At 69.4% G+C, this 56,443-nt stretch carries 55 protein-coding genes (2 of these 55 running past the window's edge); 21 read left to right on the top strand and 34 right to left on the bottom strand.

Translation table 11 applies throughout. The annotated features are described in order from the left end of the window. Positions 1-47 carry the beginning of a response regulator transcription factor gene (locus N1027_RS07445; RefSeq protein ID WP_259507931.1) on the bottom strand. The gene continues 658 nt to the left of window position 1, outside the view, so the window shows 47 of its 705 coding nt (coding positions 1-47); its start codon is at positions 45-47; its stop codon lies beyond the left edge, outside the window. Between the two features lie 185 nt (positions 48-232). On the opposite strand from N1027_RS07445, the gene N1027_RS07440 reads away from it, so the two are divergent. Continuing rightward, positions 233-946, top strand: coding sequence for a GNAT family N-acetyltransferase (locus tag N1027_RS07440; RefSeq protein WP_259506615.1), 714 nt, complete (start codon positions 233-235; stop codon positions 944-946). Between the two features lie 140 nt (positions 947-1,086). Next, positions 1,087-2,988: an alkaline phosphatase gene (gene phoA / locus N1027_RS07435; RefSeq protein ID WP_259506614.1), complete on the top strand. Its 1,902-nt coding sequence runs from the start codon at positions 1,087-1,089 to the stop codon at positions 2,986-2,988. Positions 2,989-3,071: 83 nt separating this feature from the next. On the opposite strand, the gene N1027_RS07430 is transcribed toward phoA, so the two are convergent. Further along, positions 3,072-3,770 (bottom strand): MBL fold metallo-hydrolase, encoded by a 699-nt coding sequence (locus N1027_RS07430; protein ID WP_259506613.1) that lies wholly within the window; start codon positions 3,768-3,770, stop codon positions 3,072-3,074. A gap of 27 nt (positions 3,771-3,797) precedes the next feature. Here N1027_RS07430 and N1027_RS07425 point away from each other — a divergent pair, with 27 nt between their 5' ends. Beyond that, positions 3,798-4,346 (top strand): DUF1697 domain-containing protein, encoded by a 549-nt coding sequence (locus N1027_RS07425; protein WP_259506612.1) that lies wholly within the window; start codon positions 3,798-3,800, stop codon positions 4,344-4,346. 9 nt (positions 4,347-4,355) lie between these two features. Here the strand turns inward: N1027_RS07425 and N1027_RS07420 are convergent, their stop codons facing one another. Continuing rightward, positions 4,356-4,910, bottom strand: a complete 555-nt coding sequence (locus N1027_RS07420; RefSeq protein ID WP_259506611.1) for a CGNR zinc finger domain-containing protein — start codon at positions 4,908-4,910, stop codon at positions 4,356-4,358. 73 nt (positions 4,911-4,983) lie between these two features. On the opposite strand from N1027_RS07420, the gene N1027_RS07415 reads away from it, so the two are divergent. From N1027_RS07415 to N1027_RS07400, 4 genes are all read left to right on the top strand, one after another. Next, the gene (locus tag N1027_RS07415; protein ID WP_259506610.1) at positions 4,984-6,060 is read left to right on the top strand and encodes an EamA family transporter; all 1,077 of its coding nucleotides are present in this window, start codon (positions 4,984-4,986) and stop codon (positions 6,058-6,060) included. Then, positions 6,057-6,461, top strand: a complete 405-nt coding sequence (locus N1027_RS07410; RefSeq protein WP_259506609.1) for a hypothetical protein — start codon at positions 6,057-6,059, stop codon at positions 6,459-6,461. The genes N1027_RS07415 and N1027_RS07410 overlap by 4 nt, the downstream gene beginning before the upstream one ends. Before the next feature lie 27 nt (positions 6,462-6,488). Further along, positions 6,489-6,851 (top strand): gamma-glutamylcyclotransferase family protein, encoded by a 363-nt coding sequence (locus N1027_RS07405; protein ID WP_259506607.1) that lies wholly within the window; start codon positions 6,489-6,491, stop codon positions 6,849-6,851. Between the two features lie 76 nt (positions 6,852-6,927). Beyond that, positions 6,928-7,383, top strand: a complete 456-nt coding sequence (locus N1027_RS07400; RefSeq protein WP_259506605.1) for an SRPBCC family protein — start codon at positions 6,928-6,930, stop codon at positions 7,381-7,383. A gap of 14 nt (positions 7,384-7,397) precedes the next feature. Here the strand turns inward: N1027_RS07400 and N1027_RS07395 are convergent, their stop codons facing one another. The 8 genes from N1027_RS07395 to N1027_RS07360 all read right to left on the bottom strand — a co-directional run bounded on the left by N1027_RS07395 (position 7,398) and on the right by N1027_RS07360 (position 19,173). After that, entirely contained in the window at positions 7,398-9,110 is a 1,713-nt protein-coding gene (locus N1027_RS07395) for an amylo-alpha-1,6-glucosidase (protein ID WP_259506603.1), read from the bottom strand. A gap of 71 nt (positions 9,111-9,181) precedes the next feature. After that, on the bottom strand, positions 9,182-12,181 hold the full coding sequence (locus tag N1027_RS07390; protein ID WP_259506601.1) for a LamG-like jellyroll fold domain-containing protein: 3,000 nt from the start codon (positions 12,179-12,181) through the stop codon (positions 9,182-9,184). Positions 12,182-12,291: 110 nt separating this feature from the next. Beyond that, a complete protein-coding gene (locus tag N1027_RS07385) occupies positions 12,292-14,196 on the bottom strand; it encodes a glycoside hydrolase family 127 protein (RefSeq protein WP_259507929.1) in 1,905 nt (634 codons plus the stop codon). A 34-nt stretch (positions 14,197-14,230) separates the two neighbouring features. Further along, the gene (locus N1027_RS07380) at positions 14,231-15,049 is read right to left on the bottom strand and encodes a carbohydrate ABC transporter permease (protein WP_259506599.1); all 819 of its coding nucleotides are present in this window, start codon (positions 15,047-15,049) and stop codon (positions 14,231-14,233) included. Further along, on the bottom strand, positions 15,046-16,014 hold the full coding sequence (locus tag N1027_RS07375) for a carbohydrate ABC transporter permease (RefSeq protein ID WP_259506597.1): 969 nt from the start codon (positions 16,012-16,014) through the stop codon (positions 15,046-15,048). The genes N1027_RS07380 and N1027_RS07375 overlap by 4 nt, the downstream gene beginning before the upstream one ends. A 58-nt stretch (positions 16,015-16,072) precedes the next feature. Next, the gene (locus tag N1027_RS07370; protein ID WP_259506595.1) at positions 16,073-17,332 is read right to left on the bottom strand and encodes a sugar ABC transporter substrate-binding protein; all 1,260 of its coding nucleotides are present in this window, start codon (positions 17,330-17,332) and stop codon (positions 16,073-16,075) included. A gap of 45 nt (positions 17,333-17,377) precedes the next feature. Continuing rightward, entirely contained in the window at positions 17,378-18,400 is a 1,023-nt protein-coding gene (locus N1027_RS07365; protein ID WP_259506593.1) for a LacI family DNA-binding transcriptional regulator, read from the bottom strand. 137 nt (positions 18,401-18,537) lie between these two features. Continuing rightward, positions 18,538-19,173, bottom strand: coding sequence for a hypothetical protein (locus N1027_RS07360; protein WP_259506589.1), 636 nt, complete (start codon positions 19,171-19,173; stop codon positions 18,538-18,540). A gap of 103 nt (positions 19,174-19,276) precedes the next feature. Between N1027_RS07360 and N1027_RS07355 the strand changes: the two genes are divergently transcribed. Continuing rightward, on the top strand, positions 19,277-20,059 hold the full coding sequence (locus N1027_RS07355; RefSeq protein ID WP_259506588.1) for an alpha/beta fold hydrolase: 783 nt from the start codon (positions 19,277-19,279) through the stop codon (positions 20,057-20,059). A gap of 195 nt (positions 20,060-20,254) precedes the next feature. Here N1027_RS07355 and N1027_RS07350 read toward each other — a convergent pair whose 3' ends face one another. Then, positions 20,255-20,866: a helix-turn-helix domain-containing protein gene (locus N1027_RS07350; RefSeq protein ID WP_259506585.1), complete on the bottom strand. Its 612-nt coding sequence runs from the start codon at positions 20,864-20,866 to the stop codon at positions 20,255-20,257. Between the two features lie 64 nt (positions 20,867-20,930). Between N1027_RS07350 and N1027_RS07345 the strand changes: the two genes are divergently transcribed. Further along, positions 20,931-21,875 carry an NAD(P)/FAD-dependent oxidoreductase gene (locus N1027_RS07345; RefSeq protein WP_259506583.1) on the top strand — a complete coding sequence of 315 codons (945 nt, stop codon included), beginning with the start codon at positions 20,931-20,933 and terminating at the stop codon, positions 21,873-21,875. 70 nt (positions 21,876-21,945) lie between these two features. Here the strand turns inward: N1027_RS07345 and N1027_RS07340 are convergent, their stop codons facing one another. Beyond that, the gene (locus tag N1027_RS07340; RefSeq protein WP_259506581.1) at positions 21,946-22,770 is read right to left on the bottom strand and encodes an SDR family oxidoreductase; all 825 of its coding nucleotides are present in this window, start codon (positions 22,768-22,770) and stop codon (positions 21,946-21,948) included. A gap of 96 nt (positions 22,771-22,866) precedes the next feature. Beyond that, positions 22,867-23,544 carry a TetR/AcrR family transcriptional regulator gene (locus N1027_RS07335; RefSeq protein ID WP_259506580.1) on the bottom strand — a complete coding sequence of 226 codons (678 nt, stop codon included), beginning with the start codon at positions 23,542-23,544 and terminating at the stop codon, positions 22,867-22,869. A gap of 82 nt (positions 23,545-23,626) precedes the next feature. Between N1027_RS07335 and N1027_RS07330 the strand changes: the two genes are divergently transcribed. After that, the gene (locus tag N1027_RS07330) at positions 23,627-24,919 is read left to right on the top strand and encodes a glycosyltransferase (RefSeq protein ID WP_259506579.1); all 1,293 of its coding nucleotides are present in this window, start codon (positions 23,627-23,629) and stop codon (positions 24,917-24,919) included. A 182-nt stretch (positions 24,920-25,101) separates the two neighbouring features. Here the strand turns inward: N1027_RS07330 and N1027_RS07325 are convergent, their stop codons facing one another. The 5 genes from N1027_RS07325 to N1027_RS07305 form a co-directional block, all read right to left on the bottom strand. After that, a complete protein-coding gene (locus N1027_RS07325) occupies positions 25,102-25,566 on the bottom strand; it encodes a GNAT family N-acetyltransferase (protein ID WP_259506576.1) in 465 nt (154 codons plus the stop codon). A gap of 68 nt (positions 25,567-25,634) precedes the next feature. Next, the gene (locus N1027_RS07320; protein WP_259506574.1) at positions 25,635-26,486 is read right to left on the bottom strand and encodes a PPK2 family polyphosphate kinase; all 852 of its coding nucleotides are present in this window, start codon (positions 26,484-26,486) and stop codon (positions 25,635-25,637) included. Beyond that, positions 26,483-27,505, bottom strand: coding sequence for a nitronate monooxygenase (locus N1027_RS07315; protein WP_259506565.1), 1,023 nt, complete (start codon positions 27,503-27,505; stop codon positions 26,483-26,485). The genes N1027_RS07320 and N1027_RS07315 overlap by 4 nt, the downstream gene beginning before the upstream one ends. A 33-nt stretch (positions 27,506-27,538) precedes the next feature. After that, on the bottom strand, positions 27,539-27,985 hold the full coding sequence (locus tag N1027_RS07310; protein WP_259506563.1) for a GNAT family N-acetyltransferase: 447 nt from the start codon (positions 27,983-27,985) through the stop codon (positions 27,539-27,541). 115 nt (positions 27,986-28,100) lie between these two features. After that, entirely contained in the window at positions 28,101-29,504 is a 1,404-nt protein-coding gene (locus N1027_RS07305; RefSeq protein ID WP_259506562.1) for an amidohydrolase family protein, read from the bottom strand. Between the two features lie 147 nt (positions 29,505-29,651). On the opposite strand from N1027_RS07305, the gene N1027_RS07300 reads away from it, so the two are divergent. The 7 genes from N1027_RS07300 to N1027_RS07270 all read left to right on the top strand — a co-directional run bounded on the left by N1027_RS07300 (position 29,652) and on the right by N1027_RS07270 (position 36,828). Then, complete coding sequence (locus N1027_RS07300) at positions 29,652-30,338, top strand: histidine phosphatase family protein (RefSeq protein WP_259506559.1); 687 nt, start codon at positions 29,652-29,654, stop codon at positions 30,336-30,338. Positions 30,339-30,473: 135 nt separating this feature from the next. Further along, positions 30,474-31,319 (top strand): FadR/GntR family transcriptional regulator, encoded by an 846-nt coding sequence (locus N1027_RS07295; protein ID WP_259506557.1) that lies wholly within the window; start codon positions 30,474-30,476, stop codon positions 31,317-31,319. Positions 31,320-31,491: 172 nt separating this feature from the next. After that, the gene (locus N1027_RS07290; protein ID WP_259506556.1) at positions 31,492-31,737 is read left to right on the top strand and encodes a hypothetical protein; all 246 of its coding nucleotides are present in this window, start codon (positions 31,492-31,494) and stop codon (positions 31,735-31,737) included. Positions 31,738-31,780: 43 nt separating this feature from the next. After that, a complete protein-coding gene (locus N1027_RS07285) occupies positions 31,781-32,425 on the top strand; it encodes an alpha/beta hydrolase (RefSeq protein WP_259506554.1) in 645 nt (214 codons plus the stop codon). A 265-nt stretch (positions 32,426-32,690) separates the two neighbouring features. Beyond that, entirely contained in the window at positions 32,691-33,884 is a 1,194-nt protein-coding gene (locus N1027_RS07280) for a VIT1/CCC1 transporter family protein (RefSeq protein WP_259506552.1), read from the top strand. Between the two features lie 521 nt (positions 33,885-34,405). Next, the gene (locus tag N1027_RS07275; protein ID WP_259506551.1) at positions 34,406-35,443 is read left to right on the top strand and encodes an aminodeoxychorismate lyase; all 1,038 of its coding nucleotides are present in this window, start codon (positions 34,406-34,408) and stop codon (positions 35,441-35,443) included. An 83-nt stretch (positions 35,444-35,526) separates the two neighbouring features. Further along, the gene (locus tag N1027_RS07270) at positions 35,527-36,828 is read left to right on the top strand and encodes a low temperature requirement protein A (RefSeq protein ID WP_259506549.1); all 1,302 of its coding nucleotides are present in this window, start codon (positions 35,527-35,529) and stop codon (positions 36,826-36,828) included. Positions 36,829-36,838: 10 nt separating this feature from the next. Here N1027_RS07270 and N1027_RS07265 read toward each other — a convergent pair whose 3' ends face one another. Then, complete coding sequence (locus N1027_RS07265; RefSeq protein ID WP_259506548.1) at positions 36,839-38,380, bottom strand: carboxylesterase/lipase family protein; 1,542 nt, start codon at positions 38,378-38,380, stop codon at positions 36,839-36,841. Between the two features lie 265 nt (positions 38,381-38,645). Between N1027_RS07265 and N1027_RS07260 the strand changes: the two genes are divergently transcribed. Then, positions 38,646-39,356, top strand: a complete 711-nt coding sequence (locus N1027_RS07260) for a DUF2510 domain-containing protein (RefSeq protein ID WP_259506547.1) — start codon at positions 38,646-38,648, stop codon at positions 39,354-39,356. A gap of 13 nt (positions 39,357-39,369) precedes the next feature. Here N1027_RS07260 and N1027_RS07255 read toward each other — a convergent pair whose 3' ends face one another. The 11 genes from N1027_RS07255 to N1027_RS07205 all read right to left on the bottom strand — a co-directional run bounded on the left by N1027_RS07255 (position 39,370) and on the right by N1027_RS07205 (position 51,013). After that, the gene (locus N1027_RS07255) at positions 39,370-39,729 is read right to left on the bottom strand and encodes a cupin domain-containing protein (protein ID WP_259506545.1); all 360 of its coding nucleotides are present in this window, start codon (positions 39,727-39,729) and stop codon (positions 39,370-39,372) included. Further along, positions 39,726-40,454 carry an alpha/beta fold hydrolase gene (locus N1027_RS07250; RefSeq protein WP_259506543.1) on the bottom strand — a complete coding sequence of 243 codons (729 nt, stop codon included), beginning with the start codon at positions 40,452-40,454 and terminating at the stop codon, positions 39,726-39,728. Before N1027_RS07250 ends, N1027_RS07255 begins: the two co-directional genes overlap by 4 nt. Positions 40,455-40,625: 171 nt before the next feature. After that, entirely contained in the window at positions 40,626-41,240 is a 615-nt protein-coding gene (locus N1027_RS07245; RefSeq protein WP_259506541.1) for an HAD family hydrolase, read from the bottom strand. 184 nt (positions 41,241-41,424) lie between these two features. Further along, entirely contained in the window at positions 41,425-42,231 is an 807-nt protein-coding gene (locus N1027_RS07240; RefSeq protein ID WP_259506540.1) for an endo alpha-1,4 polygalactosaminidase, read from the bottom strand. 13 nt (positions 42,232-42,244) lie between these two features. Further along, positions 42,245-43,204: a prolyl aminopeptidase gene (gene pip / locus N1027_RS07235; protein ID WP_259506539.1), complete on the bottom strand. Its 960-nt coding sequence runs from the start codon at positions 43,202-43,204 to the stop codon at positions 42,245-42,247. Positions 43,205-43,236: 32 nt separating this feature from the next. Beyond that, positions 43,237-43,941: a response regulator gene (locus N1027_RS07230; RefSeq protein WP_259506537.1), complete on the bottom strand. Its 705-nt coding sequence runs from the start codon at positions 43,939-43,941 to the stop codon at positions 43,237-43,239. Continuing rightward, complete coding sequence (locus N1027_RS07225) at positions 43,938-45,431, bottom strand: sensor histidine kinase (RefSeq protein ID WP_259506535.1); 1,494 nt, start codon at positions 45,429-45,431, stop codon at positions 43,938-43,940. The genes N1027_RS07230 and N1027_RS07225 overlap by 4 nt, the downstream gene beginning before the upstream one ends. Positions 45,432-45,433: 2 nt before the next feature. Further along, positions 45,434-46,258, bottom strand: coding sequence for an ABC-2 transporter permease family protein (locus tag N1027_RS07220; RefSeq protein ID WP_259506532.1), 825 nt, complete (start codon positions 46,256-46,258; stop codon positions 45,434-45,436). Beyond that, entirely contained in the window at positions 46,255-47,193 is a 939-nt protein-coding gene (locus tag N1027_RS07215; RefSeq protein ID WP_259506531.1) for an ABC transporter ATP-binding protein, read from the bottom strand. The genes N1027_RS07220 and N1027_RS07215 overlap by 4 nt, the downstream gene beginning before the upstream one ends. Positions 47,194-47,412: 219 nt before the next feature. Then, positions 47,413-49,629, bottom strand: coding sequence for an acyl-CoA dehydrogenase family protein (locus N1027_RS07210; RefSeq protein ID WP_259506530.1), 2,217 nt, complete (start codon positions 49,627-49,629; stop codon positions 47,413-47,415). A gap of 148 nt (positions 49,630-49,777) precedes the next feature. Continuing rightward, positions 49,778-51,013 carry an MFS transporter gene (locus tag N1027_RS07205; protein WP_259506528.1) on the bottom strand — a complete coding sequence of 412 codons (1,236 nt, stop codon included), beginning with the start codon at positions 51,011-51,013 and terminating at the stop codon, positions 49,778-49,780. A 66-nt stretch (positions 51,014-51,079) separates the two neighbouring features. Here N1027_RS07205 and N1027_RS07200 point away from each other — a divergent pair, with 66 nt between their 5' ends. Then, positions 51,080-51,562 carry a winged helix-turn-helix transcriptional regulator gene (locus N1027_RS07200; RefSeq protein WP_259506526.1) on the top strand — a complete coding sequence of 161 codons (483 nt, stop codon included), beginning with the start codon at positions 51,080-51,082 and terminating at the stop codon, positions 51,560-51,562. A 128-nt stretch (positions 51,563-51,690) separates the two neighbouring features. Here the strand turns inward: N1027_RS07200 and N1027_RS07195 are convergent, their stop codons facing one another. Beyond that, complete coding sequence (locus N1027_RS07195; protein ID WP_259506524.1) at positions 51,691-52,401, bottom strand: lysophospholipid acyltransferase family protein; 711 nt, start codon at positions 52,399-52,401, stop codon at positions 51,691-51,693. Between the two features lie 133 nt (positions 52,402-52,534). Between N1027_RS07195 and N1027_RS07190 the strand changes: the two genes are divergently transcribed. Together N1027_RS07190 and N1027_RS07185 are read left to right on the top strand one after the other, a co-directional pair. Further along, on the top strand, positions 52,535-53,245 hold the full coding sequence (locus N1027_RS07190) for a thioredoxin-like domain-containing protein (protein ID WP_259506523.1): 711 nt from the start codon (positions 52,535-52,537) through the stop codon (positions 53,243-53,245). After that, positions 53,242-53,970, top strand: coding sequence for a DUF305 domain-containing protein (locus N1027_RS07185; RefSeq protein ID WP_259506521.1), 729 nt, complete (start codon positions 53,242-53,244; stop codon positions 53,968-53,970). The genes N1027_RS07190 and N1027_RS07185 overlap by 4 nt, the downstream gene beginning before the upstream one ends. Positions 53,971-54,002: 32 nt before the next feature. On the opposite strand, the gene recQ is transcribed toward N1027_RS07185, so the two are convergent. Together recQ and menD are read right to left on the bottom strand one after the other, a co-directional pair. Then, complete coding sequence (gene recQ, locus N1027_RS07180; RefSeq protein ID WP_259506519.1) at positions 54,003-56,069, bottom strand: DNA helicase RecQ; 2,067 nt, start codon at positions 56,067-56,069, stop codon at positions 54,003-54,005. Positions 56,070-56,175: 106 nt separating this feature from the next. After that, a protein-coding gene (gene menD, locus N1027_RS07175; protein ID WP_259506517.1) for a 2-succinyl-5-enolpyruvyl-6-hydroxy-3-cyclohexene-1-carboxylic-acid synthase crosses the window boundary here: on the bottom strand, positions 56,176-56,443 show its 3' end. Its footprint extends 1,487 nt past the window's final position; only the last 268 of its 1,755 coding nucleotides appear in the window; its start codon lies beyond the right edge, outside the window; it ends in the stop codon at positions 56,176-56,178.

Raw genomic sequence — 56,443 nt, 5'->3', positions numbered from 1 at the left:
TCGTCGACGAGCAGCACGCGGATGGCCGATCCGTCGGCCCGGTACATGCGCGGCAGCTTCGCCAGCACGGCTCGGCGGCGCCCCGAAGTGACGAGTTCGTCAGAGATCGGAGAGTTCGCCACGATTCCATGGTCACCCCCGCCCACCCGGAACTCCACGGATCGATCCCGATTCATAGAGACCTCAAATGTTTCCATACGGCGCACCTGTTCGCCCGGCGTACGGTCGCCGCATGACTCACCCGAGAGCCCTCGACCACCCGACCCGGTGGGCCCCTGTGCGCCACGAGCTGGCCGCCTCCGACGGCCGGCCACCCGTGCTGCGACGAGCCCGCGACCGACTGGCCTCGGCCGGCATCCGTCGCCCCCGTCTGACGCGCGGGCGACGCACCGAGACGCCGTTCGACGCGCCGAGCATCCGCACCGCCCGTCTGCTGCTCCGGCCGCACCGGATGTCGGATGCCGTCGACTGGTTCGACCTGCAGTCGCAGCCGGAGGTGCGGGAGTTCCTTCCCTGGCCCGAGCGCGACGCCCGCAGCTCGGCGCGCCACTTGCGCGACCGCACGCGGCACACCCGGCTCTGGCAGGCGAACGACTTCCTCGCCCTGGCCGTCGAGAAGGACGGCCGGCTGATCGGAGACGTGTCGCTGCACCTCCGCACCGTGGAGGCGCCCTCGCGCTCGGTCGAGATCGGTTGGGTGCTTCATCCGGCCGCCGGCGGCCACGGGTACGCCACCGAGGCGACCGAGGCACTGCTCGGCTTCGCCTACGACGTCGTATGCGCGCGCTGGGTGACTGCGGTGACCCACGCGCGAAATCATGCTTCACTCGCGCTGGCCCGGCGCCTCGGCTTCGTGGACGTGCGCTCAGAAGGTCACGACATCGTGCTGATGCGCCCCGCCGGCGTCGAGGTCGCTCCCCGCGCATCCACCGTCTTGAGTCACTGACCCCCGGCCAGGGGGCGTGGAGTCGCCACGATCGGTTCACCGTCGCGTCGTGCGCCGTTCAACCGGACGCCGCCCCGGGTCGGTGTGCTGGAGCGACGGCATCCGGGGTGGATGCCTCTACGACTCAGACGGAGCACACGATGGCGTTCAGCACACACAATCGCGGGGGGCGGCGACGCACGCTGATCCTCGCGTCGGCGGCCCTTCTCACCGCCGCGAGCATCAGCATTCCGGCGGCCGCGTTCGCCGATGTCAGCGACAACGGCGGAGCGACCCGCAACGATGGCGACAAGTCGGCCGCCCTGCGCGCCTCGATCGTCGACGGCCCGGCCAAGAACGTGATCCTGCTGATCGGCGACGGCATGGGCGACTCGGAGATCACCGTCGCCCGCAACTACGAGTACGGAGCGGCCGGCGAGCTCCCGGGCATCGACGCCCTCCCGCTGACCGGCCAGTACACCACCTACTCCGTCTACCGCGACGGCGCGAACAAGGGCAAGCCCGACTACGTGCCCGACTCGGCCGCCACCGGCTCTGCCTGGTCGACCGGCACGAAGACCTTCGACAACGCCATCTCGGTCGACATCGACGGCAACCCTCAGGACACCCTGATCGAGATCGCGAAGGCGAACGGCCTGAAGACCGGAAACGTCTCCACCGCCGAGATCCAGGATGCGACTCCCGCGGTCGAGGTGGCTCACGTCGACGCCCGCAGCTGCTACGGTCCCGACAGCGCCACCTGCGGAGACGACGCCCTGGCCGCCGGCGGCCTCGGCTCGATCAGCGAGCAGCTGCTCGACACCCGCGCCGACCTGACCCTCGGCGGCGGCTCGACGAGCTTCGGGCAGACCGCGAAGGCCGGCGAGTGGAACGGCGAGACGCTCTTCGCGCAGGCCGAGGACCGCGGCTACCAGCTAATCGACGACGCAGCGGGTCTCGCCGGGGTGACGACGGCCGACCAGACGTCACCCGTGCTCGGCCTGTTCACGCCCGGCAACTTCCCCACCCGCTACGCCGCGACCACCGCGACCGTGGGCGGGGCCGACGGCGCACCCGTCACCTGCCAGCCGAACCCCGACCGCCTCGGCACCGACCTCTCGCTGAAGTCGCTCACCTCGAAGGCCATCAGCCTGCTCGACACCGACGACAACGGCGACAAGGGCTTCTTCTTGCAGGTCGAGGGCGCCTCGATCGACAAACAGGACCACGCCGCGAACGCCTGCGGCCAGATCGGCGAGACGATCGACCTCGACGAGGCCGTGCAGGCCGCTCTCGAGTTCGCGAAGACCGACGGCAACACCCTCGTCATCGTCACCGCGGATCACGCGCACACCAGCCAGATCGTCGACTCGACCCCGCCGGCGGGCCTCAGCACCGCGCTCACCACGGCCGACGGAACCGTCATGAAGGTGGCGTACGGCACCGCGGCGGCCGGCGGATCGCAGCAGCACACGGGCTCCCAGCTGCGCATCGCGGCCTACGGCCCCGGCGGCGCCCAGGTCGTCGGTCTCACCGATCAGACCGACAACTTCTTCACCATGGCCAGTGCTCTCGAGCTGAACCGCGACACCGCGTCGCTCAGCTCGGGCGCCACGGCGTCGCTGTCGTCGACCACGGTGGAACCGGGCGCTGAGCTGACCGTGTCGGCATCCGGGTTCCAGGGTGACCGCCAGCTGGCCGCGGTCGTCGCGTCGACGCCCACCGATCTCGGCTCGCGGGACGTCATCGACGGCACCGCCGACTACACCTTCGCGGCGCCGACCGAGCCGGGTGTGCACACCGTGACGCTGACCGGACGGCAGAGCGCCAAGGCGGTCGTGGTGGAGTTCACGGTGGCCGCCGCGGGCGGTCCTGCAACTCCCCCCACCACCCCCGGGGGCGCGGCGGGCGACGGTTCGGGAGCGAGCGGCTCGGGCACCGCCTCGGCGTCGGGCGTGCTCGGCAACACGGGCGCCGTCGTTGCACCGTTCCTCGTGTTCGGCGGCCTCCTGCTGGCGGCCGGCGTGGTGCTGGTGCTCCAGCGCCGTCGACGTCACGCCTAGACCGACTCCGTCACCGAATCGCCAGATTCTGCCACTTCCGACATCCGGATAGCGGCGGAATCTGGCGATTCGCCGTGTCGGAGCTAGTCGAGGGCTGCGGAGGCCACCCGTGTCGGTGGGTTGTGGCCGGCGCAGATCCATTCGATGCCCGTCGACTCGATCCGCTCGTTCAGCACGGCCTCGCTCGCCACCGCGACAGCCTTGTCGCTGATCAACGGCCCCCGGGAGAACTGCCGCAGCACGCCCTCCTTCGACACGGTCACGGCGTCGCCCACGAACAGCACCGGGCCCCATTGCAGCGCCACGTGCCCGGGCGTGTGCCCCGGCGTCGGGATGACGGCGAGGCCCGGGAAGACCTCGCTCTCGTGATGCGGATCTCCTGCCGGCTCGCGGAACTGACGCACCTCTGCCGGGTTCCTCACCCGCGCCATCGCGTTCAGGAAGCGGCGCACCCCCGACGGCGCCTCCTTCTCGCCGCTCAGGATGTCCGCGTCGGCAGCGCCCATCCACACCGGCACGTCGAGCTCCTGCTGCAGCCGGGCGGCCGCGCCGGCGTGGTCGGGGTCGTAGTGGGTGAGAACGATGTCGGTGATCGGACCTGTCTGCGACTCCGCGTCGCGCAATTCGGTCACGAGGTGGGCGACCCCGGAGGCGAGTCCGGGGTCGATCACCGCGGCCCGGCCCTCGCCGACGACGACGTAGCCGTTCGACCCCTTCGAGTGGTCGAGCTGGAAACAGCGATCGGTGATGCGGCGCACGGTTCCCCCTAGTCTCAACTTCATTGAAGCACGGTCGCGTAGCGTTGCCTCATGACCCGCTTCGCAGCCCTCCTCCGCGGTGTGAACGTCGGCGGAATCACGGTCAAGAGCGCCGACCTCGCCGCCCTGTTCCGGTCGTTGGGGTTCGACGCCGTCACCACGGTGCTCGCTTCGGGCAACGTGCTGTTCGAGACGGATGCGCCGGGGAGCGACCCCGACGCGGCCGCGACCCTGAAGACGACGATCGAGAAGGGGCTCCGGGAGCGTTTCGGCTACGAGGCGTGGATCGTGCTCGTCGACCGCGCGGAGCTCACCGGAATCGTCGACGGCTTCCCCTATGAAGAGGTCGACGGGATGCAGCCGTATGTCGTGTTCTCCTCCGACCCGGCGGTGACGGCCGAGATCGGAGCGTTCGTCGAGCAGCTCGACCCGGCAACCGATCCCGCTGAACGCGCGGAGCTGCGCGACGACCGCGTCGTGTACTGGGAGGTGCCGAAGGGCCACAGCCTCGACACGGCGCTGGCCAAGTACCTGGCCAAGCCGAGATTCAAGTCGGCCACCACCACCCGCAACCTCCGCACGCTGCGCAAGCTGCTCTGAGCGCCCGTCCTAGTCGGCGGCCAGCCGCTTCCGGTACGCGATCACGTTCATGCGGTTACCGCAGTTTCCCACGTCGCAGTAGCGCTTCGAGCGGTTGCGCGAGAGGTCGACGAGCACGGCGGCGCAATCGTCGGCGGCGCACTCGCGCAGGCGGTCGAATTCATCGGTGCGGATGACGTCGATGAATGCCATGGCCACCTCCACGCGCATCCGGGTGGCCAGCGGGGCGTCGGGAGCGGTAGCGTGCAGGTGCCAGTCCCAGTCGCCGTGCCGCGCGAGCTGCGGAAGAGCGTTCGAGTCGCTCAGGATGGTGTTGACGAGCCCGACTGCGGTGTCACGGTCGACCTCCCAGAAGCGCCGGAACTCGGCCCGCAGGGCGCGCACCTCCTGGAGTTCGGCATCGTCGCGGTCGCGCCGGCCGGAGTACTCGTTCTCGTCGAGCAGCTGCTCTAGCGCCTCGATGTCGGCGAGCTCGTCGTGGCGGGAGTTCGATGCGCCCTCGACGGTGTTCACGAGGGCGGCCGCGAAAGCGAGGGTCGCCTCGGTGTCATAGGCAAAAAGCATGTTGACTCCTGACAACGGTGATCGGTAGTGTCACTAGCGTAACCGCATTCACTCCTGACACGAAGGATGCCCGATGAGCTCCACCGCCCCCTCGCGCACACCCCGCGCCACACGCGGCGCGGTGGTGCCGGGCGTCTCGCACCGCGCATCCGGGCTCGTGTTCGCCATCGCTGCGGCGGCCGCGTTCGGCACCAGCGGTCCGTTCGTGAAGCCGCTGCTCGATGCGGGCTGGTCGCCCGTGGCGGCCGTCGCCGTGCGCGCGGGTGCGGGCGGACTGGTGCTGCTGATCCCCGCTCTGCTCGCCTTGCGCGGGCGGTTCCGACTGCTCGCCGCCTCGTGGAAACTCGTGCTCGCTTACGGCTTCATCGCCGTGATCGGGGCGCAGGTGTTCTACTTCGCCGCGATCGGCCGGATGCCGGTGGGCATCGCGCTGCTCATCGAGTACTCGGCGCCGATTCTGCTCGTGCTGCTCGCCTGGGCTCGCACGCGCATCCCGCCCGCCCTGCTGACGATCGTGGGCGCGGTGCTCAGCATCGCGGGGCTGGCGCTCGTCATCAATCCCTCAGGAGCGGGTGGGCTCGACGTGCTGGGTGTGCTGTTCGCGCTCGCGGCCGCCGTGTGTCTGGCCGGCTACTACCTGATCTCGGCGATGCCGTCGAACGGGCTGCCGCCGGTCGCTCTCGTGAGCGCCGGGCTGCTGGTGGGCGCCGCGGGCCTCGGAGTGGTGGGGGCGACCGGGCTGCTGCCGTTCACGATGTCGTTCGCCGACGTCGTGCTGCCGGTGGTGGGCCAGGTGTCGTGGCTGGTGCCGATGGGCGTCGTGGTGCTGGTGGCGACGGCCTTCGCCTACCTCGCGGGCATCCTGGGCACCGTTCGACTGGGTTCGCGGGTGGCGTCGTTCGTGGGGCTGGTGGAGGTGCTGTTCGCGGTGCTGCTGTCGTGGTTGCTGCTCGGCGAGGTGCCGACACTGCTGCAGGGCGTGGGCGGGGCGCTGATCGTGGCCGGGGTGGTCTTCGTGAAGCTCGAACGGGAGGGCTCCGCTCCGGCGGCAGCTGGTCGCGCATCCGCCCGGGCACGAGTTCACCCCCGTTCGGTGCCGGATCAGGACAGGATGGAAACGACAGTCCGTCCGCCGAGGGGAGAACCGTGAGCCAAACACCATCGAGCCAGCGACCATCCGACCAGTCCCCCTACCCGCCCCACCCGATGGCCGCCCCATCGGAGCGGAACCCGGCCTCCCGCAACCCGCTCGGGCTCGCGGCGCTGATTCTCGGCGCGATCGGGCCGGTGCTCGGATTCCTGTTCGTGTTCGTGCAGGCCGCCGTCATCTCTTCTGGCGGCGTGGGAGCGATCGCAGCGGTGTCGATCACACAGTCGGTGCTCGTGGGGCTGACGGCCATCGCGGCGGTGATCCTCGGCATCGTGGCCATCAGCAGACCCGGATCTTCGAAGGCCTTCGCCTCCGCGGGTCTCGCGCTCGGTGCAGCCGGCGTCCTCAGCGTGCTGGGGGCGCTCATCTATCCCGTCATCGTCTCTCTGACCTACGGCTGACACCGCCTCGCTCGATAGGGTCGAGGGGTGAACGACGCGAACGAGGTGCTGCTCTTCTCCTACGGCACACTGCGCCAACCGGAGGTGCAGCTCGCCACCTTCGGGCGCCTGCTCGCGGGGCGCGACGCCGCGGTCGTCGGCTACCGGCTCGACTGGCTCACCATCACCGATCCGGCCGTGATCGCCACGAGCGGCTGTGACCGGCATCCGCTCCTCGTGGCCGACCCCACCGCCGACCCCGTCAGCGGAACGGTGTTCGAGATCACCAGCGACGAGCTGCTCGCCGCCGACGAGTACGAGGTCGACGACTACGAACGCGTGCTCGTTCCCCTCGACTCCGGCGACGAGGCGTGGGTGTACGTGTTCGCGGCCGGCGGCCTACCTGCGTAAACCGTGGCAAGGCCGTGCCGTGCGGCGCTTCGAGGAATTGGCTAGACAAACAAGCTAATTTAAGGAGCACATCCGCATGGCACAGATCATCGAGAGCATCGACGTCACCGTTCCGGTCAGCACCGCGTACAACCAGTGGACCCAGTTCGAGACCTTCTCCCGGTTCCTCGACGAGGTGGAGTCGATCACGCAGATCGATGAGACCCACACGCATTGGAAGGTGAAGATCGCCGGAGCCGAGCGCGAGTTCGATGCCGAGATCACCGAGCAGCACCCCGACGAGCGGGTGGCGTGGCACAGCGTCGGCGGCGACACCGAACACGCCGGCGTCGTGACCTTCCACAAGCTCACCGACGACAGCTCGCGGGTCACCGTGCAGATCGACTGGGAGCCCGAAGGTCTTCTCGAGAAGGCGGGCTCGATGATCGGAGTCGGCAAGCACGCCGTGAAGAAGGACCTCGACAACTTCAAGGAGTTCATCGAGACGCAGGGCGCACCGACCGGAGCCTGGCGCGGCGACGTCGACGTCTGACCCCTCGACCGCGGTCAGGAGCGGATGCGTTCCTCGGCTTCGCGGGCGAAGGTCAGGTAGCAGCTCGCCGTCCAGGTGTAAGCGCGGTCGCGGAGTCCTTCGCCGGTCAGAGCGTCGAAGTTCTCCGCGAAACCCGACCGTTCGCAGAGGCGGCGGAACCGCTCACTGATCAGGTCAGCCAATTCGGTCTCACCGGCGCGACGGAGTCCGTCTTCGATGATCGCGGTCGACGGCGCCCAGATCGGCCCGCGCCAGTAGCCATCCGATTCGTACTCCTCGCTGTCGACGAGTTGGGTGGCCGGGCCGAACTCCGTGAGGTGCTGCGAGATCCTGACGGCGAGCAGGCCGGTGATCTCCTCGGAGAGATGGGGGGCGGCGACGATCGGCAGGGCGTTGAGCAACGACGACTTCTTGCTCGGTCGCCCGTGTGTCGCCGCCCGCGCGACGAAGGTGTCGCCGTCCCAGAGGCCCAGAAGCGCCTCCCGCATCGACCGGCCCTCCGTCTGCCACTCGGAGACGTCATCCGTGCGGCCGAGTTCTGTCGCGAGGCCGGCCAGCACGTCGAGTTGCACCACGAGGAAGGCCGCGAGGTCGGGGGCTTCGATCAGCCGGTCGTGGTCGAAGGTGGTGGAGTTGTCCCAGCCGCTGTCGTTGCCGTGCTGGTAGTGGGCGAGCGGATGCCCGGGCACACGACGGCTGTCGAGCCAGAAGCGGGTCCACCGCACGAGAGAGTCATAGATCTCGCTCAACACCGATTCGTCGAGCGGGGTCTCCAGGGCTCGGCGGATCTTGCCGAAGGCCCACCCGTGAACGGGCGGCTTCACGAAGTTGTAGAGCACCTCCGAGTGCGTGACGGAATCCGGGAGGGCGCCGGCCGGCTCCTGGAAATCGAACACGATACGGAACTGATCGATGGCCTCCTCCGGCAGACCGGGCGCGAGGGCCAGCGCGTTGAAGCAGTGGTCCCAGCTCCACACCTTGTCCATCCAGTGCTTCGACATGAAGATCGACTCGCGCTCGAGGAAGCCGCGCGGTGAGACGGTCGCCGACCAGAGCACGTAGCAGGCCGCCGACACCGCGGGGGTGCGTTCGCTCCGCCACGGCGCGATGCGGTCCACGTACTCGTCGAACTCCCCCGCGATCGACGCGACCGCGTCGTCGAAGGCGAGCGTCGGAGAGTAGGGAGAGCGTGCCGTCTCGTATTCCTCGACGGCGAGCTCCCACTCGTCGCCGCCCGCGACGAGTGAGCGTTCACCGGCGCCCAGCAGTTCGGTGCCGGTGGCGGTGAGAGTGCCCGTGAGCGAGGTGACCCGATAGCGCCGGCCCGTCTCGTACGACGTGAAGACCAGAGCGCCGTCGATCGGGTCGTGGAAAAGGTAGGAGCCCGTGAACGGGGTCAACTCGGGCGTCGCATCCGCTATCCGCAGATCCGAGGTGCGGCCGCGCAGGCGCAGGGTGCTGTCGTTCTCGAACACGGCCTCGATGACACCCGTCGGCGTTCTCCAACGGAGGCTGGCGGGCGTCGCGTCGATCACGGCTTCGACCGGCAGGCCGTTCTGCACGGGTTCGAAGGCGAAGATCGCGTGCATGCCGGTCTGGTGCGAGACGAGGTGCAGGTTCTCGCGCACCGTGTGCAGCCCCACCACCGGCGAGATGTCGAGCCAGGAGCCACGACGACTGAACGGGATCTCGCGGATGTCGAACGACGACTCGGAGGGTGATGACACGGGGTTTCTCCTGGTGGTTGTGCCCCTGCGGCGCCCCGGCCGAGAGCCGGGACGCCGCAGGGATGTGGTGATCAGTTCAGCGAGAACTGGACTGTCGTGGTGTTTCCGGCCACGTCGTAGACGACCAGCGTGTTGGCGCCCTTCACCGCACCGAAGACTCCCGGCTTGATGAAGTTGACGTCGGACCAGGCGTTGTTCGTCAGGTCCTTCACGACTCCGTTGATGGTGATCTTGTCGATCTGGCCGCCGTCGTTCAACTTGTAGCTGACCTGGTCGTAGACCCCGTCTGCTCCTACCGTGAACGAGTCGCCCGTCTTGACCGTGACGGTGGGCGCCGTGGCGTCGAGCGTCACGGCGAACGTGCCCGTCGACGCGATGTTGCCGGCCAGATCTTCGGCGTTGTACTTGATGGTGTAGTTGCCGTCGGGCAGCGTCACCGTGGCCAGATGCGACCCGGTGAGCGCCCCGTCGGCGACCGCGGACTGCGTGCTCTTCACGAGCGTGCCGTCTTTGTAGATGTTCGCCACGATGCGCTTCAGACCACGATCATCAGTGGCGTCCACCTGCAGCGCCAGCGATGAGAACGGACCGGCGGTGGTGGGAGTCACCAGGGTCGCCTTCGGCTTCTCGGTGTCGGGCGTCTCGACCACCACCGGAGTGAGCTTCCAGAAGTGGTCGGCCGTCTGCGCATCCGTCGACGTCGTGGTGGCGTTGGTGCCGTCGCCGGAGCTGGTGCCATTCACGATCGTTCCGTTGCGAGCGGCGCCGGAGGAGTCCGGCACGCTCGCGCCCGTGTTCTCGTCGAAGCTGTACTTCACCACGTTGCCGGTGCCGGCGACGCCGGTGGAGAGGTTCAGCACCTCGTCGGCGGTCAGCGCCCGGTTGTAGATGTTGAAGTCGTCGACCAACCCGTTGAAAGCCGGGTCGGACGAGTACTGCGACTTGCCGAGGTAGTTCTGGGCGCTCTGACCGAAGTCGGAGGGGTGCACGGTCATGCCGGTGTTCGTCGCGACGAGCTGGCTGCCGACATAGAGCTTGCCCGTCGTGCCCGACACCGAGACCGTGACCAGTGACCACTTGTTCAGCGGCAGCGTTCCCGCGTTGCTGATGAGTTTCTGCTCACCGCCCGCGCCGTTGTTGGTGATGACGAACCGCAGGTTGGAGCCGTCGTTCACGGTGAGGAACATGCTGCGCTGGCTGCCGGTTCCGATGTCGAACACCCGCTGCCACGAGGCGTTCGAGGCGGGGTTCACCCACGCCGACACCGAGAAGTCACCCGTCAGGCTGCTCACCGCACCGGTGGGAAGAGCCACGTAGGCGTTGGTGCCGCAGAAGTTCACCGCGGTGCCGAGCTTGCCCGGCTGCCGGGGGCCGGCGGCGGTGCAGCTGGACGACGGGTTGCCGTCGAGCCATTGCACGACCTGTGCACCGTCGTCCTTGCTCATACCGTCGACGGCCAGCACTCGACCCGTGGCGTAGTTGCCGAGTCGATACGACCCTGCGCCATCCGGAATCGGCTGCCACAGCTGGTCGTCGGTGCCGGCATCCGCGGCGACGACCACCTTCGTGTTGTTCTTCGTGTCGACCGTCTGCATCGCCAGAACGAGCCCACTGGTGGCGTTCACGATCTTGTACAGGCCCGACCCGGCTGCCACCAGGTTCCAGTTCTGGGTGCCGCTCTCCGCCACCGTGCGCTGCTTCACCAGGGTGCCTGCCGCAGGAGCGGCGTCAGCGGTGTCCAGTGCCAGTCCGCTGTTGACGTTCGTGACGGTGTAGCCGCCGCTGAGGTCGTCGGAGGAGCCAGCCGGCGTCACCACGATGTGGTATCCGTACGCCGGGTTCATCGTGATCGGAACGCTGATCGAGCCGTCCGCACCGACCTGGTAGGTGGTGTTGGAGACCGTGATGGGTCCGGCGACGGCGACGGTGCGCCCGTAGCTCGGCGTGTACTCGAGTTTGACGTTCACCGCGCCGCTCGCGGCGACCGGGAGCTGGTCGAGCCCGTCGACGGTGACCGCGGTCGATCCGCTGTTTCCGCCGGTGACGATCTCCACCTGGTTCTTGTCGCTCGTGACCGAGGCGGTGGCGTCGAAGTTGGTGTTGCCGGGAGGAGTGGTGCTCACCATGTCGCCGCTCATGTCGGCGTACCAGGTGTACATCCAGTAGGCGCCGTTCGGCACGCCGTCGCGCTTCGTGAGAAGGTCGCCGAGCGTTCCGGACTGGTTCCAGAAGGGCAGTTCGGCATCGTGGATGCCGAGCCTCTCGAACTTCGAGATGTACCCGACCAGGGAGCCGGGGATGCCGGCCTCGGCAGGCGCGGCGTACTCCTCGATGGAGATCGGCCGCTGGTCGATTCCCAGGTCGCTCAGGATGCCGTTGATGGTCGCGAGGTCGCCGACGATCTTCGACGACCGGATCAGCTCATGCCACGCCAGGATGTCGGGGAGCGTGTCGGTCGCCTTGGCCACGGTGAAGAACTGCCGAGCCTCGGAGATGTCGTCGGAGTAGCTCGGCCCCTGGATCGGGGTCGTGGGGTCGAGGCTGCGGATGAGACGGTAGGTGTGCACCCAGAAGTCTTCGAACGACCCGTTCTTCGCGGCGTTCCAGGTTCCGGTGGATTCGTTCCAGGGCGCCCACGCGGCCAGGTTCGTGATGCCGGCCGCCTTGGCCTTCGCCACCTGGTCGGTGACCATCTGGTCCCAGGTGGCCCAATCGAACTGGTAGGGCCAGCCGGCGTAGTAGTCGGAGAGCCGGATGACCACGTTCGCGCCGTGGTCGGCCGCCACCTTCCAGGTGTCGCCGATGTCCCCCGTCGGCTGCTGCTTGCCGCCGAACGGCATCTGGATGAAGGTGTGCGGTTTGATCGCCGAGATCAGCTCGCTCGACGGGGAGTCGGCATCGGCGATGCCGTAGAGGCTGCCGGATGCCAGATGGGTGACGGGCCGGAACGCCTGGTCGGCGTGCACGACCACGGTGTTCGCGGCAGTGGGTGCGGCTTGAGCGGCGGGTGCGCCGATCGTCGCGCCCGCCACCGCGGCTGCGAGTGCGGCGAGGACCGAAGTGGCCTTCAAGCCGCGTCCCCTTCGCACCATGGATGAATGGGTGCTCATGTCGTCATGCTCCTTCGCGTGATGATGTGGTGGATGTGTGGCGGGGCGATCAGGGGCCGAGCCGGCGGTTCTCAGCCGGTCACGGGCAGGAAGATGCGCATCGTCGCGGGGCCGCGCTCGGCCCAGCGGTGATACGGCACGAGGCTGAGGGCGACCGGTCGCGGGTCGCTCGAGTGCGAGCGATCGGCTCGGTAAGGAAGCGATCCGGTGCTCGCCGGCACCGCGATGATCTCGCCCTGGGCGAGAGCACCGTCGCGATGAGCGGTCAGCACGGCGTCGGAGCGGAGCTGGATGTCGTCGATGCCGACGCCGTCCGGGAGATCCGTCGACTCCAGGCAGAGAACGAGCGGCCCGCGTTCGACGGCGACGGTGTCGCGCACGGCGTCGATGCGGGGGTCGGGCCAGGTCAGGCGCGGGGCGACGGGCAGTTCGAGGGTCAGCTCGTCGCCGCTCCGGAACGATCGGCGGATGTCTGCCCAGCCGGGCGCGACGGTCGAGGGGTGCTCGCCGTTCACGCGAACCGTGGCGGCGTCGGCCCAGCCGGGGATGCGCAGGCGGAGTCGCGCCTCGGCGTGCGGCGCGTCGAGCACTCTCACGCGCACCGTTCCCGCGTCGGGATAGCTCGTCTCGACCTCCAGCACGAAGCCGCCCGCGCGGATCTCGCCCGCCGCATACTGCAGCAGCGTCATCCCCTCGTCATCGGTCGAAGCCAGGTAGGAGCCGAGCGATGCGAGGGTGCGCGCAACGTTCGTGGGGCAGCAGGAGACGTCGAACCAGGGCGCGCGCACACCGCCTTCGGCGCGGTTGTTCACGCCGTCGCTCGCGGCTGCGCCGGCTTCCCGCTGGTGCAGCGGGTTGGCGTAGAAGAACGACCGGCCGTCTGCACTCGGCGACGTCGCGACGACGTTGAAGAGGGTGCGCTCGATGAGATCCGGATAACGCACGTCTCCCGTGGCGAGGTAGAGCCGCCAGGCCAGCATGATCGATCCGACGCCGGCGCAGGTCTCGCAGTAGGCGCGATCGGCCGGCAGCTCGAAGTCGTCACCGAACCCTTCGTCTTGATGCCGGGAGCCCATGCCTCCGGTGAGGTAGGTGCGACGGGCGACCGTGCGCTCCCACTGACCGGTGACCGCGTCGAAGAGAGCCTGGTCGCCGGTCTCCAGGGCCACGTCGAGGGCGCCCGCTGTGAGGTACAGCGCCCGAACGGCGTGGCCGCGCAAGACGGTGGCGTCGCGCACCGGGATGTCGTCCTGGAAGTACTCCGCCGACAGGAGCGGCCTCACCGGGAGGATGCCGCGACCGCGGCGTTCGATGAACAGGCGTGCCTGTTCGAGGTAGCGACGCTCGCCGAATGCGCGCCCCGCCTCGACGAGCGCCACCTCTATCTCGGGGTGACCGCAGACTGCCTCGCGGCCGGTCGCACCGAATTCTTCACAGAGCTGATCGGCCGCGCGCCGCGCGATCTGCACCAGCTGGTCGTCGTGGCCCGTGCGGTGCCGGGCCACGCCGGCCTGCACCAGGTGGCCGATGTTGTAGAGCTCATGGCCCATCGCCAGGTCGGAGTACCGCGGCGGGAGCCCCGGATGCCCGAAAGCGGTGTTCAGATAGCCGTCGGCGTCTTGCGCCGCGCCCACCCGTGCCACCAGAGCGTCGAAGGTCGCCGCGAGCGACTCGTCGGCCGTGCGCCCCAGCTCCCAGGCCATCGCCTCGAGGAGCTTGTAGATCTCCGAATCGGAGAACTGCCATCCGGGTCTGTCGGTGGTGGTCTCGCCGCGGGCCACGCGATCGAAGTTCTCGATCCAGCCGAGGCGCTCCATCCACTCCAGGCAGTGCTGGAGGGTGGCCTCCGCGTTGACGCTCTGGCGCCGGCCCCAGAAGCCGATCGGGCGGAGCGTCACATCGCTCACGCCGACGCCGCGGTGGGGCGACGCCGACGGGGTCACCGGCGCAGCGTTCTGGCCGGGCACCTCGGGCATCGTGGAGGTGGTCGTGGCGGGCAGGGTCACGTGTTCAGTCCTTCACTGCGCCGGCGGTGACACCGGCGGCGACGTAGCGCTGGGCGACGATGAGCAGGATCGCCGCCGGGATGGAGGCCACGACGGCGGTGGCCATGATGGCGTTCCACTGGGTCGTGTTGTTGCCGATATAGGAGTAGATGCCGAGGGTGACCGGCTTCAGCACCGAGTTGCGGGCGAGCGTGGAGGCGAAGACGAAGTCCGACCACGCCCAGAGGAACGCGAACAGCGCGACGGTCAGCGCCGAGTTGCGGCTGAGCGGCAGCACCACCGAGGTGAAGGTGCGCCAGGCGCCGGCGCCGTCCATCCGGGCCGCCTGCAGCAGTTCGCGCGGCAGACCGCTCATGAAGGCGGTGAACAGCAGCACGCCGAACGGAACGGCGATGGTCGAGTCGGCCAGGATCAGTCCGCCGACGCTGTTGAGCAGGCCCAGTCGCACGTAGATCGCATAGAAGCCCATGGCCATCACGACGCCGGGGATCATCTGGGCCACGAGCAGCACGAAGTTGAGCGTGCGGCCGCCCCGGAGGTTCAGGAGCGCGAGTGCATACCCGGCCGGAGCGGCGATCACCAGCGTGAGGGTCACGCATCCCAGCCCGATCAGAAGGCTCGTGCCGAGGTTCGGCAACTGCTGCTGCAGCACCTCGGTGTAGCCGTCGAGGGTCGCATCGACCGGGAAGATGTGGGGCGGGCTGAGCCGGAGGTCTTGGGTCTTCGTGAACGAGACGTTCACCATCCAGTAGACCGGAAAGAGCATGAGGGCGGTGAAGACGATTCCGAGGGCCGTCTTCCACCAGGGCCGGCGGGCGGTCATGAGTTCTCCTGACGTCGCTGCATCCGCAGATAGATGAATCCGAAGATCAGCGCGATGACGATGAGGATGTTGCCGACGGCGGCGGCGGGTGAGAGATCGGGCTGACCGGTGCCGAAGGCTTCGCGGTACGACCAGATCGCCAGCGTGGTGGTGGAGTTCGCCGGACCGCCCTTCGTCATGATCCAGATGATGTCGACGACCTTCAGGGTGTAGACGAGTCCGAGCAAGAGGGTGATCGCCGAGACCGGCCGCAGCAGCGGGAAGGTGATGCTCCAGAACTGACGCCACGGGCCGGCACCGTCGAGCGACGCCGCCTCGTACACGTCGGCGGAGATGTTCTGCAGCCCCGAGTAGAGGATGACGAGGTTGAACGGGATGCCGAGCCAGATGTTCGCGATCACGACGGCGAGCATCGAGGTGTCGGGCGAGGTGAGCCAGTTGATCTGACCGATGCCGAAGGTCTGCAGCACCGAGTTGACGATGCCGTTGTCGCTGTTGAGCATCCAGGCCCACGTCGACCCCGAGACGATCAGCGGCAAGAGCCACGGCACCAGGAACAGCGCACGCAGGATGCCGCTCAACCGGAAGTTGTTGCGGAAGAACACCGCCAGCGCGAGCCCGATGGCGTACTGGAAGATCAGCGATCCCACCACGAACACCACGGTGTTCCAGATCGCCTGACCGAACAGCGGCGACGAGATGACGTCGATGTAGTTCTTCAGACCGACGAACTCCGCGTTGCCCTGCACGAAGGCGCGCACGTTGTAGTCGTGGATGCTGAGATCGATGCTCCGGATGAGCGGATACGCGTAGAACGCGAGCAGGTAGACCAGCAGCGGAGCGGCAAAGGCCGCCGCGACCCAGCGGGAGCCGCTCGCGCCGCCCCTTCTCCGCTTCTGCGGAGCGGGGGCGCCCGGGGCGGGGGCGCGTGTCGGCGTTGCGGCCGGCGCCGTGGAGATCGTCATCACATGTCCTTCGTCAGCGATTCCGGGGCGGGCGGGATGCCCGCCCCGGAACCTGGTGTCACTTTCCGTCGGTCGCCGCGGCGGCGGCCTTCTGGGCGGCGGCCAGCGCATCCTGAGGCGTCGCTGCACCGGAGAGCGAGCTCTGCACGGCCGTCCACAGCTGCTCGGAGATCAGCGGGTAGTCGGTGCCCAGGTTGTCGCTCGTGCGTCCCTTCGCGGCCTGCACGGCCGAGACCCAGGTCTCGAGCTCCGGGTGCTCCTGGAGCAGCTGGTCCTGGCCTTCGGCGGTCGGCGGGATGTAGTAGGCGAAGGTGTCGGCCGTCTCGACGAAGCCCTCCGGCGTCGTCATGCAGTCGATGATCTTCTTCGTGGTCTCGTAGCGAGCGGTGTCCTGCTGCACCGGAGCGGTGATGAACTCGCCACCGGTCGGAGCCGGAGCCACGCCGGAGTTTTCTGCGGGAAGCTCGATCACACCGGTCGGGAAGGACTGCCCGGCGGCACTGTTGACCTGCCAGGTGCCGTTCTCGCCGAACGCGAAGTCGCCCGTGATGAACTCCTCCCAGGTGGTGTTCTGCGAGTTGGTGATCACCGACTGCGGCGCGTAGCCCTTCTTCACCCAGTCCGTCCACAGCGTCAGCGCCTTCACGGCTTCCGGCGAGTCGAGCTTGGTGAGGTCGGCTCCGGCGCCCCAGAACCAGGGGAGGAACTGGAACGAGCCCTCTTCGGTGTTGATGCCGGCGAAGGTGATGCCCTTGTGCCCCGCGGCCGTCACCTTGGCGAGGGCGTCGGTCAGCGCGGCCCAGCTGGTGATCGACGCGGGGTCGACACCGGCCTGCTTCAGGATGTCGGCGTTGTAGTAGAGGGCCAGGGTGTTGGCGCCGATCGGGATGCCGTAGTCCTTGCCGTCGAGTTCACCGGCGGCCAGCAGGTTGGCGTCGATGCTCGAGGTGTCGAGCCCGAGTTCGTCGGTGGTGGAGAGCATCCCGGTGTCGGCCAGGGTGGAGACGGCGGGGTTGTCGAGCAGGATGATGTCGGGCGAGGTGCCCTCCTGCGCGGCCAGCAGCGCCTGGTTCGTCAGCGCGGTGGTGTCGTAGGCCGTGCGCTCGATCGTGACGCCGGCGTCCGTGCCACAGGCCTGCACGCGGTTCGCCCAATCGGAGCCCTCTTCGTGCTGGGGGTACGGGTCCCACCAGGTGTAGGTGCCGCCGGAGGCGTCGGTGGACGTCGCGTTGCCCGAGCCGGAGCAGCCGGCGAGAGCGCCGATGCTCAGCGCCGCGACCGCGACGACGAGCGGCGCTCGGAGCTTCTTGGTGATCATGTGTGTTCCTCCTTGAACGTGCCCGGAGTTCCGAGCCTCTTGGTGTCAGTGGCGGGTTGGCGGTACCGCGGTACTGCCGCGGTCATCGATCCTGGGTGCGACCAGGTCGACGACGGTTGATTCCGCATCGGCGGTGCCTTCGATGCGGGAGATCAGGTGCTCCACGGCGAGGCGGCCGAGTTCATCGGCGGCGCTGTCGATCGCGGAGTACGGGAGCGAGAACGTGCGGGCGAAGTCGTCGGAGTAGCGGCCGATGACGGAGATGTCAGCGGGGGCGGACAGGCCGCGCGACTGGAGCACGTTGGGCAGGGCGGCCGCAGCAGCCTCGTTGTTCAGCAGGAGGCCGGTGGCCGAGGGATGCGCATCCAGCAGTCCGACGAGTTCGCCGCCGATCTCGGGCTGGCTCGACGACCCGAAGTGGTGGTGGAGTTCGACACCGAGTTCTGCGGCCCGCTCCTGAGCGGCGTTCGCAAGCCGCCACACGTAGGCTCCGCCGCGCTCCAGCACGTGTTCGGGCTGCGAGACCAGGATCAGCTCACGGTGGCCGAGTGCGTGCAGCGTCTCGACCATGAGACGACCCGCTGTGACGAAGTCGAGATCGAACACGTCGATGCCCGTCGGGTCGCCGGGCAGCCCCACCAGGGAACCGGGCTGGGCGGCGTCGCGCAGGATGCCGAGGCGGTCGTCGTTCTCCGCCACGTTGAGCAGGATGAAACCGTCGACCATACGCGAATCCGAGATGCGCTTGAGGGCGGAGGCGCCGTCTTCCTCGGTCAGGAGCAGCGTGTCGTAGCCCGCCTCCCGGGCCCGATTCGTGACTCCGAGGATGTACTGCAGCATCGCGGGCGCGAACTCGTCTTCGAGGAAGCGGGCCAGCAGACCGAGAACCTTCGTCTGTGAGGTGGCGAGTGCTTTCGCTCCGGCGTTCGGCGTGTAGCCGAGGTTCTGCACCGCCTGTTCGACCTTCTGGCGCACTTCGGCGGAGATGGACCGCTTGCCGGACAGCGCGTACGACGCCGTGCTCCGGGACACACCCGCGACGCGGGCCACGTCTCCGATCGTCACCATTGCGGTCTCCATCGACTTGTTATCGAACCGGTTCGATTCGAACCGGTTCGACACTAACAGCGCGATGGACGGGGCGCAAGATGGAATCCGGGTCGAATGCGATGACCCTACGTGCCGACGTGATCGGTGATGCGTCGCTACACGGGCTCGCGGATCGTCGTCACCACGTCGACGAGGTGCGGCTGCCGGGGCGCGGAGGCGAAGCCGAAACGCACCGGCGGATCGAGCGGCGCGAACGCCCCGAGGTCCGTTCCATCGAGGCGAGCCTCGGCCCACACGATCGTGCGCGCCACCGTCACACCGTAGAACTCCCGCCGGCCGCCGCCCGCGCTCCCGGCCGTGTGCACCCCGGGCTGGAACGTGCGGGCCACCGGGTCGATCAGCCGCAGCCAGGCCGGATGCGTCGCGAGCCGCGGCGGCACCGACCGCAGCACGCGGCCGAGCGGAGAGACCGGTCCGACCCGCAGGCGCACCGAGAGAGCAGTGGCGTCGAGCGCCAGGCCGCCTTCGATCCGCCGCCGGGTGACCGGCAGCACGCGCACCTCGTCGAAGGCGTAGGTCGCGGCGATGAAAGCCGCCACCTCGTCGGTCGGGGCGAACAGGATGCGGTGACCCCGCGCATCCTCGATCATCGCGTCGGCGAAGCGCCCGAACGGCGACGATTCCCACAGTCCGAGCACGACGCGGGTTCCGGAGGTGGTGCCGAAGCCGGCGATGCGACCCGCGAAGCGCAGGTCGCGGGTCGGGCGCCGGGGGCGGGGCGGGGTGGCCATGCTCTGAGGCTACCTCCGGCCCGCGCCTCCGGCGAGGCCATGCGGTTGACTTCGCGAGGCGCTCACGGCAATGTGTACAGTGTCCACAAGTGAAGGAGATTCGATGTCCGAATTCGTCACCTCATCCGACGGCACCCGCATCGCCTACGACCGCGAAGGCGAGGGTCCGGCGGTGATCTTCGTGGCCTCGGCGTTCAACTTCCGCGCATTCGACCCGGGCACCGCGCAGCTCGCGCACCTTCTCGCCGAACGCGGCTTCACCACGGTCAACTACGACCGGCGCGGGCGCGGCGAGAGCACCGACACGGCGCCCTTCGCGATCGAGCGGGAGATCGACGACATCGCCGCGCTGATCGACGTAGTGGGCGGATCGGCGGCCCTCTTCGGCAACTCCTCGGGCTCTGCGCTCTGCCTCTGGGCAGCCGAGGCCCGCATCGGGGTGTCGAAACTGGCGCTCTGGGAGATCCCGCTCGACCTCGAAGGCGCGGGAGACGGTGGCGCCTGGTTCCGCGGGTTGCAGTCCCGGCTACGATCCGGGGATCGGGAGGGCGCCGTGGAGTTCTACATGTCCGACATGCCGCCCGAGTGGCTGGCGGGCGCGAAGAGCAGTCCGGCCTGGCCGGTCATGGTGCAGAACGCGCCCACGCTGGAGTACGACGCCGCCGTGCTCGAACGTGCGCAGCACGCCCCGTGGGCCGAGCAGTGGGCGCACGTGACGGTGCCGACCCTCGTGATGTACGGGAGCGAGACGCTGCCGATCTTCCCCCCGGTGACCTCGGCGCTCGTGGCTACGCTGCCCGACGCCCGCAGTTCGGTGGTCGACGCGGCGAACCACGGGTGGGCGCCGGAGGTGATGGCGGCGGAGCTCGAGGCGTTCTTGCGCTGAGAGGCGCGGGCTGCGGGTGGCGCCGGCCACCGCGAGCGGCCCGCGCCACAGGCGGCCGGGTGCCCGGTCGCCCGGGCGTCCGAACGACGGAGCATGAGTTCCCCAGCGGTCTGAGACTCCGTACTTTCCGTTCCAACCCGGATTTCTCCGTTGTTTCGGCTGCCGCCGCTCGGCGGCTCGAGGCAAAGCCCCGGCTCAGCGCCCCGCGCGCCGGTCGGGCTCGGTCTGCGCCCGCACGTGGATGCGCTCGCCGTCGCGACTGAAGATGCCGATGAGCTCCACGGGCTGGTCATCGGCGCTGCCCAGCCAGTGCGGTACCCGCGTCGCGAACTCCGCCGCCTCCCCCGGCTTCAGCACGATGTCGTGCTCGCCGAGTCGCAGCCGCAACCGGCCGTCGAGCACGTAGAGCCACTCGAACCCCTCGTGGCTGCGCAGCTCGGGCTCCTCGTCGCGCCGGTGCAGCACCATCCGCACCGTCTGCATGGCTGAGCCCTCCCGCGACAGCATCTCGACCTCGGCGCCCCACCGTTTCGAGAGTCGGGGTCGCACCCGCGGATCGGGTACCGCATCCGACACCAGCTCGTCGATGGTCACCTCGAGCGCCGCGGAGAGGGGGATGAGCAGCTCGAGGTTCGGCTGCCGCTTGCCACCCTCCAGCCGCGAGATGGTGCTCGCCGAGATGCCGGTGGTGGCAGCGAGCTCGGCGAGGGTCAGGTCGCGTTCGAGTCGTGCAGCCTTCAGCCGGGCGCCGATCCGGACGCCGCGACTCTCCGCGGCGGGCGTGGGGTCGGCTGTCGTTTCGCTCATCCGCTCATCTTGCCATTTCGGCACATCATTTTGCCAGTGCGGGTCGGCGCGGGACAGTGGAGGCATGAACCAAGAATCCTGGGATGTCATCGTCATCGGCGGCGGAGCCGCCGGCCTCAACGCGGCCCTCGTGCTCGCCCGCGCCCGCCGTCGGGTGGTGGTGGTCGACGCCGGCGAGCCGCGCAACCGCTTCGCCCCCCACATGCACGGCTTCCTCAGCCGCGACGGGATGTCGCCGTTGGAGCTGCTCGAGATCGGGCGCGCCGAGGTGCGAGGCTATGGCGGCGAGGTCGTGAGCGGTCGGGCGGTGCGAGCCGGGGGTGAGGCCGGCGCGTTCACGATCGAGCTCGACGACGGCCGGATGCTCACGGGCCGACGCCTCGTGATCGCCACCGGTCTGCGCGACGAGCTGCCCGACATCCCCGGCCTCGCCCGCCAGTGGGGCCGCGGCGCCGTCGCCTGCCCCTACTGCGACGGTTGGGAATCGCGCGACCAGCGGATCGGCGTGCTCGCCACCTCGGCCATGAGCGTGCACCAGGCGGGGCTGCTGCGGCAGTGGTCGGCCGACGTGACGTTCGTGGGCCCACTCACCGCGGATCTCGACCCCGAGACCCGCGCGGGGCTCGAGGCACGGGGCGTGCGCATCGACGCGCGCGCGGTGAGCGCCGTGGTCGAAGACGCCGACGGCACGCTGACCGGCCTCACTCTCGAAGACGACTCGGTCCTCCCCCTCGACCGCGTCTTCGTGGGCCCGCGCCTCGAGGCCAACGACGAGCTGCTACGTCAGCTGGGTGCGGCGCGGGCCGAGACCATGCAGGGCGAATGGGTCGCGTCGGACGCCTTCGGCGCCACGTCGGTGCCGGGCGTCTGGGTGGCGGGCAACTCCGCTGTCTCCCACGCGCTCGTGGTGATGGCGGCGGCATCGGGCGCATCCGTCGCCACGCAGATCAACGCCGACCTCGTGGGCGATGACACCCGCCGCGCGCTCGCCACGCAGTCGTCCCGATAACTCCGCAAATCCGAGGGACCAGTGCCCTACACGGCACCGGTCCTCGGATTCCGGTAGTTATCGGGAACCCTCAGCCCTGGGCGAGCTCCGACACGTCCTGCCACTTCTCCCATGTCGCTATGCGCGAGGCGTAGTCGGCCTTCGCGATGCCGAGCGGCGCGGTTCCGAAGAACACGCGCAGCGGCGGCTCCTCGGCGTCGACCACTCGGAGCATCGCCGCCGCCGAGGCCGCAGGATCGCCGCGTCTGCCCAACTGGGCGGCGCGCGCGGCGCCGACCTGGGCGTGCAACTCGGCGTAGTCCTCGAGCGGCTCGGACGTCGACGACGAGGAGCCGCTCCAGTCGGTGCTGAAGCCGCCCGGCTCCACGAGCGTCACCTTCACGCCGAAAACGCCGACCTCCTGGGCGAGCGCCTGCGAGAGGCCCTCGAGCGCCCACTTCGACGCGTGGTAGATGCCCACCAGCGGGAAGGCCGAGATGCCGCCGATCGACGAGACCTGGATGATGTGGCCGCTTCCCTGCTCGCGGAGGAACGGCAACGCGGCCTGCGTGATCCAGAGCGCTCCGAACAGGTTCGTCTCCAACTGCGCCCGCGCCTCAGCCTCGCTGAGTTCCTCGACGAATCCGAAATGCCCGTAGCCGGCGTTGTTCACGACGACATCGAGGCGTCCGAAGTAGTTGAACGCCTCGGTGACGGCGGCGAAGTCGGCCTCACGATCGGTGACGTCGAGCTGGAGCGGCAGGATGCGCTCGCCGAAGCGGTCGACGAGTTCCGCGAGCGTCGCCGTGTCGCGTGCGGTCGCGGCCACGCTGTCGCCGCGCTCGAGGGCGGCGGTCGCCCACTCGCGACCGAATCCGCGCGATGCGCCGGTGATGAACCAAACCTTCTGAGCCATGGGGGTTCCCTTCTCGATCGGGTCGCGGGGAGACGCGATCTCTTCGATCGACGCTAGCCCCGCCGCGCATCCCCGAGCAACGAAAAGGGGTAACACTCACTCCCCGCCGGGGCTGCCCCAGCCGTCGAGAACCAGGCGCGCGACAGCGTCGCGCAGCCAGGCCTCGTACCGTTCCATGCTCCAGCCGGATTGCGTCACGAGCTGCTCGTGGCTCTCCGGCGAGGCGACGAAGGAGAGGATGTCGGCGAGCTCCCGCCGCGAACCGTCGTCGAGCACCGGGCCAATGAGTCCGCGCCGCTCGAATTCCGCAACCGCGGCGAGGAAGTCGGCGCGCCGTCGGAGCAGCAGGTCGTCGAGCTCCTGGCGCACGAGCGCGTCCGACGACGCCGCGCTCAGGAAACCCGCCCAGAGTCCGCTGGTGCGCCGGTTCGCTTCGGCCACGAAGTGCACGAAACCGGCGACCACCTGATCATCCTCGAGTTGCAGGATGCCGCGCCCGACGTCTCGCTCGGCAATGGTCTGCGGCCCTTCGCTTCCGGCGAAGGCCTGCTCGAATGCGGCGAGCAGCAGCGCGCGCTTCGGGCCGCTCAGCTTCACGGTCTCCACCGAGACCCCGGCCTCAGCGGCGATGTCGGCGAGGGAGGTGCCGGCGTAGCCCGATCGAGCGAAGCAGGCGGCCGCGGCGTCGAGGATGCGCTGGCGCGTGTTCGCCGCCTGTTCGGCGCGCAGCGTCGAGTTGTAGCTGCGAACGGCGGAACTCCGGTTGTCAGGCATATTGACTTTCCTAGCGGGGTAGTGAATACTTCATCGGTATAGCCAAGCTTAACCCCTCGTCCCCTACACGAAGGCCCCACTGATGTCCTCCCTTCTCCTCTGCAGCACCCCCGTCCACGGCCATGTCACCCCGCTCCTCGCCGTCGCCCGCCACCTCGTGGCCGCCGGCCATCGCGTCCGCTTCCTCACGGGCGGCCGCTACCGCGACGCCGTCGAGGCCACCGGCGCCACCTTCCTGCCGCTCCCCGCCGAAGCAGACTACGACGACACCGACATGGATGCCGCTTTCCCCGGCCGGGTCGGATTGAAAGGCCCCGCCGGCATCCGCTACGACATGAACACGATCTTCGTCGCCCCCGCCCCCGCCCAACTGGCCGCACTCGACGCCGCCCTCGCCGCCGAGCACACCGACGCCGTGCTGGTGGAGTCGCTCTTCATCGGCGCCCTCTTCCTGCTCACCCGGCCCGGCACACGGCCGCCCGTCATCAACCTCGGCATCGTTCCCCTCGGCATCGACAGCGTCGACACGGCGCCGTTCGGTTTCGGTGCGACGCCGATCCCGGGCCTTCGCGGTCGCCTGCGCAACCGCGTGCTGAAGACCATGGCCGAGAAGGTGGTGTTCCGACCGGTGCAGGAGCAGGCGGTGCGGATGATCCGCGAGACCACCGGGGGCGAACTCACCACCTTCTTCCTCGGCTCGGCCGCTCTGGCCGATGCCATCGTGCAGTTCACGGTGCCCGCCTTCGAATACCCGCGGAGCGACCTCCCTCGCACGGTCCACTTCGTGGGCCCCGTGTCGCGTACCACGCCGTCGACCACCCCGGTTCCGGAGTGGTGGAACGACCTCGACGGCTCCCGGCCTGTGGTGCACATCACCCAGGGCACGGTGGCGAACAAGAACTACGACGAACTGATCGCTCCGGCGCTGACCGCGCTCGCGAGCGAAGACGTGCTCGTGGTGGTGAGCACCGGTGGTCGCCCGCTCGACACGCTGCCGCATCCGTTGCCCGCCAATGTGCGCGCCGCGTCGTACCTGCCCTACGACCGGCTGCTGCCGCTGACCGATGTGTTCCTCACGAACGGCGGCTACGGCGGTGTGCACTACGCGATGGAGCACGGGGTTCCGCTCGTCGTGGCGGGCGCCACCGAAGACAAGGTGGAGGTCACCGCGCGGGTCGCCTGGTCGGGCGTCGGCGTGAACCTCAAGACCAACGAGCCGACCCCCGCACGCATCCGCGACGCCGTGCGCGAGGTGCTCGCCGAGCCGCGCTACCGCGAGGCGAGTGCGCGCATCGGCTCCGACATCGTGGCCTCCCCCGGCCTCTCGGGCCTCGACGCGGTGCTCGTGGGCCTCACCCCCGCCCCCGCCCGCTGACCTCGTCCGAGCGCGTCGGCCGGACATCTCCAATCGTGCTGCGAACCGCGGCTCCCTGGGGCCCCGGTCGGAACCACGATTGGAGTTGTCCACGGCAAACAGCGTCATCACCCGGGTCTCTGAACTCGGTCGCGCCTCGCGAGCCGCTCCTCAGGAGAGCGCCTTCTCAGGAGACCGCCTTCTCAGGGGAGCGCCTTCTCGTAGAAGACGCGATCACGGTCGTCATCACGCCGCCGCTCGGTCTCGACGTAGCCCAGCCGTTCGTACAGCCGCTGATTCTCCACCATGACGACGTGGGTGTAGAGCCGGATGGTCGTGAGTCGCTGGCGGCGGGTGATGTCCTCGACCAACGCCAACAGCCGTCGCCCCACCCCCTGCCCCTGGAAGTCGGGATGAACGGCGATGTTCTCCAGGAGCACGTGGTCGGTCGACACCACGATCACCACGAACCCGGTGATGGTTCCGTCGCGCTCCGTCACCCACACGCCGCCGCGCTCGACGACGGCCGCGTAGTTGGCGTCCATCGGCACCGGGCGCATACCGTCCGGCATGCGAGGAAGGTAGACGGCGTAGGCGGCGGCCGCTATCCCGGCCAGGGCGGCGGCGTCACCGGCTGTCGCCTCCCGCACGTCCACCGAGGGAACCATGCCGGAACGCTACCACCGGCGCCGCACGCCGCGTCACCCGCCGCACGCGCAGTTGACCCGAGCACCACTCAGGTCGCGAGCAACCGCTTCCGCTGCTCTTCGACGTCGTAGTCGGCCGCGGGCCAGCCGAGGTCGAGCGCCTGCAGCGCCTCGTCGAGGATCTGCTGCACGGCCAGCGCCGAGTACCACTTCTTGTCGGCCGGCACCACGTGCCACGGCGCGTGCTCGGTGCTGGTCTCGGTGAGTGCCACCTCGTAGGCGTCCTGGAACAGCGGCCACAGACCGCGGTCGTCGACGTCGCCCGGGTTGAACTTCCAGTGCTTGTCGGAGCGGTCGAGGCGCCGCAGCAGGCGGTTCTTCTGCTCGTCGCGGCCGAGATGCAGCATCACCTTCAGCACCGTCGTGCCGTTCGACACCAGCCGGCGTTCGAACTCGTTGATCTCGGCGTAGCGCGCGGTCAACTCCTCCGAGGTGATGAGCTCGTGCACGCGCGGCACGAGCACGTCTTCGTAGTGCGACCGGTCGAAGATGCCGATGTGGCCGGGCGCGGGGAGCTCCTTCTCCACCCGCCAGAGGAACGGATGCGCCCGTTCCTCCTCGGTCGGCTTCTTGAACGCGTGGTGCGAGATGCCCTGAGGGTCCATCGGTCCGGCCACCCTCTTCACCACGCCGCCCTTGCCCGCGGTGTCCATTCCCTGCAGAACGAGCAGCACGGAGCGCTCGCTGCCGGACAGGCTGCCGGCGAAGAGCCTCTCCTGGAGCTTGCTAAGTGATCGACTCGTTCCGCCGAACACGTCTTCAGCGGCATCCTTGTCGAGCACGCCCGGGGTCGCCGATGTGTCGATGGCCGAGAGGTCGACGGGGCCGCTGACCCGCAAGCGGTCGCTCCAGCCGGTGGAATGGGTGGAGTGCTTGGTCACACGATCTCCTTCGCGAGGTGCCGGACGATCTCGGCTGCGCTGCCGGACCGGATGGAGCGGTAGTCCGCCCCCGCCCACACGTTGGTGCCGTGCGGGTCGCCGGCCGCGGTGGCGGCGGCGCGAAGGGGCATGGTGAGTTGGTTGACCTCCGGGTAGCCGAGGGGTGCTGCGGGATCGTGCCGACGCATGAAGTCGTTGAGGAGACCCCGCGCCGGGCGACCGGAGAAGGCGCGGGTGACGGCGGTGTCGGTGAACTGCTCGTCGACGAGTGCCGCGCGCTGCACGGCGGTGGTGCCGGCCTCGCGGGCGAGGAGGAACGCGGTTCCGGCCTGTGCGGCGACAGCACCGCGAGCGAGCACGTGAGCGATGGCGGCCGGGGTGGTGAGGCCGCCGGCGGCGACGAGCGGCGCATCCGTGTAGTGGTGGATGCTGCCGAAAAGGGTGTCGAGATCGTCGCTCGGCGGATCGGCGGCCGGATCGAAGGTGCCGCGATGGCCTCCGGCGAGCGGCCCCTGCAGCACGAGCACGGGTGCCCCGTTCGAGAGGGCGATCTGCGCCTCGGCGAGCGAGGTGACCGTGACGGTGACGAGCACTTCGGCGTCGCCGAGTCGGCCGATGGTCTCGGCGTCGGGACTGCCGAAGGTGAACGAGGCCACCGCGGGTCGGAGGGCGAGCAGCACGTCGAGCTTCTCGGCCCAGGCGTCGTCATCCGGATGCGGTACACCGGTTTCGACGCTGTGCCCGGCCGCATCCGGTGCCAGTTCCGCAGCGTAGGCGGCGAGCGTCTCCGCGGTGGCGACGGACGGCTGCGGCACGAACAGGTTCACGCCGAAGGCCTCACCCGTGATGAGTCGTGTGCGGTGGATCTGCTCGTCGAGCGCGTCGGCGCTGCGGTACCCGGCGGCGAGGAAGCCGAGCGCTCCGGCATTGCTCACGGCAGCCGCGAGCTCAGGTGTCGAGGGGCCGCCGGCCATCGGCGCCTGCACGATCGGAACGCGGAGTGCACGAAAATCGAACATCGCTTTCACCCTACTCGCGCCCGGGGCCGGGACTCAGAGTGGTTTCGCCATGGTGATCGCCGTCGTCTCGTAGCCGAGCGAGGTATAGAGCCGCTGGGCCACGGTGTTGTGGCCGAAGACGTTGAGGCCGAGCTTCACGGCGCCGTGCGCACGGGCCTCCGTCTCGGCGAGCAGCATGGTCTCGCGGCCGACGCCCCGGCCGCGATACGCCTCGTCGATCTCGATGTCGAACACCCACCACTCCTGCGGATGCCGAGGCGACATCGGCCCGATCCACAGCACGCCCACGAACTCACCGTCGCCTGTCACCACCTCGAAGACGAGCTGGCCCTCAGCCGGCGCCCCGTCGGGGAAGTACTGGGCGTTGGACTCGGTCGCACGCTCGTTCGCGTACTCGGCGGAATCACCCGCCGCCATCCGTTCCCGCACGTACTCGGCGCTGTGGCGCTCGAGCCACGCGGCGAACTTCTCCGCGGGCATGGGGTCTCAGTGCAGCCACCATGCTGCCACGGTACTGCGCGCCCCATCGAGTGGGCACGATTGGTCGCCCAGGGGCGTGCTGCATGACGAATCGTGCCCACTCGATGCCGCGCGTTCACCAGGCCAGACGCGAGGTGCTGCGGGAAGCGGCGCGAGCCGCGACCTCGCGCACGCGGGTGTGCAGTTCGCGGGAGGCGTCGGCGGCGAGCGGATGCGTGCTGCGCCCGTTCTGCGACACGAGCTCGCCGCCCACGTAGACCTGCGTCAGGTTGCGCAGGCCCATCGCGAAGGCGTAATGCGCGTAGACGTCCCACACCGGTCCCGTGTCGGGCGAGGCGGGGTCGACCACGAGGAAGTCGGCGAACTTGCCCACCTCGAGCGAACCGATCCGGTCGTCGACACCGAGCGCCTCCGCGGAGCCGAGGGTGTGCATGCGCAGCATGTCGCGGGGCATCAGGATGCCGGCATCCTCGTTCACGGCGCGCTGGGTGTAGATGCCGATCCGCAGATTCTGGAACGGGTCGGAGACATCCGTGCAGGACTGGTCGTCGAGCCCCACGCCGATCGGCATGCCCAGTTCGCGGAAGCGCGGGATGTCGGCGATCCCCGATCCGAGCCGACCGTTCGACGTCGGCTGCCACACCATCCCGGCCCCCTTGTCGGCTGCGACCCGTGACATGAAGACATCCGGATGCACGAAGTGGCCGAACAGGAATCCCGGCCGCAGCGCCCCCGCCTCCTCGTACCACCGGAACTTCTCGCGCTGCTGGTCGAGGGCCTCGCTCGTCTCGAGGAAATGCGCCTGGTTGCCGATGCCGTGCGCATCCATCGCCCGCACCTCGTCGCGCGCGGCCTGGGCCGACGCCGACCACTGCACGGCGCCGAACACCGAGGCGCCCAGGTCGAGCCCGGCGGGAACGTTCTGCTGCACGTGCTCGACGGCCCGAGCGAACACCTCGAACGCCTCCTCGACCGGCTGGAACTCGCTGTCGAGCCGGATCGAATTCATCGTGCGCAGCCCCGCGTCGCGCGCAGCGTCGATCTGACTGAACAGGTACTCCTCGGGCCGGATCGCGAAGATCTCGCGGGTATCGGTGGCAGCGTCGTACTTTCCCACCACGCGCGAATCGGTGAAGTTGTAGGCGCTCGTGACGCCGTTGCCGAGAAAGTCGAGGCATCCGTGCAGCGTGAACCAGTAGATGTCGTCGGCGGAGGCGGCCGAGATGAAGGTGCTCTGCTCGCCCACCCAGCCGTAGAGCGGCTCGCCCGGGGTCATGCCGCGCATGCCCGAGGTGAAGAGGTGACTGTGCGCCGAGATGAAGCCGGGGGCCACGAAGGCGCCACGGGCGTCGAGCACGCGGCCGGCGGCGGCACTCGGCGGATCGCCTTCGCCGAGCCCCGTGATGCGCCCGTCGGTTCCCACGCTCATCCAGCCACGGAACCAGTCGCTCCCATCGGCCATCGGGATGATCACGGCGTCGACGACGGTGAGGGCGGTGGTGGGCGCGACATCGGTCATGCCGACATCCTCTCCGCTCGACGTTGCAGCGACGTTGCGGGCGCGTTACCGGAGTTCGCCGCCCGCGACCGGGCGCGGCTGGGGCCGGATATTCTGGAGAGGTCCGCTCGCAGGCGTTCGGCCCGCGCTCCCAGCCGATGAGGATTCATGACTGTTTCAGACGAACCCCGCTCCGACATCCCCTTCGAGGTACCCGGTGCGATCGTGGTCGAGCAGCCGAAGGCGGTGCCGGCCCCCCGTGTGGTGCTTGTGCGGCACGGCGAGACTGAGTGGAGCCTGAGTGGTCAGCACACGGGTCGCACCGACATCCCGCTCACCGCGAACGGCGAAGAGCAGGCGCGGGCGGTCGGCCGGGTGCTGGCGGGCCAGACGTTCGGGCTGGTGCTGACGAGCCCGCGGCAACGGGCGACGGCCACGGCCGAGATCGCCGGATTCGGTGCCCAGGCCGAGGTCGACGCCGACCTAGCCGAGTGGGACTACGGAGCTTACGAAGGGCTCACGAGCCCCGAGATCGCCGAACGTTTCGGCGAACCGTGGAACCTGTGGGAAGACGGCGTCGAACCGGATGCGGAGGGCCGCGGCGAGCAGGCCGCCGACATGCTGCGCCGAAACACCGCGATCATCGAGCGGGCGCGCCGCACGCTGAACGGCGGCGACAACGTCTTGCTGTTCTCGCACGGCCACTATCTGCGCACGCTCGCCGCCACCTGGATGGGTCTGCCCATCCGCGCCGGCGAGCTCGTCGTGCTCGACACGGCATCGATCAGCGTGCTCGGATTCGAGCACGGCAACCAGGTGCTCCGCGCGTGGAACCGCACCCCCTGGTCGGAGTAGCCCCGCCCAGCGACGAACGCGGTGCACCCTAACCCGCGTACCCGACGCCGTCGGGCTGCAGCTGGCACGCGCGCCGGAGAAACTCCGACAGCCACCTCCCGGCCGGCTGGACGGTCTCTGGGTAAGATCACATGTATGGTGCCTGATCTTCCGGCCGAGTCCCAAGTGATTCCCTCGCGGCTTCCCGTCGGGCGGCTGGGTGTCGCTGTCGTCGCCGAACTGGTCGAACTCATCGTCACGGGTCGCTTGGAAGAGGGAGCCTTGCTTCCACCCGAGGGGCCACTGAGCGAGCGGTTCGGCGTCAGCCGCACGGTCTTGCGCGAGTCGGTCAAACGGCTCGAAGAGAAAGGGCTCGTCATCGTCTCCCAGGGGCGCGGCACCCAGGTGCTTGCGCCCGGCTACTGGAACATGCTCGATCCGGTGGTGCTCTCGGCCCTGATCGACAACGACCAGAGTCTCGGCGTTCTCGACCAACTCACCATCGTGCGAGCCAGCCTCGAATCGGCGATGGCCGGTTCGGTCGCGGCATCCCACACCACAGAAGGGTTGCGACGGCTGGAGAACGCGCTCACCGCAATGCGGGAGAGCGAATCCGAGACCGATTCCTTCCGCCAGGCCGACGTCGTTTTTCACTACGCCCTGATGGAGATCTCGACGAATCGCCTCGCCGAGAACATCGCGAAGCACCTCTACAAGCGGGCCGTCGAATCAACCCGCTACCAGGGGATCAATCCTCCTGACGCCACCGCGTTGACGCTCGACGAGCACGCCGCGATCGTCGACGCGATCGCACGCAACGACCAGGCCGGCGCCGAGAAGGCCATGCACGACCACATCCACGGCTCATGGGAACGTCGGCGGCTTCCCGACCACGCTCCGCTCAAGCGGTCACAGCGGGCCAAGCCCCAATCGAGCGAGACTCAGGCGGGCAAGCCTCAGTCGGGCAAGCCTCAGTCGGGCAAGCCTCAGTCGAGCGAGTAGACGCCGGCGGCGTTCTCGCCGAAGGCAGCGTGCGCTCGGCCTCGGTCAGCCCCCGGAGGATGGCGGGGCGAGGAGACTCGCCCCGCCATTCTGTTTTCGTGGTTTCGCTCGCGCCGAGATGGTGATGGAGTGGGAGCAGACCGCGACCGCGGCCATGAAGGAGCGTGAGAGCGTGAGCGACGACAGGAACGACGGGCCTCGCCCATTCGGCGAGGCCGACGAGCTGGCCACCAACGACGCCGTGGCCGGCGAGACGGTGTGGCCGGGCGCCGGCGACGGCAACGACGGGCCCACGGGCGGCTCGCCCAGCGAGGGCGAACCCGACTGGGAGCACTACGCCCCCGAGCAGAGCGGCCCCGACGAGTCTCAGCCCTTCGGCGACAAAGCCCCCGACGACCTCCGGGTCACCGACGAGTGAATTCCCTCGGAAGCCCTCGCAGCGACCGGATAGCGTATCCCTCATGAGCAAGCCCGTCATCCTCGTGCTCCCCGGAGGGGGCTACCACACGCTCGCGCCGCACGAAGGCGAGCCGGTGGCCGACTGGCTGCGCGGGCTCGGATGGGAGGCTCGGGTCATCCGTTATCCGGTGTCGACGCGGCATCCCGGCCCGCTCACCGTGGTGCAGGAGGCCATCGCCGCCGAGCGCGCGGCCGGAGCATCGGCGGTCGGGGTGCTCGGGTTCTCGGCGGGCGGCCACCTCGCCGGGCACGCGGCCTTCACGCCGGATGCCTCCAACGACGAGCGCCCCGACTTCGCCGTGCTCTGCTACCCCGTCGTGTCGATGGTGCAGCCGACCCACGCGGGCTCGCGCGCCGAATTGCTGGGCGACGACGCGTCTGACGAACTGCGCCGCGCGACGTCGCTCGAGCTGCTCGTGAACCCGGGGTCGCCGCCGGTGTTCCTCTGGTCGACCGCCGAAGACGAGTCGGTGCCCGTGGAGCAGCACACCTATCCGCTCGCAGAAGCACTCGCGACCGCCGGCGTGTCGCACGAAGTGCATGTTTTCGAGACCGGGCCGCACGGCCTGGGCCTCGCCGACGGGCATCCGGCAGCGGCCTGGACCACCCTCTGCGCCACCTGGCTCGCTGCGCGTCAGCCCGCCTGAATCGTCCGTTTCGGCGACTCGAAATTCTGTGAGTCGCGGCTCCTGGCTCCGGATGCGCGCGCCCGACTGCCACAATGGTTCCACCGAAGGGGAGTAGTTCCAGCGCCTGCGCACACCAGGCAGCGGACCTGTCGACACACTGGCCATCACGACGATCGGCCCGGCAATCCACCCCGGCATCGCCATCAGGCGTTCACGCCGGGGCGAACGAGACCTTCGATCGACACCGCCGAGCGCGCCGCGCCGACCGCCGATCAGGAGCCTCATGAACGACTTGCCCACGCCCGACGCACGAGGCGCATCCGTCTCCGGTTCCGCCGGCGCCCGCGGCACAGCGACCGCGCCGACCCCTGCCGAGCTCCGCCGCTGGCGGCAGTACCTGGCCGACGAACGCGCCGAGGCCCAGGTCTACCGCGAGCTCGCGCAGCGGCGCAGCGGTTCGGAGCGGGAGATCCTCTTGGCCCTCGCCGACGCCGAAGGGCGGCACGAGAGCCACTGGTTCGACCTGCTCGGCGACGCCGTGGGCAAGCCTCGGCCCGCCGATTTCCGCACCCGCATGCTCGCGGTGCTCGCCAAGCGCTTCGGTTCGGTCTTCGTGCTCGCCCTCATGCAGCGGGCCGAAGCGCGATCGCCCTATGAGACGGATGCCGACGCCACGCCGGCGATGGCGGCCGACGAACGCATCCACGGCGAGGTGGTGCGGGCCCTCGCGGCGCGCGGACGCAGCCGCCTCTCGGGCACCTTCCGCGCCGCCGTCTTCGGCGCCAACGACGGACTGGTCTCCAACCTCGCCCTCGTGCTCGGCATCGGCGCCACCGGCGTCGCCCCGAGCGTGGTGCTCGCGACGGGCATCGCGGGCCTCCTCGCCGGCGCGCTCTCGATGGGAGCCGGCGAGTTCGTGTCGGTGCGGTCGCAGCGCGAGTTGCTCGCAGCATCCACCCCCGACCCGCAGGCGCACACGGCGGTGCCCCGGCTCGACGTCGACGCCAACGAGCTGGCGCTGGTCTACCGGGCGCGCGGGATGTCGGAGCCCGATGCCTTGGCGAAGGCCCGCGACGTGTTCGGAGGCCTGACCACCTCCACCGCGGCCATCCGCATCCAGCGGGTCGGTGACGCCGGCATCACGGCGCCCGTGCTGCCGTCTGCCGGCGGAGCGGATGTCGCCGACGAGCACGAGGAGATCGGCACCGCCTGGCAGGCCGCACTCTCGTCGTTCTGCTTCTTCGCGTCGGGGGCGATCATCCCGGTGCTGCCGTACATCTTCGGGCTCTCGGGGCTCGCCGCGGTGGCGGTGGCCGCCGGCCTGGTGGGCCTCGCACTGCTCGGCACGGGTGCGGTCGTGGGCCTGCTCTCGGGCGGCCCGCCGCTCCGGCGAGCGCTGCGCCAGCTCGCCATCGGCTTCGGCGCGGCGGCGGTCACGTACGTGCTGGGCCTCGCCTTCGGCGCGACCGTCGGCTAGACACGCGGCACCCCACCCGCTCGGGTACGAAACGACGGAGCTGTCGCCGACGGCGGTGTGCTGCTCCGTCGTTTCGGTGATTCGGCCCGAAAGTCCGTCGTTTTGGACGTGCCCGGCATCGGGAAAAGCCGAGACGGAGGCCAGCTTGTCGTAGCCGGCGAACTTCGTGGCTACGTCGCTGCCGGTGAAGTTGTCCACCCAGCCGTCGCCGTCGTGGAAAAGCGCACCGACACGCAGTCGGGCGTGGTTCCCAGGTCGAACCTGACCTGGCCTGAACGCAGCCGTGGCGGATCGTTCGGACGGCTCCGGTGTGGTGGGCGTCTTCGGGCAGAGCCGTCCGAACGATCCGCCACGGCGTCCCCACCCCGACTCGGCGAACGACTCGCCACGTCAGCACCCCGACTCGTCCCGAAGCGGGCCAAACACGGCGGTCTTGCCCGTTTCGGGACGAGTGGGCGCGGAGATGTGCCTGAGCGGGCGAGTTCGGGGAGACTGGTGAGGCACGCGATGGAGGTAGGCAGATGGTGGATGTGACGGGCGAACGGATGGGCGACCTGGTCGTGTTCCTCGAGGAGGGCGCAGCCGCTGCCGACACGATGAGGGACGCGGCGGCCGGCACGTTCGGCGACCCCGGCACACAGAGCGGCACAGCCCCGCACAGCACCCCGCCAACCCAGGGCGACCCCGCCACACAGAGCCCCGCAGCCACGCAGACCCCCGCGCAGACCACCACCCCCACACAGCGCGGCGCGGTTCCGCTCGCCGAGGCCCGCATCGGCGTCGCCGATCTCGCCGTCACGCGCGGAGACGGCATCTTCGAGTCGATCGGCGTCATCGACGGCCGGTTCATCGAGCTCGACCGCCACCTCCGGCGCCTGGAGCACTCTGCCGCCCTCCTCGACCTCCCGCGACCCGACAGCGCAGCATTCGCCGAGGCCGCGCGGCGCGGTCTCGACGCGCACTCCGCCGAACCCGAGCTGCTGGTGAAGCTCTTCTACAGTCGCGGGATCGAGGGCGCCGGCATCCCCAGCGGCTGGGTCGAGGTGCTCACGGGAGACGACCATCGCGCGGCCCGCAGCACGGGCATCCGTGTCGTGACGCTCGACCGTGGCTACCGGCACGACATCGCGCAGACCTCGCCGTGGCTGTTGCAGGGCGCCAAGACGCTCTCCTACGCGTTGAACAAGGCTGCCCTCCGCGAAGCGGCTCGACGAGACGCCGACGACGTGATCTTCGTGAGCACCGACGACGTGGTGCTCGAGGGCCCGACCTCGAACGTGCTGGTGCGGCACGGCGATCTGTTCCGCACTCCGCGAACGGATCTCGGCATCCTGGCCGGCACGACGCAGGCCGCCGTCTTCGAGACCCTCATGGCCCGAGGCTTCGAGACAATTGAGGCTGCGCTCTCTGTGGCTGATCTCGCCTCGGCCGATGCCGTCTGGCTGCTCTCCAGCGGCCGCCTCCTGGCTCCGGTTCGCGAACTCGACGGGCAAGCCATGCCGGTCGACCGCGAATTCAGCGAAAGCCTGCTCACCGAGACCTTCGGCGTGCACCCGTGACCGACCGGCGGACCCGACCGACCCGCAGACCCGACCGACCCGCATCCTGAGCACCGCGCATCCCTGACGACGAGGAGTCGACCGTGAGTGACCAGTCCCCCGCGAATCCGCCCGCCGGAGCCGGCCCGAACGGCCGCCCGGGAGGCACCGTTCTCGCCCGTCGCCTCCGCCAGATGACAGGACGCGATCCGAACGAACCCCACCGCGCGGCCACTCCTCTCGAACTGCTCTTCGACCTCGCGTTCGTGGTGGCCTTCAGCCAGGCCAGCGGTCAGCTCTCGCACTATCTGGCCGAAGCCCAGTTCGCGCCGGCGATCGGCGCCTTCGCGTTCGCGATGTTCGCGATCTGTTGGGCCTGGATCAACTTCTCCTGGTTCGCCTCGGCCTACGACACCGACGACTGGTTCTACCGGATCACCACCATGGTGCAGATGATCGGCGTCGTGATCGTGGCCCTCGGCATCCCGCCCCTGTTCCACTCGCTGGCCGAAGGCCACTACCTCGACAACTCGATCCTGGTGGCCGGCTACGTGGTGATGCGCATCGCGATGGTGGCGCAGTGGTTGCGCGCCGCCCGGCAGGACCCGCGCCGACGGCGCACCGCGCTCACCTACGCCGCATTCATCACCGCGGCCCAGATCGGGTGGGTCACGCTGGCGATCGCGCACACGACCGTCGAGGTCGCGCTTCCCGTCTCCCTGCTGCTGTTCGCGGTCGAGCTGATCGGCCCCTACATCGCCGAGCGCCGTACGGGCACGGAGGGCACGCCCTGGCATGCGCACCACATCGCCGAGCGGTATGGGTTGCTGACGATCATCGCGCTCGGCGAAGGCGTGTTCGGCACGGTGACGGCGGTGTCGGCCGTGGTGGAGGAGCAGAGCTGGACGATGGAGGCCGCCCTGCTCGTGGTCGCGGGCATCGGGCTCACCTTCGGGTTGTGGTGGTCGTACTTCCTGATGCCGGCCGCGGCCATCCTGCAGCGCTACCGCATCAAGGCTTTCGTGTGGGGCTACGGGCACATCTTCGTCTACGCCTCGATCGCGGCGACAGGCGCCGGGTTGCACGTCGCCGCCTACGTGATCGAGGGCGAAGCGGTCATCGGCACGGTGGGCGCCGTGCTCTCGGTGGCCATTCCGGTGCTCATCCTGTGCCTGGCGATCTTCTCGCTCTACGACTTCTTGGTGGAGCAGATCGATCCGTTCCATTTCTGGCTGATCGCCGGCACGGTGGCACTGCTCGTTCTCTCGGTGCTCGCCGCCACCTGGGGAGCATCGCTCGGCGTGTGCCTCGTGCTCATCACACTGTCGCCGTTCGTGGTGGTGGTCGGATATGAGACCATCGGCCACAAGCACGAGGCGGTCGTCTTGAGGCACCGGCTGGGCTGAGCTCCCCGCCCTAACCGAGGGGGAGGAAGGTGCTCCAGGCCCGGCGGCGGTGGGGCCGGGGGTCGGATTCGACGCGGTCGGATTCAGCGATGATCATGGTGCGGCGATCGTGCTCCGAGTAGGGCGGCCAGGTCTCCGGGGGCCGGCCGACGGCAGCGAAGTGCAGCCAGCTGTCGCGCATCCGTTCCCCCGCCCCATTGAAGGGCTTGCGGCCGCCGAACAGGGTCATCGCCCGGCCGAACCCGGCGTCGGCCTGGTCGAACAGGGCGAACATCTCGAGTCCGTGGGTCGCGTCGAGCCCGACCCACTTCATCAGGCGCGGTGCCACGTCGAAGCGGTAGCAGTGCACGGGCGCGTAGCGGGAATGGAAATCGGCCACCTTCACGCTCGGGTACCAGAATGCGTAGTCGCCCGCGAAGTCGGCCGCACTGCGTCGCGCCGGCAGCCCCGGATAGGCGTCGTGCATCGGGGTTCGGGCGTCTTCCGGCGCCCGGGCGAACAGGGCATGGATGCGGGGCGCAGAGCTCGGCAGGATGTCGATCCGGCCTCGGAAGATGGCACCTTCCCGGTCGTTGGTGCCGATGATGAGCGGAACCCGGTGAGCCTGGCCGGTGCGGATCGCGTGCAGCGGATGGCGAGGCAGGAACCGTCCGTCGACGACCGGCGCGAGGCAGAAGGTGCCGGGATACCACTCGGGCGTGCGGGCTTGGATCGTCAGCGCCGCCGTGACGAGCTCCGTGGCCGGTGCTTGGGTGAGCAGCGCGACGGTCTCGTCGTTGCTCAGCTCGCGCTCGAGGTCGTGCTGCCGGCGCTCACGCACGACCTCGATGAACTCGGCGGCCCAGGTCGCGGCGAGGGCACGCGAGTAGACCGCGTTCGACGGCGGGCTCTGCGCGATGGCCCGGTGGAAAAGATCTCGAGCTGCCGGGATGGCCAGAAGAGTGGTGACGGCGTTGCCTCCGGCGGATTCACCGAAGACCGTGACGTTGCCGGGGTCGCCCCCGAAGGAGGCGATGTTGCTCTGCACCCACCGCAGTGCAGCGACCTGATCGCGCAGGCCCAGGTTGCTGTCGATCCGTCGCCGGCGGCTGGAGTAGCGCGAGAAGTCGAGGTAGCCGAGCGCACCGAGCCGGTAGTTGAAGCTCACGTAGACGACCTGACCGGTTCGCACGAAGCTCTCGCCCTGCCCGGTGAACTCCCGTGACGAGCCGGCGCTGTAGCCGCCACCGTGGATGAACACCATCACCGGCATGCTCCCGCTGCGTGGATTTGCGGGCGACACCACGTTGACCGTGAGGCAGTCCTCGCCGGAGGGGATGCTCGGAGGCACGCCGGTGAACTGGCCCTTGTAGGCCTGGGGAGCGACGAGTCCGAAGGTGGACGCATCGCGCGATCCGTTCCAGGCAACCACGGGATGCGGAGACCGGAACCGCAGGGCACCGACCGGTGGAGCGGCGTACGGGATGCCACGCCAGGCGACCGTCGACCCCTCGCGCAGGCCGCGGACGACGCCTCCGGTCACCCGGACATCCGTCGACACCAGCGTCGCCATGGGACTCCGCACCGCCTTCCAGGGTCTGGGGAAGGCTTGCCCGATTGTAGCTCCGAGCGGCCCGCGGTGTCATCGGGCGGCAGCTCTGCCAGCTCATGCGGATCCGCAGCGCGGCCGCCCGCATCCGCTCTCTCGCCACGGCAGCCGCGACTGAGCACGGGCGTGTTCCCGCTGGAGGTCGTCATGCTTTTGCCGTCGATTTCCCCCCGCGAGAATACCCCGCCCGGTGCCCTAGGCTTGCCGCACGAGGTGCGAAGGAGACGCAGTGAGCAACGCCGACGGAAACCAGACGACCCCCGCTGGATGGTACGCAGATCCGGCCGGATCGCCGCAGCTGCGCTGGTGGGACGGAACCGCCTGGACCGACCATCTCCAGCCCGCCCAGGCCCCGGTCGCGCAGCCCGCACACGCGAGTGCGCCGGCCGCGGCGCCGTCGCCCGCCCCCGCATACGGCTACGCCTACCCGGCGGCGCCCGTCCTCCCCTCGGTTCCGGCCGGCACGCCGGCATACGGCCCCTTCATCTGGGTCATCACCCTCCTGCCCCTCATCTCGCTCCTGCTCATCCCCCTACTCCTCCCGAGCCTGGCGGAGTCGCTTCGCTCGTCGCTGGCAGACCCCTACAGCCAACAGCTCTACGGCGGCTACACGATGTCGGGTCTCGTGGTGCAAGGCGTCGTCAACCTCCTCAGCCTCGTGCTCTACGCGGCCGTGGTCGTTCTCGCCTATTTCGACCACCGCTGGCTACTGCGCACCGGCTACGCACGGCCGTTCCACTGGGCCTTCGCCTTCCTCGGCTTCGTGTATCCCATCGGCCGGTCGGTCGTCGTGCGCCGGCGCTCAGGGCGCGGCATCGCTCCGATGTGGGTGTCCATCGCGATCGCTGCGCTCGGCCTGATCATCGGCATCGCGCTGACGGTCTGGGTGTTCGGTGTGGTGTTCTCGACGATGTCGACCGGCTACGGCTACGTGAGCTGACGCGCCTCGCCTTCTAGGTCTCGAGCGTCGAGACCGGCTCCTCTGCCTCGACGATGTAGGTGGAGAGCATCCGCCCGGTGCCAGGGCCGAGGTCGGTGGCGTTGTGCGGCACGCGCGGCGGGATCAGGAATCCGTCACCCGCGTTCAGGATGATCGTCTCCCCGTCACGGCGTTCCATGCGCACCGTGCCGGCGACGATGTAGCCGACCTCCTCACCGGGATGGTGATGCCAGCCCGACGAGACGCCCTCGGGGATCTCGGTGAGCACTTGCACGATGTCCCGCCCGGGGATCGACGAGTGCTCGTGCTGGATCGTCGTTCGCTTGAGGTTCTGGGTCAGCTCGTCGGCGGAACCCGAATCGGCGGGAGTCATGAGACCGACGCGACGGCTTCACGGATGAGGTCGACCACCTGCGCTGCCTCGGGAATCCCGACGGTGTGCGAGCCGCCCGCGAGTTCGACGGTCTTCTTCGAGCCGGCGCGCTCCGCCATGAGACGATGCATCGCCACCGGGATGTTCTTGTCTTCGGCACCGAAAAGGAACCACGACGGAACCGTCTTCCACGCCGGCTCGCCGGACTGCTCACCGAACGCCGCGTCGCGGATCGGGCGCTGGGTGACGGCCATGACACCGGCCACCTCCGCCGAGGAGTCGGCGGCGAACTGCGCGTGGTACTTGCTCTGCTCGATGTAGAGATCGTTGCCGCCGTCAGGCAGCGGCACCGAAGCGAGCGTCTCACCGAGCGTCGAGCCGGGCAGTCGCGCGGCCAGGTCTCCGGGCGTTTCTCCGGCTACGGGCGCGAAGGCTCCGACGTACACGAGAGCCTTGACCGCAGGGTTGTCGGTTCCACCTCCGCTGATGACCGTGCCGCCGTACGAGTGCCCGACGAGCACGATGTCGCCGCTGATGTCCTTCAGGAGGGCTCGGAGGTACTCGCTGTCGGAGCTGACCCCACGCAGCGGGTTGGCCACAGCGATGACCGGGAAGCCGTCGCTGACCAGGCCGGTGATCACCCCGTTCCAGCTGGAGGATTCGGCGAATGCGCCGTGCACGAGAACGATGGTCGGTTTACCGGCGGATGGTTCGGTGATGCTCACAGTCTTCTCCTTCGGGACACGACTGAGCTCGTCGGACCGGGACCGCGCCGGGAGGTCAGCCTGGGGGTACTCGATGGACGACGGAACCCGGGGTGGACGCCGTCGGAACGTTGCGTCTACATATCTTGCTCATCCGGCGACCGCAGTGTCAACGAACCGCGACGCGGTTGCTCAGGCGACGATCGCCAGCAGCTCGTCGAGGGTGCCGATGACGTGCGCCGCGCCCGCCGAACGCAAGGCCTCGGGGCTGCAGTACGCATCCGTCACGCCCACCGCGGTGTAGCCGGCCGCCGAGGCGCAGCGCATGTCGTCGGCGCTGTCGCCCACGTAGAAGGCGTTCGACCGCTGCGGACGATGCCGCAGCAGCATCTCGAATTTGTCCCCCACGGATGCGTCGACCGAGTTCCACACGGCCGGCACCGCGAGTGCGCGCTGGTCGAATCGCACGGCGGCGGCGGATGCGGCCGAAACGACGCCGAGCCAAGCGCCGGCCCGCGAGAGGGTGGAGAGGCATTCCGCCGCGCCGTCGCGGAGGCGGGCGTGGGTGTCGGCCATCTCGGCGTTCCACTCCTCCTCCGCCAGGGCGTGCTCGGATTCGGGAATGCCGAGTCGGCCGAACAACTGCCCGAGCGGCAGCCGGAAGCGCACCGAGAACTCCGCCTCGCCGAGCACCGGGATGCCCCGCCCGGCGAGCACCGCGTTCAGAGCCGCACGCGCGCGATCGGCGTCGACCACCACCGTGCCGTTCCAGTCGAACAGCACCATGGTCTCGCCGAGTGTCGCCACCGGCCGTTCCTCACCCCTGACCACCGTTTGTCCGTTCTGTCCCCATCCGATCTCCGGGCGTGCGATATCCGCACGCAGCGGAGCTGCACCTCTGCCGAGGCTTCTGCACATCTTCCGTCGCCGAGGAGTCGGCACGGCGGCACGCAGACCGAAGGTCAGGTGAACGGAGGGTGAAGAGACGGCGTCAGCACCTGTCGTACACGTGACGAGCATCGCCCGCCGGCGCCAGATCGCGGTCGCGCAACACGGTGGCGTGCGGGGTCTGCGGGTCGGCGCACACCGCGGCGAAGTCGCCCCGCAGGTCGTCGGTGTACTCGATGTCGATCAGCTGATCGCCGTAGACGTCTGTGTACGCGGCGCACTCGTCGAAACGGTGGCACTCCTCCGTCACGGCGAAGTCGAAGCCGATCTCGTCGCGACCCCGGTCGCCGAGTTCGCTCGTGTTCTTCTGGCCGGCGGCGAGTCCGGCGGCGTGGGCGGATGCGACGAGTCGCGTCGCGAAAGCCACCGCGTCGTCGAGGGTGAAGGCGCCGTGCGAGCGCGTGGAGGAGTCGAGGTTGTCGAACTCCACGGCCTGGAAGCCGTCGTCGGCGCATCCCTGGATCGTGGGCGCGAGCATCCGCGCGACCGCCTCACGGTTCTCGGCCGTGCTGAGGTCGAAGAGGTGCTCGTCGGGCCAGCCGGGGTCGACGAGCAGGGCTCCGGATGCCTCGTGCACGAGCAGCTCGTCGGGCCACTCCGCGCCGGGCTGGGTCTGGAACCCGTTGACGTAGCAGATCGAGTAGAGGCCCGGCGCCGGATCATCGGTGCTGTCCCGCGCCACCACGGTCACGCCGGGTGCCGGTTCGTACCCGCCCCCGAGCTGGTAGTCGGCCACGGCGGCGGCGGGCAGGGCGGCGGGCGCGCCCGTCTCGGGTGCTGCGCCCGTCTCGGGTGCCGCTCCCGCGCATCCGCTCGCCTCGATCAGCACGAGGAGTGCGAGGGCGACCACCCGTGCCCGCACGTCAGCGGGCAGCGAAGCTGTCGGTGGCCGTGATGAGGGCGTCGAGGATGCCGGGCTCGTCGTAGGCGTGGCCGGCATCCGGAATCATGTGCAGCTCGGCTTCGGGCCAGGCGCGGTGCAGGTCCCAGGCGTTGTAGGCCGGGGTGCAGAGGTCGTAGCGGCCGTGCACGATGACGCCCGGGATGTCGCGCAGCTTCGACGCGTCGCGGATCAACTGCTCGGGTTCGAACCAGCCGTGATTCACGAAGTAGTGGTTTTCGATGCGGGCGAAGGCGAGCGCGTAGCTCGGCTCGGCGAACACGGCGATGAGGTCGTCGCGCGGAATGAGCGTGATGGCCGACGCCTCCCAGGTCGACCAGGCCACCGCCGCGGGGCCGTGCACGGTGGGGTCGGGGTCGTTGAGGAGGTGGTGGTAAGCGGTGATCAGGTTGCGCCGCTCCTCCTCCGGAACCGGAGCGAGGAACCCCTCCCACCGCTCGGGCAGGATGGCGGCGGCACCGCCCTCGTAGAACCAGTCCAGTTCGCTGCGCCGCAGGGTGAAGATGCCGCGCAGGATGAGTTCGGTCACCCGCTCGGGGTGGGTCTCGGCGTAGGCCAGACCGAGGGCGCTGCCCCACGAACCGCCGAGTACTTGCCAGCGGTCGATGCCGCGCGCCTCGCGCAACCGCTCCATGTCGGCCACGAGGTGCCAGGTCGTGTTGGTGGTCAGCTCGGCGTCGGGGTCGCTGGCGTGCGGGAGGCTCTTGCCGCAGCCGCGCTGGTCGAAGAGCACGATCCGGTATCTCTCCGGGTCGAACAGCCGCCGGTGCTGCGGCGTCGTGCCGCCGCCCGGCCCGCCGTGCAGGAACACGACCGGCTTGCCTTCCGGGTTGCCGGACTCTTCCCAATAGATGCTCTGGCCATCACCCACGTCGAGCATGCCGCTCTCGTTGGGTTCGATCTCTGGGTAGAAGCTGCGCATTCCTCAAGCCTAGGGTGCTGGCGGCGGTGGGGTCAGACCAGGCGCGCGGAGTAGGCGAAGATGACCGCCTGCACGCGGTCGCGGAGTTCGAGCTTCAGGAGCACGCGGCCGACGTGGGTCTTGACCGTCGACTCCGAGAGGTAGAAGCGGGCCGCGATCTCGGAGTTCGTGAGACCCTCGGCCATCGCCACGAGCACCTCGTGCTCGCGCTCGGTGAGAGTGGCCAGGCGGGCGGATGCCGCGGTCGCGGTCCCGGATGCGGCGGGTCGCGCATCCGGAACCCCACCCGCCGCGGGCAGCTGCGGCCCGAAGAGCTCGAGCAGCTTGCGCGTCACCCGCGGCGAGACCGCCGCGTCTCCGCTCGCCACGGCGCGGATCGCGCCGGCGAGTTCGGCGGGTTGCGCGTCTTTCAGGAGGAATCCGCTCGCACCGGCGTTGAGACCGGCGAAGGCGTACTCGTCGAGGTCGAAGGTGGTGAGGATGATGATGCGGCTCTCCGGATTGGTGGCCACGATGGCGCGTGTCGCCTCGATGCCGTCCATGCCGGGCATCCGCACGTCCATCAGCACGACCTCGGGTCGCAGCCGGGCGACCGCGGCAACAGCCTCGCGCCCGTCGCCCGCTTCGCCGACCACCTCGAAGTCGGGCTGTGCCTCGAGCACCATGCGCATGCCCATCCGGATCAGTTGCTGGTCGTCGACGAGCAGCAACCGGATGCGCGGGGTGGCGTCGGTCATGGCGTCTCACTTTCTGGGTCGGTGGGCACGTCCCCTCCTCGCGAGTCGCCAGAATCCGCCCTCTCGGGCGCGATTCGGGGCGGATTCTGGCGACTCGCGACGAGGGCGGGCGGGGTGGGGGCGGGCGGGGTGGGGGCGGGCGGGGTGGGGGCCGGCGGGGCGAGGGCGGCGTGCACGCGCCAGCCTCGGGAGCCCGCGGGGCCCGCTGTGACGGCGCCGCCGTAGACCGCCACCCGCTCGCGCATGCCGATCAGGCCGCGGCCCGAACCGACGGATGCCGCACCGCGGCCCGGATCGATTCCGTCGTCGGTGACGTCGATCGTCGTTCCCTCGTCGCGGTAGTCGAGCACCACATCGACCGCGGTCACCTGCACGGCGTAGCGCAGCGCATTCGTCAGTGCCTCCTGCACGACGCGGAACACCGTGAGCTGCACGAGCGGATCGACCGGTGCGACCCCGGTCGACGTCACCCGCACGGGCAGCCCGGCGGCGCGATACGACGCGATCAGCTCCGACAGGTCGTCGAGGCCGGGCTGCGGCAGGAGCGGAGCGGCAGCGCTGTCACCGCTCGGCACCGCATCCATTCCCTCGCCTTCGGGCTCCGTCAGCACGCCGAGCGAAAGACGCATGTCGGTGAGTGCCCGCCGCGCGGTGGCCGCCGACTGCCGCATCGCCTCCCGCGCCGTGCCGGGAGAGCGGTCGACGCTCGCCTCGGCGCCGTCCGACAGCGCCACGATCACCGTGAGACTGTGCGCGACGATGTCGTGCATCTCGCGGGCGATGCGGGCGCGCTCGGCCGCGGCCGAAAGCCGAGCCTGCTGGTCGCGCTCGCGGGCCAGCTGCTGGGCGCGGTCGAGAAGCGCTTGGATGTAGCGCCGCCGGTTGCCGAAGGTGATGCCGACGAGGGTGGCGATCACCATGGCCATCGCGGAGAGCAGGCCGTAACCGATGATCGCGGCGAGGTCGAAGGGGTCGTTGAGCGTGGCGGAGACGATGCCGGTGCCGACGGCGATGGCGGTCCAGATCCAGGCCGATCGGGTCGAGCGGTAGACCGCGAGCGCATAGAGCGCGAACATCATCGGAATCACGTCGAGCTGCTGCGCGGTCGCGCCGTTGACCAGCAGCGACGCAGCGCAGATCGCTGCCGTGATCACCGGCACGTAGCGCCGGAAGAGCAGCGCCACCGAGACCGCGGCCGCCGCGTAGAGCAGCACGATGCCGAACAGGGGGGTGCTGCGCCATCCGTCGCCCTGGAAATCGAAGGGGGTGGCACCGAACAGCGACGCGACGAACACGAGCAGCGCGACGCCTCCCGAGGGCAGCGCGTAGGCGCCGGCGATCAGTCCGTCGAGCAGCCACGGATGCCGGTTGAAGTAGGAGCGAATGAACCCCGGCGGTTTGGGCAGCCGCAAGTCCTCGGCGCCGGACGGGTATGCCGCCGGCGCCGAGGTCGTGTAGCCGAAGCCCCCGATGGGGCCGGGTGTCGCCACTGTCAGGCGTCCCTCCGTTTGAGCAGGATCGCTGCCGGCAGGGCGACGACCGCGATCCACCCGAGCATAACCAGCACGGCCTGCCACGGCTCGAAGATCTCGCTCCCGAAGAACAGCGACTGCCCCACCACGCCCGGAAGCCATTGGCCGATCACGGTGGCCCATTCGGCCTGGATGAACGACAGCACGGTCGGAACGACGAGCAGCAGTCCGAGCGCCGCGGCGATGCCGCCGGCGGTGTGCCGCAGCACCGCGCCGAGGAAGTAGGCGAGCAGTCCGATCAGCGCCAGGTACCCTGCGCCGCCGACGAGACTGCCCCAGAGCGAGGGGTCGGTGATGTCGGAGGTGATGCCGCGGGCGTCGAGCATCGGCCAGGTGACGGCGTAGGCGGCGAACACCGCGACGAGCCCCACCACGAAGCTCGACACCCCGAACACGAGGGCCTTGGCCCAGAGCACCGGCAGACGCTTGGGCACGGCGGTGAGGCTCGAACGGATCTGGCCGGTGCCGTACTCCCCGCTGATCACCAGCACGCCGAGCACCGAGATCACGAGTTGCCCCAGCATGATGCCGAGGGTCGACGGGAGCACGGCGAGCTGGTTCGCGGCCTGTCCGGTCGCATCGGTCAATCCGCCGCTGGCGAGCACGAACACCACGCCCATTCCGACCTGCACGAGCACGAGGATGGCATAGGCCCAGATCGTGGAGCGGAGGGTGGTGAGCTTGATCCACTCGGAGCGGAGCACGCCCGTGAAGCGGAGTCGCGCATCCGGAACCGACTGGTGCGAGGCGCGCACCTGGGGCGCGGTGGTGGTGGCGGCGCTCATCGGGCCACCCCCTGACCGACGGCGGCTTCCGGGGTGACCGTGGTGCGGTACTCCACTTCGTCGCGGGTGAGGTTCATGTACGCCTCCTCGAGGGAGCCCTGCACGGTGGTGAGCTCGTGCAGCGCGACCCCGATCGACAGAGCGGCGTCGCCGATCACGTCGGCGGGGAGGCCGCGCACCTCGATGGCGTCGGCCTCGACGCTCGTGACTGTGACGTCGGGCTGGGTGAGGCGGCGGGTCACCTCGTCGATGCGGGGGCTGCGCACGCGCACGAAGGTGTGGGTCGATCCGACGATCTCGGCCACGGTCGAGTTCGCGATGACGCGACCTTTGCCGAGCACGATGATGTGGTCGGCGGTGAGCGCCATCTCGCTCATCAGGTGGCTGGACAGCAGCACGGTGCGGCCTTCGGCGGCGAAGTGCCGCACGAAGCCGCGCACCCAGAGCACGCCCTCGGGGTCGAGGCCGTTGACGGGCTCGTCGAGGATGAGGGTGGCCGGGTCGCCGAGGAGCGCCGCCGCGAGGCCGAGACGCTGGCCCATGCCGAGCGAGAAGCCGCCCACGCGTTTGCCGGCCACCGAGTGGAGGCCGGTGAGGTCGATGACCTCGTCGACGCGGCGCCGCGGGATGCCGTGGGTCGCGGCGATGCTCCGCAGGTGGTTCCGCGCGCTGCGGCCGGTGTGCACGGCCTTCGCCTCGAGTAGGGCGCCGACTTCGCGAAGGGGGGCCTTGTGCTCGGCATAGGGCTTGCCGTTGACGGTCACGCGCCCGCCGCTGGGGCGGTCCAGGCCCACGATCATGCGCATCGTGGTGGATTTGCCGGCGCCGTTCGGGCCGAGGAATCCGGTCACCTGACCGGGTCGCACGGCGAAGTCGATCGAATCGACCGCCGTCTTCGCTCCGTAGCGTTTGGTCAAGGATGTGGCCTCGATCATGGTCTCCCGCTTTCGTGTCTGCGCGCTCTCTGCGCCCTCACCACGCTACGGAAGCCCCGCCCGGCTCCCATCCCCCGCCGGTGCCGTCGTCGTGGCCCGGCGCTCATACCTGGGTACCACCCCACCCATCTCCTCGCGAGTCGCCAAAATCCGCCCCTAATCGAGCTCGGGAGGGCGGATTTTGGCGAGTCTCGAGGAGGTGGGGTCGGTGCGGGCGGGTCAGCGCGGGCGGGCGGGCTTCTTCTCGGGGACCGGGAGGGTGCCCGCCGCACGGGCGGCGCGGTAGTAGTCGCGCGCCTGGGTCTGGCGCTCGCGCTCGGCACCTGTGGCGATCGAGGCCCGCACGTGCTCCGGGCCATAACCGAAGGCCCGCACCAGATCTTGAGCGTGCGGCCGGATGCGCGCCGAGAGCCGCTCGGTGTACAGCCCCACTGCCTGAGCCCGCTTCGGAGAGAGGCGCCCGTTCATCAGGTACCAGGCGAGGTGCTTCTCCACGAGTCCGAGCCCGAACAGGTCGCGGAGCCACGTGAGCACCACGCGGGTTCCGTCGTCCATGCCCGAGGTGACGCCGGCCGTCCCCTCGAGCGCTTCGGTGAAGGCCTCCCACTGCAGCAGCTCGGCGTGCGCGCGTGCCGCCTCGATGATCTCGCTCTGGTGCAGGTTGAACAGGTCGGCGGCATCCTTCTGCGACGCCTTCGCCGCAGGCCGCAGCTTCGCCGCGACCTCGCCCACCATCGTCTCGACCCGGTCGGTGAGCAGCTGACGCTGAGCGGATGCCTCGCGCAGCTGCCCGACGGAACGCGCGGTCGACCCGAAGTCGGCCACCCGCTGGCCGAGCGAACGCAGCCCCGAGCCGTGCACGGCGCGATCGGCGGCCTGTTCCACCACGTAGCGGGCGAGCACCCCGAAATCGGCCTTGGCGAAGCGGCGGCCGTAATCGCTCAGCAGACGTTTGGCCACGAGCTGCAGCAGCACGTGGTTGTCGCCCTCGAATGTGGCGTAGACGTCGAGGTCGGCGCGGAGCCCCACGAGGCGGTTCTCGGCCAAGAACCCGGCGCCACCGCAGGCCTCGCGGGCCTCCTGCAAGGTGTCGAGCGCGTGCCACGTGCTGAGCGGCTTGAGCGCCGCGGCGAGGGTCTCGAGGTCTTGCCGGTCGTCGTCGCTGTCGGCGCGGCCCGAGAACACCTCGTCGAACTTGGTCAGCAACTGCTCGTGCGCGAAGCTCGCCGCATAGGTCGTGGCGAGCTTGGGAATCAGCCGCTTCTGGTGCAGCTGGTAGTCGAGCAGAACCTCTTCGTCGGTGTCGCTGCCGGCGGTGAACTGGCGGCGCTCGTTGCCGTAGGTGATGGCGATGGTGAGTGCCACCTTCGCCGCGGCGACGGATGCGCCGTCGAGCGACACGCGCCCCTGCACGAGTGTTCCGAGCATGGTGAAGAAGCGGCGCCCGGGGCTTCCGATCGGCGAGCTGTAGGTGCCGTCCTCCGCCACGTCGCCGTAACGGTTCAGCAGGTTCAGGCGCGGAATGCGCACCTGGTCGAAGTGCAGCCGACCGTTGTCGATGCCGTTGAGACCGCCCTTCAGACCGTCGTCTTCTCCACCGATGCCGGGCAGGAACTCGCCCGTCGCGGCATCCCGGATCGGCACGTAGAAGGCGTGCACGCCGTGGTTCACGTTCTTGGTGATGAGCTGCGCGAACAGCACGGCGGCGAGGCCGTCGACGGCCGCGTTGCCGAGGTAGTCCTTCCACGCCCCGCGGAACGGGGTGTGCAGAACGAACTCGCCCGTGGCCTCGTCGTAGGTGGCCGTGGTGCCGATGGCCGCGACATCCGACCCGTGACCGGTCTCGGTCATGGCGAAGGCGCCTGGCACGTCGAGGTTCATGATCGCGGGCAGGAAGGTGGTGTGGTGGTACTCGGTGCCGAGGTGCAGCACCGCGGCGCCGAACAGCCCCCACTGCACGCCCGACTTGATCTGCAGCGACGGATCAGCCAGCACCAGCTCCTCGAACCCGGCGATGTTGCCGCCGTGGTCGTCGGCGCCGCCGACCGCGGAGGGGAAGGCCCGGTGCACCTGACCGTCCTCCACGAGGAGTTTCAGCTGACCCGACACCCGGGCGCGGTGCTCCTCGAAGCTCTGGCCGTCGATGCGCTGCAGCTCCGGGCGGGCGGTGAGCTCGCGGGCGCCGAGCCGCACATCGGCCCAGGTTCCGAGCAGGTAGCGACCGAGCCACTCGACGTCGGTGCGGGCGACGACCACGTCGTTGGTCGACGCGCGCCGCGCATCCGAACCGCCGGATAGCCCGGTTCCCGATGCGCTGCCGGGCCGCTTCGCGATGCGGGCAGAGGCGTCGAGTTCGCTCTCGATGGCATCCGCTTGCACCGCGTCGTCTTCGCGGCGGCCGGAATCGGAGTTCGTGGTGTCGACCGTGTGCGTCATTGTCGTCCTCATCGTCGTGGCACGCCCGACCGGGGCATGCCGAGCCGATTCCTACGCTAGGAGGCTATCTGCGACCGCGACAATCCGCCGTTCGCCGCCTACAAAGACCCTCGGATGCGCGCGAAGACGAACTGTGGACATCCCACAGTCACGCGTGCGTTTGAACTACCGACGCCGACAAAGCGGATGCGCGGCGCCGGCCCGCCGACCAGTCCACCGCGGCGAGCGTGACAGCCCCGACCGCGAGCACGCCCACCAGCGGTGCGAGCACGTCGACGGCCGGGCCGAGCCCGAGCGCCGTGGCGAGAGCTCCGGCCCCGATCGCGGTGATCGCCTGCAGGAGGTAGGAGAACAGGTAGAGCATCGAGAGCGTCGCTCCGCGGTGGTGCGCGGGAGCGGCCCGGTTCACCAGCCCCAATCCGCCGGTGAAGGCGAAGGAGTAGCCGACGCCTCCCACCAGACACCAGGCGAGGAAGAGCGCGACCGACCCGGATGCCGCGGCGCCCGCCATGAGGCCGAGACCCGCGAGCGAGACGACACCACCGATGATGATCGTGATGTGGGCGGGCACCTTGCCGAGGAACAGGGCGGTGACACCGATCGCGATGGAGGAGATGCCGAGCAGGGCACCCACCACGAGCAGATTGGTGGTTCCGGTGAAGTCGCGGGCCATCTGGGCGCCGAGCGACAGCACGATCGCCCCTTGGCTGTAGGCGAGCGACACCGAGAACGTCGCAACCACGAAGGCGAGCAGGATGCCGCGCGGCAGCTTGAGCGCGCGCGGCCGCCACGTGGGCTTTCCGAGCCCGGCTGTGTCGGAGGGCGTGAGCCACACCGCGAGGAAGGCGACCAGGGCGAGCGTGAAGAGCACCGCGAAACTGAGGAAGAGCGGGAGCGGTGCGTACTGCGCCAGCACCCCGGACACCAGGAGGGCCAGCGTGAGGCCGGCGGCGGTGGATGCCGTGGTCAGGGTGCTCGCGATGCGCGGGTTCGTGGATGTGTTGTTCTCGACCAACGCGGCGCTGGCGGCGCCGAGGGCGAAGCCGGTGCCGACGCCCTGCAGCAAGCGGCCGAGGTAGAGCCAGCCGACATTCGGCGCGAAGGCGAAGGCCAAGGCCGCGAGGGCGATCAAGGCGATTCCGAGCAGCATGGCCCGTCGGCGGCCGATGCTGTCGGAGAGCCCGCCGAAGAACAGCAACACGATCAGCAAGGCGAGCGGGTAGGTGCCGAAGACCGAGGTGATGACGACGGCCGGCAAGTGCCACTCGGCCGCGTAGACGGGGTAGAGCACGCTCGGAGCGCCGCTGGCCCAAAGACAGAGGGCGAGAACGGCCGACGCCGCCCAGAATGTGCCGCGTCGCGACAGGCTCCACTTTTTCGTCATGCGGCCCAGAGTACGCCTTCTCAGTTGGAATTTCCAATTTAGCTTTTTTCGTCGTACCCTGGGCGCATGGGACAGCTGAAGGATGCGCAGGCCGGTGCCGACTCCGAAGCGCGCTGCCAGATCGTGCGCACACTCGACATCGTCGGCGAGAAGTGGTCGTTGCTCATCGTGCGCGATGCGTTTCGCGGCAACTCGCGCTTTTCGGAGTTCCGGGATTCGCTCGGGGCGCCCAGCGACATCCTCACCGCCCGGCTCGCGAAGCTGGTCGAGGCGGGAGTGCTCGAGAAGCGGGCCTACCGCGAGCCCGGGTCGCGAGAGCGCTCGAGCTACCACCTCACCGAGAGCGGGCAGGGGCTGGCGCTGGTGATCGGCGCACTCGTGCAGTGGGGCGACGAGTACAACCCCTACCCGGGTGGCGCGAGTTCGCGACTCGTCGGTGCGCAGGATCGCGAACCGGTGACGCTCGCCTTCGTGAGCCCCTCGGGCGAGGCCCTGGGCCCCGACGAGGTGGCGTTCGTGCCAGGCCCCGCCGCTCGCGTGGCCTGGTAGCTCGCGGCCGCACTCTCTCCCACTCCCCTCGGCCGGCCTCCCCTCGGCCGATCCGATCGCTGACTCGTCCCAAAATGGCCGAATTCGCGTGATCTTGCCGCTTGAGGGACGAGTCGCGAAGCGCCGAGTCAGCTGGGGTCGTTGCGGTGCAGGACGCGGCGCATCCGCTCCACCACGTTCGCCGCGGGCGGCTCGTTGTAGGCGCCCGCGAGCTCCTGGCGCGACATCGCGCCGATGGCCGCCATCACGTCGTCGGTGAGTCGCCGACGGGCGCGGGCCGAGGCGGCGTCACCGTAGGAGGCGGAGTCGATCGGCTCGCCGAACTGCACGGTGACGGGCCGGATGCGCGGGATCTTCGCTCCCACCGGCAGCAAATCCGGGGTTCCTGTCAGAGCGACTGGAACGATCGGGCACCCCGTGGTGAGGCCGAGCCAGGCGACCCCGGTGCGGCCCTTGTAAAGGCGGCCGTCGCGAGACCGGGTTCCCTCGGGGTAGATCGCGAACGCTCCCTGCTGTTCGAGCACCTCGCGGCCGCGCTCGAGCGAGTCCTGGGCGGCCGTGTTGCTCTCACGGTCGACCGGGATGGCGCCGATCGAGTCGAAGAACGCCTTCGAGATCGCTCCCTTGGCCCCCGGCCCGGTGAAGTACTCCGCCTTGGCGAGGAACCGCACGTCGCGCGGCGCGACGACGGTGATCACAACGCTGTCGATGAAGCTCAGGTGATTGCTCGCGAAGAGCACCGCGCCGGATCGCGGAACGCGCTCGCGACCGGTGACCGTCGGCCGGTAGACGACCCGTGAGACCGGTCGCACGACCGCTCGAGCAACCGACTTGAACATCCACTGATCTTCACACGGGTCATATTCCCTTCCGGCTATGTCGACCCTCGTTGCGCATACATGGATCTTCCAGGCATTCTGGAGATAGTTGTAGCTTCAACTCCCCTTGCTCGCCGCCATCGAAATGAGAGCCGTGCCTCCCCGTTCCGATCCCCCGCGCCCGTCGTCGTCCGTTCCGCCGAAGGCGAGGGAGCAGGCCAAGAAGCTCACGGTGAAGCAGGAGCGGGATGCTCGCCGCGCCGAAAAGGTGGCCGCCATGGTCGCCCAGCAGAAGCGGCAGCGCCGCAATCGGCTGGTCGGCTGGATCATCGGTGGCGTGGCCGGCGCGGCGGCGGTCGCGCTGTTGGTGACCTTCGTGGTGACGAGCAACGCGCCGAAAGCCGACCCGGCGTCGATCTCCATCGCCGACCTCCAGACCTACCCCGATCTCACCGCGAACCACGTCGACGGCACGGTCGACTACGCCCAGACCCCGCCGGCCGGTGGCGACCACAACGCCGTGTGGCTGAACTGCGGCGTCTACTCGGAGCCGGTGCCGAACGAGAACGCGGTGCACGACCTCGAGCACGGCGCTGTCTGGATCACCTACGACCCGGCCCAGGTCGATGCCGCCGGCGTCGAGACCCTGCGCTCGCAACTGCCTGACACCTACGTCGTGCTCTCGCCCTATGAGGGCCTCAGCTCGCCGGTTGTCGCCTCCGCGTGGGGGAACCAGGTGTTCCTCGACGGCGTCGACGACCCGCGACTCGACGAGTTCGTCACCAAGTTCTGGAAGTCGAACGACGCCCCCGAACCCGGCGCTCCGTGCACCGGCGGACTGGACGCGCCCGGCAAGGTCGCGTGACCGACGGCGGCGCAGCGGATGCGGTCGAGCCTGCCCTGACGCCGCGCCCTCGCGGCCGGGTCGCGATCGCCGCCGTCATCGCCGCAGTACTGGTGGCCGTGGTGGCCTTCGCAGCCGGCTGGCTCGCGGCACCGCGGGCCGACACTCCGTCGGATACCAGCGTCGAGGCGGGCTTCGCGCGTGACATGCAGCAGCACCATGACCAGGCGGTGCAGATGGCCATGATCGTGCGGGAGCAGACCGACGACCCCGAGATCCGGCAGCTCGCCTATGACATCGCCACGACGCAGTCCCAGCAATCCGGACAGATGTACGCGTGGCTGAATTCCTGGAACCTGCCGCAGGCATCCTCAGAGCCGTCGATGACCTGGATGTCACAGCCCACACTGTCGGGAGCGGGCTCGGATGACCACGGACACGGCGGGGCCACCCCCACGACGGGTGCACTCGACGCCAGTGGCATGAAGCCGGGCGACCCGATGCCGGGCATGGCCACGGCCGACGATCTCGCGCGGCTCTCGCAACTCACGGGGGCCGACGCCGAACGACTCTTCCTGCAGCTGATGATCGCGCACCACCTCGGCGGGGTGGAGATGGCCGAGGCGGCGATCGCGCGCACCACGAATCCGCTCGTGGTGGCGCTGGCGAAGGCGATGACCTTCGCCCAGACCGGTGAGATCGACTACATGCGCGATCTCTTAGCTGAGCGCGGCGGCCCCGCCTGACGGCTCTTGCCGGCGCCCCGTGTCAATGGGCGTCAGCGCCCGTAGGGGTCTTCGGGCGGCACGTCGTCGAACGGCGGCTGCTCGTCGAACGGCGGCTCTTCGTCGTCGAACGGCGACGCATCCGTCTGGGAGAAGGCGGGGGCGTCCGCCCGAGAGACCGACCGACCACGACCGACCCGCGAGCCCGAACCCGAAGCCGGGGTCGAACCCGAGGTCGAGGCTGAACCCACCGCGAGATCCGGCGTGAACTCCCCCGCCGCGATGGTGGCGACAACCCCGGGGCCGTAGGACTCGCGCTTGCGGTCGCCGATTCCCGAGATGCCTTCGAGCTCGGCCACACTGGTCGGCCGCAGCGCGGCGATCGTGGCCAGAGTCGCGTCGTGGAACACGACATAGGCCGGCACACCTTGCTCCTTCGCCGTCGCCGCCCGCCACGCCCGCAGCTGCTCGAACAGCTCCGCGTCGGCCGCTGACAGGTCGGCCTTCGCCGTCGACGCCCGACCACTGCGCGAACCGCCGCCGCCCCCACCGGAGCGGCTCGACGCCACCCGCTCGGGTTCCCGCCGTAGCTGCACGACTCGCTCCCCGGCGAGCACCGAGCCGCTGTCGGGGGTGATCACGAGCGTGCCGTAGCCGTCGTCGTTCACCGCGAGAAGCCCCTGCGCGAGAAGCTGACGCACCACACCGCGCCACTGCTGCTCGCTGAGTTCGGTGCCGATGCCCCACGTGGTGAGCGAATCGTGCCCCCATTGACCGACTCGATCGGTGCGTTTGCCCCGAAGGATGTCGACGAGATGCCCGGCACCGAAGCGCTGGTTGCGCTCCCGGTCGAGCCGCACCACCGTGGAAAGCAGCTTCTGGGCCGGAATCGTGCCGTCCCACGACTCCGGCGGCGTGATGCAGGTGTCGCAGTTGCCACAGGGATCGCTCTTCTGACCGAAGTAGCCGAGCAGGTTCACCCGCCGGCAACTCACCGTCTCGCAGAGCGCGAGCATCGCATCCAGGTGCGCCGAAAGCCTGCGCCGGTGCGCGAGATCGCCCGGCGACTCGTCGATCATGCGCCGCTGCTGCACCACGTCATTCAGCCCGTAGGCCATCCAGGCCGTTGATGGCAGACCGTCGCGCCCCGCGCGCCCCGTCTCCTGGTAGTAGCCCTCGACCGATTTCGGAAGGTCGATGTGGGCGACGAATCGCACATCGGGCTTGTCGATGCCCATGCCGAACGCGATGGTGGCGACGATGACGACCCCCTCGTCGCGCAGGAACCGTGCCTGCGTACGAGCCCTCACCCGCGCATCCAAACCGGCGTGGTACGGCATCGCGTCGATGCCGTTCTCGGCCAGGAACTGCGCCGTCTTCTCGACCGTGTTGCGCGAGAGACCGTAGACGATGCCGGCATCGCCCTGGTGCTCCGACCGGATGAACGACAGCAGCTGCTTGCGCACCTCACCCTTCGGATCGATGCGGTATTGGATGTTCGGCCGGTCGAAGCTCGCCACGAAATGCCGGGCATCGCCGAGCGAGAGCCGCTGCGTGATCTCTTTGTGCGTGGCTTCGGTGGCCGTGGCGGTGAGCGCGATGCGCGGCACCGTCGGCCACCGTTCGGCGAGTTCGGCGAGCGCCAGGTAATCGGGCCGGAAGTCGTGGCCCCACTGGGAGACGCAGTGCGCCTCGTCGATGGCGAACAGCGCGATCTCGCCGTTCTCGAGGAACCGCTTGGTGCTCTCGTTCGAGAGACGTTCGGGCGCGACGTAGAGCAGGTCGAGTTCGCCGGAGAGGTAGGCCTGCTCGACCTCGGCACGCTCGGCCGAGTCTTGGGTGGAGTTGAGGAACGCCGCGCGCACACCGACGGCCTTCATCGCCTCGACCTGGTCGTGCATCAGCGCGATGAGCGGCGAGATGACCACCCCGGTGCCCGAGCGCACGAGCGAGGGCACCTGATAACAGAGCGACTTGCCGGCACCGGTCGGCATCAGCACCACCGCGTCGCCTCCGGCGATGACGTGGTCGATGACCTCCGCCTGATCGCCCCGGAACGAGTCGTACCCGAAGACCCGGCTGAGGGTGTCGAGAGCGGCGGAGGCGGATGTCTGAGTCACGTGACGAGCCTAGTTCGCGGTGCCGACATCCGGTCGCCGTCCACAGGATCGCCAGGGAACCGACATCCGGAGCCCCGCTGTGCAGGAGTGGATGCCGCCGGCGACCTCATCGCGCGAGCGCCACCTCGACGATGCTCGGGCCGGCCGCGGGCGACGCCAGCACCGATTCGAGATCGGAGCGGTAGGCCACGAGCCGGTGCTCCCAGCCATATGCCTCCGCCAGCGACCTGAGTTCGACGCCGTGGGGTGTGTAGAGCACGCGGTCGAAGGCGTCCGGGTCGGCGGTCGACGCCACCTCGAGTCCGTCGAAGATGGTGCCTCCCCCGTCGTTGCCCACGACGAGCTGGATGCGCGGCCGCACCTCACCCGGCGCG

The sequence above is a fragment of the Herbiconiux aconitum genome, assembly GCF_024979235.1.
Taxonomy (GTDB): Bacteria; Actinomycetota; Actinomycetes; order Actinomycetales; family Microbacteriaceae; genus Herbiconiux; species Herbiconiux aconitum.
Note: the sequence above shows the minus strand (reverse complement) of the source record. Positions and strands in the feature narration are given on the sequence as shown.

Coding starts and splice junctions, on each gene's coding strand:
- N1027_RS07440 (WP_259506615.1), top strand. CDS start 233: ATGACTCACCCGAGAGCCCTCGACCACCCGACCCGGTGGGCCCCTGTG.
- phoA (WP_259506614.1), top strand. CDS start 1,087: ATGGCGTTCAGCACACACAATCGCGGGGGGCGGCGACGCACGCTGATC.
- N1027_RS07430 (WP_259506613.1), bottom strand. CDS start 3,770: ATGAAGTTGAGACTAGGGGGAACCGTGCGCCGCATCACCGATCGCTGT.
- N1027_RS07425 (WP_259506612.1), top strand. CDS start 3,798: ATGACCCGCTTCGCAGCCCTCCTCCGCGGTGTGAACGTCGGCGGAATC.
- N1027_RS07420 (WP_259506611.1), bottom strand. CDS start 4,910: ATGCTTTTTGCCTATGACACCGAGGCGACCCTCGCTTTCGCGGCCGCC.
- N1027_RS07415 (WP_259506610.1), top strand. CDS start 4,984: ATGAGCTCCACCGCCCCCTCGCGCACACCCCGCGCCACACGCGGCGCG.
- N1027_RS07400 (WP_259506605.1), top strand. CDS start 6,928: ATGGCACAGATCATCGAGAGCATCGACGTCACCGTTCCGGTCAGCACC.
- N1027_RS07385 (WP_259507929.1), bottom strand. CDS start 14,196: ATGCCCGAGGTGCCCGGCCAGAACGCTGCGCCGGTGACCCCGTCGGCG.
- N1027_RS07380 (WP_259506599.1), bottom strand. CDS start 15,049: ATGACCGCCCGCCGGCCCTGGTGGAAGACGGCCCTCGGAATCGTCTTC.
- N1027_RS07375 (WP_259506597.1), bottom strand. CDS start 16,014: ATGACGATCTCCACGGCGCCGGCCGCAACGCCGACACGCGCCCCCGCC.
- N1027_RS07370 (WP_259506595.1), bottom strand. CDS start 17,332: ATGATCACCAAGAAGCTCCGAGCGCCGCTCGTCGTCGCGGTCGCGGCG.
- N1027_RS07365 (WP_259506593.1), bottom strand. CDS start 18,400: ATGGTGACGATCGGAGACGTGGCCCGCGTCGCGGGTGTGTCCCGGAGC.
- N1027_RS07360 (WP_259506589.1), bottom strand. CDS start 19,173: ATGGCCACCCCGCCCCGCCCCCGGCGCCCGACCCGCGACCTGCGCTTC.
- N1027_RS07355 (WP_259506588.1), top strand. CDS start 19,277: ATGTCCGAATTCGTCACCTCATCCGACGGCACCCGCATCGCCTACGAC.
- N1027_RS07350 (WP_259506585.1), bottom strand. CDS start 20,866: ATGAGCGAAACGACAGCCGACCCCACGCCCGCCGCGGAGAGTCGCGGC.
- N1027_RS07345 (WP_259506583.1), top strand. CDS start 20,931: ATGAACCAAGAATCCTGGGATGTCATCGTCATCGGCGGCGGAGCCGCC.
- N1027_RS07340 (WP_259506581.1), bottom strand. CDS start 22,770: ATGGCTCAGAAGGTTTGGTTCATCACCGGCGCATCGCGCGGATTCGGT.
- N1027_RS07335 (WP_259506580.1), bottom strand. CDS start 23,544: ATGCCTGACAACCGGAGTTCCGCCGTTCGCAGCTACAACTCGACGCTG.
- N1027_RS07330 (WP_259506579.1), top strand. CDS start 23,627: ATGTCCTCCCTTCTCCTCTGCAGCACCCCCGTCCACGGCCATGTCACC.
- N1027_RS07325 (WP_259506576.1), bottom strand. CDS start 25,566: ATGGTTCCCTCGGTGGACGTGCGGGAGGCGACAGCCGGTGACGCCGCC.
- N1027_RS07315 (WP_259506565.1), bottom strand. CDS start 27,505: ATGTTCGATTTTCGTGCACTCCGCGTTCCGATCGTGCAGGCGCCGATG.
- N1027_RS07310 (WP_259506563.1), bottom strand. CDS start 27,985: ATGCCCGCGGAGAAGTTCGCCGCGTGGCTCGAGCGCCACAGCGCCGAG.
- N1027_RS07305 (WP_259506562.1), bottom strand. CDS start 29,504: ATGACCGATGTCGCGCCCACCACCGCCCTCACCGTCGTCGACGCCGTG.
- N1027_RS07300 (WP_259506559.1), top strand. CDS start 29,652: ATGACTGTTTCAGACGAACCCCGCTCCGACATCCCCTTCGAGGTACCC.
- N1027_RS07295 (WP_259506557.1), top strand. CDS start 30,474: ATGGTGCCTGATCTTCCGGCCGAGTCCCAAGTGATTCCCTCGCGGCTT.
- N1027_RS07285 (WP_259506554.1), top strand. CDS start 31,781: ATGAGCAAGCCCGTCATCCTCGTGCTCCCCGGAGGGGGCTACCACACG.
- N1027_RS07280 (WP_259506552.1), top strand. CDS start 32,691: ATGAACGACTTGCCCACGCCCGACGCACGAGGCGCATCCGTCTCCGGT.
- N1027_RS07275 (WP_259506551.1), top strand. CDS start 34,406: ATGGTGGATGTGACGGGCGAACGGATGGGCGACCTGGTCGTGTTCCTC.
- N1027_RS07265 (WP_259506548.1), bottom strand. CDS start 38,380: ATGGCGACGCTGGTGTCGACGGATGTCCGGGTGACCGGAGGCGTCGTC.
- N1027_RS07255 (WP_259506545.1), bottom strand. CDS start 39,729: ATGACTCCCGCCGATTCGGGTTCCGCCGACGAGCTGACCCAGAACCTC.
- pip (WP_259506539.1), bottom strand. CDS start 43,204: ATGCGCAGCTTCTACCCAGAGATCGAACCCAACGAGAGCGGCATGCTC.
- N1027_RS07230 (WP_259506537.1), bottom strand. CDS start 43,941: ATGACCGACGCCACCCCGCGCATCCGGTTGCTGCTCGTCGACGACCAG.
- N1027_RS07220 (WP_259506532.1), bottom strand. CDS start 46,258: ATGAGCGCCGCCACCACCACCGCGCCCCAGGTGCGCGCCTCGCACCAG.
- N1027_RS07215 (WP_259506531.1), bottom strand. CDS start 47,193: ATGATCGAGGCCACATCCTTGACCAAACGCTACGGAGCGAAGACGGCG.
- N1027_RS07210 (WP_259506530.1), bottom strand. CDS start 49,629: ATGACGCACACGGTCGACACCACGAACTCCGATTCCGGCCGCCGCGAA.
- N1027_RS07205 (WP_259506528.1), bottom strand. CDS start 51,013: ATGACGAAAAAGTGGAGCCTGTCGCGACGCGGCACATTCTGGGCGGCG.
- N1027_RS07200 (WP_259506526.1), top strand. CDS start 51,080: ATGGGACAGCTGAAGGATGCGCAGGCCGGTGCCGACTCCGAAGCGCGC.
- N1027_RS07195 (WP_259506524.1), bottom strand. CDS start 52,401: ATGTTCAAGTCGGTTGCTCGAGCGGTCGTGCGACCGGTCTCACGGGTC.